The organism is Cytobacillus sp. NCCP-133 (assembly GCF_026011715.1).
In the GTDB taxonomy this organism is placed as follows: domain Bacteria; phylum Bacillota; class Bacilli; order Bacillales; family Cytobacillaceae; genus Cytobacillus.
In genome coordinates this window covers 191,520-249,190 of record NZ_BRVM01000001.1, presented here as the reverse complement: position 1 = coordinate 249,190, position 57,671 = coordinate 191,520, and the positions used below count along the sequence as shown (strand labels likewise).

The 57,671-nt window shown below is 42.0% G+C and carries 61 protein-coding genes and 1 other annotated feature (2 of these 62 cut by a window edge); of the genes, 49 read left to right on the top strand and 12 right to left on the bottom strand.

Annotation, left to right across the window (positions count from 1 at the left end):
* The 17 genes from NCCP133_RS01330 to NCCP133_RS01250 all read left to right on the top strand — a co-directional run.
* On the top strand, positions 1 to 807 hold the 3' end of the coding sequence (locus NCCP133_RS01330) for a sigma 54-interacting transcriptional regulator (protein WP_264803638.1). Its footprint begins 1,260 nt before the window's first position; the window shows 807 of its 2,067 coding nt (coding positions 1,261-2,067); its start codon lies beyond the left edge, outside the window; the stop codon is at positions 805 to 807.
* 132 nt (positions 808 to 939) lie between these two features.
* Positions 940 to 1,842 carry a phosphate butyryltransferase gene (gene yqiS / locus NCCP133_RS01325; RefSeq protein ID WP_264803166.1) on the top strand — a complete coding sequence of 301 codons (903 nt, stop codon included), beginning with the start codon at positions 940 to 942 and terminating at the stop codon, positions 1,840 to 1,842.
* Positions 1,843 to 1,893: 51 nt separating this feature from the next.
* Entirely contained in the window at positions 1,894 to 2,988 is a 1,095-nt protein-coding gene (gene bcd, locus NCCP133_RS01320) for a branched-chain amino acid dehydrogenase (RefSeq protein WP_264803165.1), read from the top strand.
* 196 nt (positions 2,989 to 3,184) lie between these two features.
* Positions 3,185 to 4,294, top strand: a complete 1,110-nt coding sequence (gene buk / locus NCCP133_RS01315; RefSeq protein WP_264803164.1) for a butyrate kinase — start codon at positions 3,185 to 3,187, stop codon at positions 4,292 to 4,294.
* Between the two features lie 15 nt (positions 4,295 to 4,309).
* Positions 4,310 to 5,731, top strand: coding sequence for a dihydrolipoyl dehydrogenase (gene lpdA / locus NCCP133_RS01310; RefSeq protein WP_264803163.1), 1,422 nt, complete (start codon positions 4,310 to 4,312; stop codon positions 5,729 to 5,731).
* 80 nt (positions 5,732 to 5,811) lie between these two features.
* Positions 5,812 to 6,807 (top strand): thiamine pyrophosphate-dependent dehydrogenase E1 component subunit alpha, encoded by a 996-nt coding sequence (locus tag NCCP133_RS01305; protein WP_264803162.1) that lies wholly within the window; start codon positions 5,812 to 5,814, stop codon positions 6,805 to 6,807.
* A 12-nt stretch (positions 6,808 to 6,819) separates the two neighbouring features.
* Positions 6,820 to 7,803, top strand: a complete 984-nt coding sequence (locus NCCP133_RS01300) for an alpha-ketoacid dehydrogenase subunit beta (RefSeq protein WP_264803161.1) — start codon at positions 6,820 to 6,822, stop codon at positions 7,801 to 7,803.
* 113 nt (positions 7,804 to 7,916) lie between these two features.
* A complete protein-coding gene (locus NCCP133_RS01295) occupies positions 7,917 to 9,248 on the top strand; it encodes a dihydrolipoamide acetyltransferase family protein (protein WP_264803160.1) in 1,332 nt (443 codons plus the stop codon).
* 230 nt (positions 9,249 to 9,478) lie between these two features.
* Complete coding sequence (locus NCCP133_RS01290; protein WP_264803159.1) at positions 9,479 to 11,341, top strand: methylmalonyl-CoA mutase subunit beta; 1,863 nt, start codon at positions 9,479 to 9,481, stop codon at positions 11,339 to 11,341.
* Positions 11,331 to 13,523: a methylmalonyl-CoA mutase gene (gene scpA, locus NCCP133_RS01285; RefSeq protein WP_264803158.1), complete on the top strand. Its 2,193-nt coding sequence runs from the start codon at positions 11,331 to 11,333 to the stop codon at positions 13,521 to 13,523. Before NCCP133_RS01290 ends, scpA begins: the two co-directional genes overlap by 11 nt.
* Positions 13,524 to 14,639, top strand: a complete 1,116-nt coding sequence (gene meaB / locus NCCP133_RS01280) for a methylmalonyl Co-A mutase-associated GTPase MeaB (RefSeq protein ID WP_264803157.1) — start codon at positions 13,524 to 13,526, stop codon at positions 14,637 to 14,639.
* Positions 14,640 to 14,965: 326 nt separating this feature from the next.
* On the top strand, positions 14,966 to 15,403 hold the full coding sequence (locus NCCP133_RS01275) for a BrxA/BrxB family bacilliredoxin (RefSeq protein ID WP_264803156.1): 438 nt from the start codon (positions 14,966 to 14,968) through the stop codon (positions 15,401 to 15,403).
* Positions 15,404 to 15,591: 188 nt separating this feature from the next.
* Positions 15,592 to 16,374, top strand: coding sequence for a transporter substrate-binding domain-containing protein (locus NCCP133_RS01270; protein ID WP_264803155.1), 783 nt, complete (start codon positions 15,592 to 15,594; stop codon positions 16,372 to 16,374).
* A gap of 238 nt (positions 16,375 to 16,612) precedes the next feature.
* Positions 16,613 to 17,272: an amino acid ABC transporter permease gene (locus NCCP133_RS01265; RefSeq protein ID WP_264803154.1), complete on the top strand. Its 660-nt coding sequence runs from the start codon at positions 16,613 to 16,615 to the stop codon at positions 17,270 to 17,272.
* Entirely contained in the window at positions 17,265 to 17,987 is a 723-nt protein-coding gene (locus NCCP133_RS01260) for an amino acid ABC transporter ATP-binding protein (protein WP_264803153.1), read from the top strand. The genes NCCP133_RS01265 and NCCP133_RS01260 overlap by 8 nt, the downstream gene beginning before the upstream one ends.
* A gap of 103 nt (positions 17,988 to 18,090) precedes the next feature.
* The gene (locus NCCP133_RS01255) at positions 18,091 to 19,053 is read left to right on the top strand and encodes an aromatic acid exporter family protein (protein ID WP_264803152.1); all 963 of its coding nucleotides are present in this window, start codon (positions 18,091 to 18,093) and stop codon (positions 19,051 to 19,053) included.
* A 56-nt stretch (positions 19,054 to 19,109) separates the two neighbouring features.
* Entirely contained in the window at positions 19,110 to 19,640 is a 531-nt protein-coding gene (locus NCCP133_RS01250; protein WP_264803151.1) for a L,D-transpeptidase, read from the top strand.
* A 229-nt stretch (positions 19,641 to 19,869) separates the two neighbouring features.
* Here the strand turns inward: NCCP133_RS01250 and prli42 are convergent, their stop codons facing one another.
* Complete coding sequence (gene prli42, locus NCCP133_RS01245) at positions 19,870 to 19,965, bottom strand: stressosome-associated protein Prli42 (RefSeq protein ID WP_264803150.1); 96 nt, start codon at positions 19,963 to 19,965, stop codon at positions 19,870 to 19,872.
* 176 nt (positions 19,966 to 20,141) lie between these two features.
* Here prli42 and mce point away from each other — a divergent pair, with 176 nt between their 5' ends.
* From mce to gndA, 6 genes are all read left to right on the top strand, one after another.
* Positions 20,142 to 20,552: a methylmalonyl-CoA epimerase gene (gene mce / locus NCCP133_RS01240; protein WP_264803149.1), complete on the top strand. Its 411-nt coding sequence runs from the start codon at positions 20,142 to 20,144 to the stop codon at positions 20,550 to 20,552.
* 3 nt (positions 20,553 to 20,555) lie between these two features.
* Positions 20,556 to 22,106, top strand: a complete 1,551-nt coding sequence (locus tag NCCP133_RS01235) for an acyl-CoA carboxylase subunit beta (RefSeq protein ID WP_264803148.1) — start codon at positions 20,556 to 20,558, stop codon at positions 22,104 to 22,106.
* Between the two features lie 77 nt (positions 22,107 to 22,183).
* Entirely contained in the window at positions 22,184 to 23,305 is a 1,122-nt protein-coding gene (locus NCCP133_RS01230) for a tripeptidase T (RefSeq protein ID WP_264803147.1), read from the top strand.
* A 130-nt stretch (positions 23,306 to 23,435) separates the two neighbouring features.
* A complete protein-coding gene (locus NCCP133_RS01225; RefSeq protein WP_264803146.1) occupies positions 23,436 to 23,912 on the top strand; it encodes a chemotaxis protein CheW in 477 nt (158 codons plus the stop codon).
* A gap of 126 nt (positions 23,913 to 24,038) precedes the next feature.
* Entirely contained in the window at positions 24,039 to 25,337 is a 1,299-nt protein-coding gene (locus NCCP133_RS01220; protein WP_264803145.1) for a DNA polymerase IV, read from the top strand.
* Positions 25,338 to 25,511: 174 nt separating this feature from the next.
* Entirely contained in the window at positions 25,512 to 26,921 is a 1,410-nt protein-coding gene (gndA, locus tag NCCP133_RS01215; RefSeq protein WP_264803144.1) for an NADP-dependent phosphogluconate dehydrogenase, read from the top strand.
* A gap of 276 nt (positions 26,922 to 27,197) precedes the next feature.
* Here the strand turns inward: gndA and zwf are convergent, their stop codons facing one another.
* The gene (gene zwf / locus NCCP133_RS01210) at positions 27,198 to 28,667 is read right to left on the bottom strand and encodes a glucose-6-phosphate dehydrogenase (protein ID WP_442874234.1); all 1,470 of its coding nucleotides are present in this window, start codon (positions 28,665 to 28,667) and stop codon (positions 27,198 to 27,200) included.
* 447 nt (positions 28,668 to 29,114) lie between these two features.
* Here zwf and rnz point away from each other — a divergent pair, with 447 nt between their 5' ends.
* The 3 genes from rnz (at position 29,115) to NCCP133_RS01195 (ending at position 32,425) form a co-directional block, all read left to right on the top strand.
* Complete coding sequence (rnz, locus tag NCCP133_RS01205) at positions 29,115 to 30,053, top strand: ribonuclease Z (RefSeq protein WP_264803142.1); 939 nt, start codon at positions 29,115 to 29,117, stop codon at positions 30,051 to 30,053.
* Complete coding sequence (locus NCCP133_RS01200) at positions 30,054 to 30,599, top strand: histidine phosphatase family protein (RefSeq protein ID WP_264803141.1); 546 nt, start codon at positions 30,054 to 30,056, stop codon at positions 30,597 to 30,599.
* Between the two features lie 81 nt (positions 30,600 to 30,680).
* Positions 30,681 to 30,897: a binding site (T-box leader), on the top strand.
* 190 nt (positions 30,898 to 31,087) lie between these two features.
* Positions 31,088 to 32,425: a sodium-dependent transporter gene (locus tag NCCP133_RS01195; protein WP_264803140.1), complete on the top strand. Its 1,338-nt coding sequence runs from the start codon at positions 31,088 to 31,090 to the stop codon at positions 32,423 to 32,425.
* A 36-nt stretch (positions 32,426 to 32,461) separates the two neighbouring features.
* On the opposite strand, the gene namA is transcribed toward NCCP133_RS01195, so the two are convergent.
* Together namA and proC are read right to left on the bottom strand one after the other, a co-directional pair.
* Positions 32,462 to 33,481 (bottom strand): NADPH dehydrogenase NamA, encoded by a 1,020-nt coding sequence (gene namA / locus NCCP133_RS01190; RefSeq protein ID WP_264803139.1) that lies wholly within the window; start codon positions 33,479 to 33,481, stop codon positions 32,462 to 32,464.
* A gap of 75 nt (positions 33,482 to 33,556) precedes the next feature.
* Positions 33,557 to 34,399, bottom strand: coding sequence for a pyrroline-5-carboxylate reductase (gene proC, locus NCCP133_RS01185; RefSeq protein ID WP_264803138.1), 843 nt, complete (start codon positions 34,397 to 34,399; stop codon positions 33,557 to 33,559).
* 695 nt (positions 34,400 to 35,094) lie between these two features.
* On the opposite strand from proC, the gene NCCP133_RS01180 reads away from it, so the two are divergent.
* Complete coding sequence (locus NCCP133_RS01180) at positions 35,095 to 36,069, top strand: MBL fold metallo-hydrolase (protein WP_264803137.1); 975 nt, start codon at positions 35,095 to 35,097, stop codon at positions 36,067 to 36,069.
* Position 36,070: 1 nt separating this feature from the next.
* Positions 36,071 to 36,865 carry an SDR family NAD(P)-dependent oxidoreductase gene (locus tag NCCP133_RS01175; RefSeq protein ID WP_264803136.1) on the top strand — a complete coding sequence of 265 codons (795 nt, stop codon included), beginning with the start codon at positions 36,071 to 36,073 and terminating at the stop codon, positions 36,863 to 36,865.
* Between the two features lie 48 nt (positions 36,866 to 36,913).
* Here the strand turns inward: NCCP133_RS01175 and NCCP133_RS01170 are convergent, their stop codons facing one another.
* Complete coding sequence (locus tag NCCP133_RS01170; protein ID WP_264803135.1) at positions 36,914 to 37,120, bottom strand: YqzH family protein; 207 nt, start codon at positions 37,118 to 37,120, stop codon at positions 36,914 to 36,916.
* Between the two features lie 197 nt (positions 37,121 to 37,317).
* Here NCCP133_RS01170 and NCCP133_RS01165 point away from each other — a divergent pair, with 197 nt between their 5' ends.
* From NCCP133_RS01165 to NCCP133_RS01155, 3 genes are all read left to right on the top strand, one after another.
* A complete protein-coding gene (locus tag NCCP133_RS01165) occupies positions 37,318 to 38,577 on the top strand; it encodes a Y-family DNA polymerase (protein WP_264803134.1) in 1,260 nt (419 codons plus the stop codon).
* Between the two features lie 101 nt (positions 38,578 to 38,678).
* The gene (locus NCCP133_RS01160) at positions 38,679 to 39,014 is read left to right on the top strand and encodes a YolD-like family protein (protein WP_264803133.1); all 336 of its coding nucleotides are present in this window, start codon (positions 38,679 to 38,681) and stop codon (positions 39,012 to 39,014) included.
* A 105-nt stretch (positions 39,015 to 39,119) separates the two neighbouring features.
* The gene (locus NCCP133_RS01155; protein WP_264803132.1) at positions 39,120 to 39,281 is read left to right on the top strand and encodes a hypothetical protein; all 162 of its coding nucleotides are present in this window, start codon (positions 39,120 to 39,122) and stop codon (positions 39,279 to 39,281) included.
* Here the strand turns inward: NCCP133_RS01155 and NCCP133_RS01150 are convergent.
* Positions 39,243 to 39,395: a CDGSH iron-sulfur domain-containing protein gene (locus NCCP133_RS01150; protein ID WP_264803637.1), complete on the bottom strand. Its 153-nt coding sequence runs from the start codon at positions 39,393 to 39,395 to the stop codon at positions 39,243 to 39,245. The genes NCCP133_RS01155 and NCCP133_RS01150 overlap by 39 nt on opposite strands.
* Before the next feature lie 91 nt (positions 39,396 to 39,486).
* On the opposite strand from NCCP133_RS01150, the gene NCCP133_RS01145 reads away from it, so the two are divergent.
* The 4 genes from NCCP133_RS01145 (at position 39,487) to NCCP133_RS01130 (ending at position 42,656) form a co-directional block, all read left to right on the top strand.
* Positions 39,487 to 39,813, top strand: coding sequence for an iron-sulfur cluster biosynthesis family protein (locus NCCP133_RS01145; protein ID WP_264803131.1), 327 nt, complete (start codon positions 39,487 to 39,489; stop codon positions 39,811 to 39,813).
* Positions 39,814 to 40,506: 693 nt separating this feature from the next.
* Positions 40,507 to 40,635, top strand: a complete 129-nt coding sequence (locus NCCP133_RS01140; protein ID WP_264803130.1) for a hypothetical protein — start codon at positions 40,507 to 40,509, stop codon at positions 40,633 to 40,635.
* A gap of 182 nt (positions 40,636 to 40,817) precedes the next feature.
* Positions 40,818 to 41,933, top strand: coding sequence for a group II intron reverse transcriptase/maturase (ltrA, locus tag NCCP133_RS01135; RefSeq protein ID WP_264803129.1), 1,116 nt, complete (start codon positions 40,818 to 40,820; stop codon positions 41,931 to 41,933).
* Positions 41,934 to 42,113: 180 nt separating this feature from the next.
* On the top strand, positions 42,114 to 42,656 hold the full coding sequence (locus NCCP133_RS01130; protein ID WP_264803128.1) for a hypothetical protein: 543 nt from the start codon (positions 42,114 to 42,116) through the stop codon (positions 42,654 to 42,656).
* 224 nt (positions 42,657 to 42,880) lie between these two features.
* Here NCCP133_RS01130 and NCCP133_RS01125 read toward each other — a convergent pair whose 3' ends face one another.
* The 3 genes from NCCP133_RS01125 to NCCP133_RS01115 form a co-directional block, all read right to left on the bottom strand.
* Positions 42,881 to 43,810 carry an alpha/beta hydrolase gene (locus NCCP133_RS01125; RefSeq protein WP_264803127.1) on the bottom strand — a complete coding sequence of 310 codons (930 nt, stop codon included), beginning with the start codon at positions 43,808 to 43,810 and terminating at the stop codon, positions 42,881 to 42,883.
* A 225-nt stretch (positions 43,811 to 44,035) separates the two neighbouring features.
* Positions 44,036 to 44,167: a hypothetical protein gene (locus tag NCCP133_RS01120; protein ID WP_264803126.1), complete on the bottom strand. Its 132-nt coding sequence runs from the start codon at positions 44,165 to 44,167 to the stop codon at positions 44,036 to 44,038.
* A gap of 159 nt (positions 44,168 to 44,326) precedes the next feature.
* A complete protein-coding gene (locus NCCP133_RS01115) occupies positions 44,327 to 45,244 on the bottom strand; it encodes a hydroxymethylglutaryl-CoA lyase (RefSeq protein WP_264803125.1) in 918 nt (305 codons plus the stop codon).
* 202 nt (positions 45,245 to 45,446) lie between these two features.
* Between NCCP133_RS01115 and NCCP133_RS01110 the strand changes: the two genes are divergently transcribed.
* From NCCP133_RS01110 to NCCP133_RS01085, 6 genes are all read left to right on the top strand, one after another.
* Positions 45,447 to 46,637, top strand: coding sequence for an acetyl-CoA C-acetyltransferase (locus NCCP133_RS01110; RefSeq protein WP_264803124.1), 1,191 nt, complete (start codon positions 45,447 to 45,449; stop codon positions 46,635 to 46,637).
* A gap of 58 nt (positions 46,638 to 46,695) precedes the next feature.
* Positions 46,696 to 47,385: a CoA transferase subunit A gene (locus tag NCCP133_RS01105; RefSeq protein WP_264803123.1), complete on the top strand. Its 690-nt coding sequence runs from the start codon at positions 46,696 to 46,698 to the stop codon at positions 47,383 to 47,385.
* 27 nt (positions 47,386 to 47,412) lie between these two features.
* A complete protein-coding gene (locus NCCP133_RS01100) occupies positions 47,413 to 48,081 on the top strand; it encodes a 3-oxoacid CoA-transferase subunit B (RefSeq protein ID WP_264803122.1) in 669 nt (222 codons plus the stop codon).
* A gap of 68 nt (positions 48,082 to 48,149) precedes the next feature.
* Positions 48,150 to 48,521: a VOC family protein gene (locus tag NCCP133_RS01095; RefSeq protein WP_264803121.1), complete on the top strand. Its 372-nt coding sequence runs from the start codon at positions 48,150 to 48,152 to the stop codon at positions 48,519 to 48,521.
* Positions 48,522 to 48,604: 83 nt separating this feature from the next.
* Entirely contained in the window at positions 48,605 to 48,850 is a 246-nt protein-coding gene (locus NCCP133_RS01090; RefSeq protein WP_264803120.1) for a YqkE family protein, read from the top strand.
* A 136-nt stretch (positions 48,851 to 48,986) separates the two neighbouring features.
* Complete coding sequence (locus tag NCCP133_RS01085; protein WP_264803119.1) at positions 48,987 to 49,709, top strand: hypothetical protein; 723 nt, start codon at positions 48,987 to 48,989, stop codon at positions 49,707 to 49,709.
* A 37-nt stretch (positions 49,710 to 49,746) separates the two neighbouring features.
* Here the strand turns inward: NCCP133_RS01085 and NCCP133_RS01080 are convergent, their stop codons facing one another.
* Both NCCP133_RS01080 and mciZ read right to left on the bottom strand, forming a co-directional pair.
* Positions 49,747 to 50,670: an aldo/keto reductase gene (locus NCCP133_RS01080; RefSeq protein ID WP_264803118.1), complete on the bottom strand. Its 924-nt coding sequence runs from the start codon at positions 50,668 to 50,670 to the stop codon at positions 49,747 to 49,749.
* Between the two features lie 93 nt (positions 50,671 to 50,763).
* Positions 50,764 to 50,898, bottom strand: coding sequence for a Z-ring formation inhibitor MciZ (mciZ, locus tag NCCP133_RS01075; RefSeq protein ID WP_264803117.1), 135 nt, complete (start codon positions 50,896 to 50,898; stop codon positions 50,764 to 50,766).
* A gap of 78 nt (positions 50,899 to 50,976) precedes the next feature.
* On the opposite strand from mciZ, the gene NCCP133_RS01070 reads away from it, so the two are divergent.
* A complete protein-coding gene (locus NCCP133_RS01070) occupies positions 50,977 to 51,528 on the top strand; it encodes an NUDIX domain-containing protein (protein ID WP_264803116.1) in 552 nt (183 codons plus the stop codon).
* Position 51,529: 1 nt separating this feature from the next.
* Positions 51,530 to 52,696, top strand: coding sequence for an endonuclease Q family protein (locus NCCP133_RS01065; RefSeq protein WP_264803115.1), 1,167 nt, complete (start codon positions 51,530 to 51,532; stop codon positions 52,694 to 52,696).
* Positions 52,697 to 52,747: 51 nt separating this feature from the next.
* On the opposite strand, the gene NCCP133_RS01060 is transcribed toward NCCP133_RS01065, so the two are convergent.
* Entirely contained in the window at positions 52,748 to 53,311 is a 564-nt protein-coding gene (locus NCCP133_RS01060; protein WP_264803114.1) for a GNAT family N-acetyltransferase, read from the bottom strand.
* Between the two features lie 158 nt (positions 53,312 to 53,469).
* Between NCCP133_RS01060 and spoIIM the strand changes: the two genes are divergently transcribed.
* The 6 genes from spoIIM to NCCP133_RS01030 all read left to right on the top strand — a co-directional run.
* The gene (spoIIM, locus tag NCCP133_RS01055) at positions 53,470 to 54,114 is read left to right on the top strand and encodes a stage II sporulation protein M (protein WP_264803113.1); all 645 of its coding nucleotides are present in this window, start codon (positions 53,470 to 53,472) and stop codon (positions 54,112 to 54,114) included.
* 239 nt (positions 54,115 to 54,353) lie between these two features.
* On the top strand, positions 54,354 to 54,821 hold the full coding sequence (gene fur, locus NCCP133_RS01050) for a ferric iron uptake transcriptional regulator (protein ID WP_264803112.1): 468 nt from the start codon (positions 54,354 to 54,356) through the stop codon (positions 54,819 to 54,821).
* Positions 54,822 to 55,024: 203 nt separating this feature from the next.
* Complete coding sequence (locus NCCP133_RS01045) at positions 55,025 to 55,252, top strand: YqzK family protein (RefSeq protein WP_264803111.1); 228 nt, start codon at positions 55,025 to 55,027, stop codon at positions 55,250 to 55,252.
* Between the two features lie 9 nt (positions 55,253 to 55,261).
* Complete coding sequence (gene xerD, locus NCCP133_RS01040; protein ID WP_264803110.1) at positions 55,262 to 56,155, top strand: site-specific tyrosine recombinase XerD; 894 nt, start codon at positions 55,262 to 55,264, stop codon at positions 56,153 to 56,155.
* Between the two features lie 266 nt (positions 56,156 to 56,421).
* Complete coding sequence (deoB, locus tag NCCP133_RS01035; protein ID WP_264803109.1) at positions 56,422 to 57,606, top strand: phosphopentomutase; 1,185 nt, start codon at positions 56,422 to 56,424, stop codon at positions 57,604 to 57,606.
* Between the two features lie 32 nt (positions 57,607 to 57,638).
* Positions 57,639 to 57,671, top strand: partial view of a purine-nucleoside phosphorylase gene (locus NCCP133_RS01030; RefSeq protein ID WP_264803108.1) — the beginning only. 789 nt of this gene lie beyond the right edge of the window; 33 of the gene's 822 nt are visible here — the first part of the coding sequence; the start codon lies at positions 57,639 to 57,641; its stop codon lies beyond the right edge, outside the window.

Below are 57,671 nucleotides of genomic sequence, written 5' to 3'. Positions count from 1 at the left end.
ATCAGGGTCAATTGTGCAGCGTTATCGGAATCTTTGTTGGAAAGCGAACTTTTTGGCTATGAAGAAGGGGCTTTTTCTGGAGCAAAAAGAGGAGGTAAGAGAGGCCTTTTTGAGGAGGCTGATAAAGGAAGTATTTTTCTCGATGAAATCGGCGAGCTGACAGCCAATACTCAAGCGAAGCTTCTAAGGGTGCTTCAGGAGCATGAAATCACCCGGGTTGGGGGAACGAAGCCGATAAATATTGATGTAAGGATTATAGCTGCCACTAATATCAATTTAGAAAAGGGAATTGCAAATGGCACCTTTAGGGAAGACTTATATTATAGACTAAATAGGGTGCCAATACATATTCCTCCATTAAGGAGAAGGAAGGAAGATATCCCGCTGCTCTGCAGCAGGCTGATCCAAAAAATAAATCAGGAATATGGGCGCAATGTAGAAGGAGTGAAAGGAGAGGCGATCAAGAAGCTCATTGCCTATCATTGGCCGGGGAATGTCAGGGAATTGGACAACATACTGGGGAGAGCCATTATCTTTATGAGCTACAATGAAACTGACATTGAGGAAAGGCATATCCCGGAACTGGTTAAATCAAAGAGCCCGGCAGCCAGCCAGGAAATGCCGGGAAAAGTTGAGGGGAAACCCCTGTCGCAGTTAGTTGAACAATATGAGGAAAAAATGATCCGACAGACACTTCAAAAGCTGAATGGAAATAAAACGCTAACAGCAAAAACCCTGGGATTATCAGTTAGGAATTTATACTACAAGATTGATAAATATAATATTGCAAATAGTGGCATGCAATAATTTTCATAGTATGCAAATATTTTCATGCTTTAGCTAGATGAATAAAGCGTTTTCATCACATTTTGAAGTTGGCATGCTTCTTGCAAGTATTTTAAATGGATCACCAAGTTTCTTGTAGGGGGGTTGAGACAGATGGAATTGGATTCGCTTCTACGGAAAGCAACCCAATATGGTGAGAAAACAGTAGCTGTGGCCGCAGCTGAAGATGAAGATGTGCTAGAAGCTGTTGCTGAAGCTTTAAAACTTAACCTGGCAAGCTTTCTATTATTCGGGGATGAAGAAAAGATTAAATCTCTGATCAATGAAAAGCATAGCGGGATAGCTGAAAGCCCTAAGCTTAAAATCTTCCACACAAAATCTGCAGCATTAGCGGCTGAACAAGCTGTAAGGGCTGTTAAAGAGCTAAAAGCAAATGTATTGATGAAGGGAAATATTCCTACAGCAGGCATTTTAAAGGCTGTTCTAAATAAAGAATATGGTTTGCGAACGGGAAACATATTATCGCATGTTGCGGTTTTTGAGGTTCCTGGTTTTGGCCAATTTACGATTGTAACAGATGCCGCTATGAATATTGCGCCGGATCTTAATCAGAAAGCTCAGATTGTGATTAATGCAGTTGATATCGCAAGGAGTATAGGGGTTGAGAAGCCGCTGGTAGCCCCAATTGCCGCGGTGGAAGCTGTAAATCCTGCGATGCAGGCTACGTTGGATGCGGCTGCATTGACCCTTATGAATAAGCGGGGACAAATCAAAGATTGTATAATTGACGGCCCATTGGCTTTGGACCTTGCGATCTCATTTGAGGCTGCAGAACATAAAGGAATAAAGAGTGATGTTGCCGGACAAGCAGACATTTTACTAGTGCCGACGATAGAAGTGGGAAATGCACTTTATAAATCGCTCGTCTACTTTGCCAGGGCAAAAGTGGGAGCAGTCATAGCCGGCGCAAAAGCCCCAATCGTTTTAACATCCAGAGCAGATTCGTCTGAAAGCAAGCTCTACTCGCTTGCGTTGGCTATTTGCTCTGCCAAATAGAATTTGGCAGTTTTTTATACTCAAATAAAAGAATCCGGGAGGAATTATAAGATGGAAATCTTCAAATACTTAGAAACTTACGATTATGAACAAGTAGTTTTTTGTCAGGATAAACAATCAGGATTAAAGGCGATTATTGCAATCCATGATACTACTTTAGGACCTGCCCTTGGCGGAACACGCATGTGGACATATGATTCTGAAGAAGCGGCAATTGAGGATGCACTTCGCCTGGCGCGTGGAATGACTTATAAAAATGCGGCTGCTGGCTTAAATCTTGGCGGAGGAAAAACTGTTATAATCGGTGATCCCCGCAAAGACAAAAATGAAGAGATGTTCCGTGCTTTCGGCCGATATATTCAAGGTTTGAATGGCCGGTATATTACTGCAGAAGATGTAGGTACAACTGTAGCAGATATGGATTTGATTCACGAAGAAACAGATTATGTAACTGGAATTTCACCTGCTTTCGGATCTTCGGGAAATCCATCACCTGTTACAGCCTATGGCGTATATAGAGGAATGAAAGCAGCAGCAAAAGCAGCTTTTGGAACAGATTCATTGGAAGGAAAAACAATTGCTGTTCAGGGTGTAGGAAATGTTGCCTACAATCTTTGCCGCCATCTTCGTGAAGAAGGCGCTCAGCTGATTGTGACAGATATTAATAAAGAAGCAGTCAAGCGTGCAGTGGAAGAATTTGGGGCAAAAGCCGTTGATCCAAATGAAATTTATGGTGTTGAGTGTGATATTTATGCTCCATGTGCATTAGGCGCAACAGTCAACGACGACACAATTCCACAGCTGAAAGCAAAAGTGATTGCAGGAGCTGCTAATAATCAGCTTAAGGAAACAAGACATGGCGATCAAATCCATGAGATGGGCATCGTTTACGCTCCAGATTATGTGATCAATGCGGGCGGGGTTATCAATGTTGCGGATGAGCTATATGGCTACAACCGTGAGCGTGCTATGAAAAAGGTTGAAACAGTATACAATAATATTGAAAAAGTAATTGAAATTGCATCAAGAGATGGAATTCCGACATACAAAGCGGCTGACCGTATGGCTGAGGAAAGAATTGAAAGAATGCGCAACTCAAGAGGACAATTCTTACAAAACGGCCATCATATCCTGAGCCGCAGATAATGCCTCTAGGCAATCATTGATTTAATAGATCCCATTCCGGAAAAATGGCCTTTGAGCCTGGAAAGCAAAACGCTGAATGCAAATTCAGCGTCTTTGCCTTTAAAATAGAATTGAATAAAATACGGGAGCGGCAGCTTAATTGTCCTTTGTAATAGAATTTACAAGGATATTTCCGCTTTTTAATGGAGGTTTAAACGTGCTAGAACAAGAACATCGAATTCTCGTCATCAATCCGGGATCCACTTCAACAAAGATTGGAGTTTTCGATAATGAGATTTCTGTCCTGGAAAAAACATTGCGCCACGATGCAGATATCATTAACTCATTTGAAAATATTATCGACCAATATGAATTCCGTAAAAAAACCATTCTTGAAACATTGGATCATGAAGGCATCAATATTTCAAAGCTAAGTGCTGTGTGTGGCCGCGGAGGGCTGCTCCGTCCTATAAAGGGTGGCACATATTCTGTAAATGAGGCAATGCTTGAGGATTTGCGCGCTGGTTTTTCAGGGCAGCATGCTTCAAACCTGGGCGGAATCCTTGCATATGAAATTGCTTCGGGGCTGAATATCCCATCTTATATTGTTGACCCGGTTGTAGTTGATGAACTTGATCCAATTGCCCGCATCTCCGGGTTCTCAATGATAGAAAGAAAAAGCATATTTCACGCTTTGAACCAAAAAGCTGTTGCTAGAAGAGTTGCAAAAGATCTTGGAAAAAAATATGAGGAGCTGAACCTCATTGTTACTCATATGGGTGGCGGTATTACGGTTGGTGCCCATAAACAGGGCAGAGTAGTTGATGTGAATAATGGCTTGCATGGTGACGGGCCATTTAGTCCTGAACGGGCAGGAACAGTCCCGGCTGGCGATTTAGTGGCACTTTGCTACTCAGGAAGCTTTTACCGGGAAGAAGTTATGAAAAAGCTTGTTGGACAAGGCGGACTTGTTGGTTATCTTGGAACAAATGATGCGGTGAAGGTCGAAAAGATGATCGAAGATGGAGATAAAAAAGCTAAGCTGGTTTATTCAGCAATGGCTTATCAGGTTGCAAAAGAAATTGGCTCTGCGAGTGCCGTACTAGGCGGTAAGGTAGATGCCATTATTCTTACCGGCGGACTAGCTTATGGTAAAGATTTTGTGAAGGAAATTAGTGAGCGTATTAACTGGATTGCAGACGTAATCATCCAGCCGGGTGAAAATGAGCTTCAAGCTCTTGCAGAAGGGGCTCTGCGTGTTCTGCGCGATGAGGAAAAAGAAAAAGAGTATCCAGGGAAATTGGCAAACACAGCAGCAATTAAATAAAAGGAGGATGCAACTTTGGCACAGGAATATGATTTAGTCATCTTAGGCGGTGGCACTGGCGGTTATGTAGCTGCCATCCGTGCATCGCAGCTGGGATTAAAAACTGCAATTGTTGAAAAAGGGAAGCTGGGAGGAACCTGCCTCCATAAAGGGTGTATACCAAGCAAGGCATTGTTGAGAAGTGCTGAAGTTTTTGCAACAGCAAAACATAGTGAAGACTTTGGCGTTATTACAAGCGATGTATCCATCAACTTTGGTAAAGTCCAGGAGAGGAAAAACAAAATCGTTGATCAGCTGCATAAGGGTGTACAACACCTAATGAAGCAAGGGAAGATTGATGTTTTTGAAGGAACGGGACGTATTCTGGGTCCTTCCATTTTTTCGCCAATGCCTGGCACAATCTCTGTTGAAATGAACAATGGTGATGAGAACGAAATGCTGATTCCTAAGAATGTCATTGTTGCCACAGGATCGCGCCCGCGTACGCTTCCAGGATTGGATATTGATGGCCAATTCGTGATGACTTCTGATGAGGCACTGATTATGGAAGAAGTTCCGAATTCCATCATTATTGTCGGCGGTGGTGTAATCGGCATTGAATGGGCATCCATGCTATCTGATTTTGGAGTAGACGTGACGGTCATTGAATATGCAGACCGCATTATCCCCACTGAAGATAAAGAGATATCAAAAGAAATGCAGCGCCTCTTGAAAAAGAAAGGCGTAAAAATAGTGACAGGAGCCAAGGTTCTTTCTGAAACATTGCAAAAAGGCGAAGGTGTAACAATTTCTGCAGAAGTCAAGGATTCAAAAAAGGAATTCTCTGCTGAAAAGCTGCTTGTCTCTGTTGGAAGGCAGGCAAATGTAGAGGGAATTGGCATAGAAAATACAGATATCCAAATTGAAAAAGGCTTCATTAAAACGAATGAATACTTCCAGACAAAGGAATCCCATATATATGCAATTGGTGATGTTATAGGCGGCCTTCAGCTTGCCCATGTTGCATCCCATGAAGGCATTGCTGCTGTTGAGCACATTGCTGGGCATAATCCTTCTCCAATGGATTACAGCCTGGTTTCCAAATGTATTTACAGTGCACCTGAAGCAGCGAGCGTAGGATTAACAGAGGATGAAGCAAAAGAGAAAGGCTTTAATATAAAAACTGGAAAGTTCTCCTTCCGCGCAATCGGCAAAGCACTTGTATTTGGAGAGTCTGATGGCTTTGTGAAAATTGTGGCAGATAAAGACACCGATGACATCCTTGGTGTACATATGATCGGACCGCATGTTACAGATTTGATTTCTGAAGCAGGTCTTGCCCGTGTTCTCGATGCTGCACCTTGGGAAGTGGCGCATACCATTCATCCTCATCCGACATTATCAGAAGCAATTGGTGAAGCGGCTCTGGCAGTTGATGGGAAAGCTATCCACGGATAAGGTTTTTTATTCAATTAATTAATGCCCAAATGTCCCCTATGGGGACGGGCGAGTACATATTAGCTTAGGAGGTTGTATAAATGGCTGAAAACCGTCATAAAGATTTAGGTTTGAATGATGAGAAAGTTCTTGAAATGTATGAGACGATGCTTTTGGCACGACGCATTGATGAGCGTATGTGGCTTTTAAACCGTGCGGGGAAAATCCCATTTGTTATCTCATGCCAGGGACAGGAAGCTGCACAGGTAGGTGCTGCTTTTGCCCTTGATAAAGAGAAAGATTATGTTCTTCCATATTATCGTGATATGGGTGTGGTTCTTACTTTTGGCATGACTGCAAAAGAACTTATGCTATCAGGCTTTGCAAAAGCGGAGGATCCAAACTCAGGCGGACGTCAAATGCCGGGGCACTTTGGTCAAAAGAAAAACAATATTGTAACGGGATCTTCACCTGTTACTACACAGGTTCCGCATGCTGTTGGTGTAGCACTAGGCGGAAAACTTGAAGGAAAAGACCTTGTAACCTTTGTAACATTTGGCGAAGGTTCTTCAAATCAAGGAGATTTCCATGAAGGTGCAAACTTTGCTGGGGTACATAAACTCCCTGTAATCTTTATGTGTGAAAACAATAAATATGCAATCTCTGTACCAATTGAAAAGCAGCTTGCCTGCGAAAACGTTTCTGATAGAGCGATTGGGTATGGTATGCCTGGTTCCACTGTAGATGGAAATGATCCGCTTGAAGTATATAAAGCTGTTAAAGAAGCAGCAGACAGAGGCCGCCGCGGAGAAGGGCCAACATTAATTGAAACAATCTCGTACCGTTTGACGCCGCACTCTTCTGATGATGATGACCGCAGCTATCGTGCTCCAGATGAAGTGGCAGAAGCGAAAACGAAAGATCCGATCATTACTTTTGGTGCTTATCTAAAAGAGACTGGAATTATGGATGATGAGTTGGAGAAAGAAATCAATGACCGTGTAATGAATCAGGTTAACGAAGCAACAGACTATGCTGAAAATGCTCCATATGCAGAGCCGGAATACGCTTTGAAGCATGTTTATGCTGAACAGTAAGGGGGAGAAAATATGGCTGTAATTTCTTATATCGATGCGGTAACAATGGCAATCCGCGAGGAAATGGAAAGAGATCCAAAGGTATTTGTATTAGGTGAAGATGTTGGTAAAAAGGGTGGAGTTTTTAAAGCAACCCAAGGTTTGTATGAAAAATTCGGTGAGGACCGTGTAATTGATACACCACTTGCTGAATCTGCTATTGCAGGGGTGGGAATTGGTGCTGCAATGTATGGTATGCGCCCGATCGCAGAAATGCAGTTTGCCGATTTTATTATGCCGGCGGTTAACCAAATCATTTCGGAAGCGGCAAAGATTCGCTACCGCTCCAATAATGACTGGAATTGTCCTATGGTTATACGCGCACCTTATGGGGGAGGTGTTCATGGCGCACTTTATCACTCCCAATCTGTAGAGGCGGTTTTTGCGAATCAGCCTGGGTTAAAAATCGTAATGCCTTCTACTCCTTACGATGTTAAGGGGCTTTTAAAAGCTGCGGTTCGTGATGAGGATCCTGTACTGTTTTTTGAACATAAACGTGCCTACCGCCTAATTAAGGGTGAGGTTCCTGATGACGATTATGTTCTTCCAATCGGAAAGGCGGATGTTAAGCGTGAGGGTGAAGATATCACAGTCATCACCTATGGCCTATGTGTCCATTTTGCCCTTCAGGCTGCTGAAAGGCTTGCCAAAGACGGCATCTCAGCACACATTCTTGACTTAAGAACAGTGTATCCGCTTGATAAAGAAGCAATTATCGAAGCCGCTTCCAAAACTGGAAAAGTGCTGCTTCTAACTGAGGACAATAAGGAAGGAAGCATCATGGGCGAAGTTTCTGCCATTATTGCGGAAAATTGCCTGTTTGAACTTGATGCACCAATCAAACGTCTTGCAGGTCCAGATGTACCGGCAATGCCTTACGCACCGACAATGGAGAAATATTTCATGGTAAACCCGGATAAAGTTGAAAAAGCAATGCGTGAATTAGCTGAATTTTAATGAGCAAAGTGTTCAAAAAGTATTAATGGAGAATAACAGCTAGTGCAGCTTTATTAAAGCTGTACAGACTGCGTATCCCGCCAAGCGCGGGGAGCAAGAAGGAGGTATACCCATTGGCTATCGAGCAAATTAAAATGCCCCAGCTTGGGGAGAGTGTAACAGAAGGTACAATCAGCAAATGGCTGATTTCAGTTGGAGATAAAGTAAATAAATATGACCCGCTTGCAGAAGTAATGACAGATAAAGTTAATGCAGAAGTACCATCTTCCTTCTCAGGAGTGATTAAAGAATTGATCGCCGAAGAAGGAGAGACATATGAAGTTGGACAGGTAATCCTAACAATTGAAACTGAAGGCGGCGGTGAAGCTGCTCCAGCACTATCAGAGCCTAAAGCGGAAGAAAAGGCAGCACCTGCACAAACAGGAGGAAATGAAGCAGCTTCTTCTGCTCAGAAAGCTCCTTCTAAGGCAGACAGCCCGAAAGGAGCTCGTTATTCTCCTGCTGTATTGAGGCTGTCTCAGGAACATGGTATTGACTTAAATCAAGTAACAGGTACAGGCGGCGGGGGGAGAATTACCCGCAAAGATCTCATGAAAATCATTGAGTCCGGGAATATCCCTACAGCTGATGCTCCATCAGCCGCAACGGAAAAAGCAGAAGCTCCAGCTGCTGATGCAGCTCCTTCTCGGCCGGCAGCACCAGCCAAGCAGGTTCAATCAGCTCCTAATATTCCTATTATGCCGGGGGATATTGAAATCCCTGTCAATGGAGTTCGCAAGGCAATTGCTGCAAATATGCTCCGCAGCAAGCATGAAGCGCCACATGCCTGGACTATGATGGAAGTGGATGTAACGAATCTTGTTGAGTACCGCAATAGCATTAAAGGTGACTTCAAACAAAAAGAAGGATTCAATCTTACTTTCTTTGCTTTCTTCGTAAAAGCTGTTGCACAAGCCCTTAAGGAATTTCCGCAAATTAACTCCATGTGGGCAGGAGATAAGATTATCCAGAAGAAAGATATTAACATCTCCATTGCTGTTGCTACTGATGATGCCTTATTTGTTCCTGTCATCAAAGCCGCGGATGAAAAAACGATTAAAGGCATTGCCCGTGAAATCAATGATCTTGCCGTGAAGGTTCGTACAGGAAAGCTGACTTCTGCCGAAATGCAGGGCGGCACTTTCACAGTCAATAACACAGGATCTTTTGGGTCTGTCCAATCCATGGGTATCATCAATTACCCTCAAGCGGCAATATTGCAGGTTGAATCCATTGTCAAGCGTCCAGTAGTCATGAATAATGGCATGATTGCTGTTCGTGATATGGTAAACCTTTGTATGTCACTAGACCATCGTGTATTGGACGGTCTTGTTTGCGGACGATTCCTTCAGCGAATTAAAGAAGTTCTTGAGAATACATCGAAGGAAAATACATCAATATACTAAGTTCAATCAAAACCGCTGTTCCGATCATCCGGACAGCGGTTTAATTATTGGACAGATCAAAAGAGGCGATGCCTCATTGCTTGTTTCCCGCATGTATACTAAAATGGTTATAGGAGAATTTAGAATTTTATTAAAATTAACCGGTGCGGCAAAACTTTGTGTTTAATCCGCAGCAGCCTTATTTATTCATGAGGGGAGGGGAATGCTGTCAGTTGTACTGGCAGCTCATTATGTCATTAAAAAAGATGATGGAAGAAAGATTCCCGGAACAGACTGTAGAGGACTGGAAACAAAGTGCAGAAAAAACGCTTAAAGGAAAATCCATTGATTTATTGTCAAGAAATACATATGAAAACATTAAATTGAAACCGCTTTATTCGAAGGAGGATGCAGAAGCAGCCGCCTTATCCCAGTATCCAGGCATAGCAGATTTTAGAAGAGGACCACATGCCGCTGGGTACTTGTCAGAAGCATGGAGAGTTGCACAAAAAATCAGTGCCGCCTCAGTTGAAGAATTGTCAAAAAAGCTACATGAGGCAGTAGAAAAAGGACAGACGTCACTTGCTTTTCAGTCGGATCAATTAGAAAATCCAAAAGATATAAATAGGGCTATTGGAAATCTTTATCAAAAATATCCTTTTAGTCTTGAGACAAATAAAAATCAGCAATTATTGATTGAAGAACTTTCAAAACTGGCGGAAAGTGAGAAAGTCTCAGGCTATATCGCTAAAGACCCACTGGCTATTGCTGCTGAAGGAAAATCGAACGATCGCTCAATCGACGATCTCTATGATCAGTGGGCGGATGTCTTCAGCATGTCAGCAGCAAAAATGCCTCAGTTAAAAACGGTTTTGGTAAATTCTTCAGTCTATCATAATGGAGGCGCTAGCGCTGTTCAGGAACTTGCCATTGCCATTGCATCCGGAGTTAACCATCTTCAATATTTCCTTCATCATGGTCAAAGCATCGATACCATTTTGTCCAAAATGATATTTAAGTTTTCCATAGGGTCGAACTTTTTTATGGAGATCGCCAAGCTTAGAGCTGCAAAAGTATTATGGGACAAAGTGGCAAGTTCTTACGGAGCGGCTGAAGAAAGCAGGCAAATGGTCATTGCTGCTGAAACTTCATACTTTACAAAGTCAGCGTTTGATCCATATGTTAATATGCTTAGAGCCGGATGTGAAGCATTTGCGGCTGTTTTAGGAGGCGTGCAATACCTTCATGTAAGTCCTTATAATGCCCCTGAAGCTGACGGCTCTCCTTTTTCAGACCGCATAGCAAGAAACACGCAGCTTATTTTAAGGGAAGAAGCGCATTTGCTGAAGGTTTCTGACCCAGCAGGCGGTTCCTGGTATATTGAACATTTGACGAATGTACTTATTGATAAAGCTTGGGCTCTTTTCCTGGAAATCGAAGAGCGTGGTGGAATGGCAGAGATTCTTAAAACTGGCTGGATACAGGAACAGATTTCTAAAGTCCTTGAAAAGAAGGAACAAGATATCCATACAAGGAAACAAAGTATCATCGGAACAAATATTTATGCCAATTTGAATGATAAGCCGCTTCAGGTAAAATCAGAAAAGGGACCAAATGGTACGAGTGATATTAAACCTATCCCTCAGATCCGGCTTTCAGAATCCTTCGAAGGTTTGCGAAGGGCATCTGAAAAGCTAAACAAGAAAGGGAGATGCCCGGAAGCCGGGCTAATCTGTCTGGGACCGCTGAAGGACCATAAAGCAAGGGCTGATTTTATTTCAGGCTTTCTGGCCCCAGGCGGAATTAAGGCAGTTAAAAGTGATCCTATAGAAAATCGTGCAGAAGCAGCCGCCTTTATTAAAGAATCAAACTGCAGACACTTCTTTATCTGTGGTTCCAATGATCAATATAATAGCATGGCTCTTCCTATCATTAAACACATAAAGGAAGCTCACCCGGATAAAGCAATCTATTTCGCGGGCCTTCCTGAAGAGGGTAAGAGGGAGAAACTTGCAGCAGCAGGCATTAAAGATTTTATCCACATAAAGAGCAATTGCTATGAGACTCTTTCAGGCCTGCTGAACGAAATGGAGGTGGCGAGCAGTGGCCAATAAACCAGACTTTAAAAACATAGATATTTCCGAAGTAAAAAAAGCAGCAAAGGAAGATTGGAAAAGCAAAGCAGAGCAAGAAATCAAAGAATCCATTGATAATCTCCTTTTTGAGACTAATGAACAAATAAAGGTTAAGCCATTATACATGGAAGAAGATCTTAAAGATTTGCAGCATCTCAACGATAAGCCAGGCCTGCCTCCCTATACAAGGGGGCCATACTCAACCATGTATGTAAACAGGCCCTGGACAGTCCGTCAATATGCAGGATTTTCAACGGCAGAAGAAAGCAATGCTTTTTACCGCCGCAACCTGGCAATGGGCCAAAAGGGCTTATCAGTCGCTTTCGACCTGGCTACACATAGAGGATATGATTCCGACCATCCAAGAGTGGTAGGGGATGTTGGAAAAGCTGGCGTAGCAATTGATTCAATCCTTGATATGAAAACGCTGTTTGATGGGATCCCCCTGGATCAGATGTCTGTCTCTATGACGATGAATGGCGCTGTTTTACCAGTCATGGCTTTCTATATTGTCACAGCGGAAGAACAGGGAGTCAGTCAGGAAAAGCTTTCAGGGACGATTCAAAATGATATTTTAAAAGAGTATATGGTACGAAATACTTATATTTATCCTCCGGATATGTCTATGAAAATCATCGCTGATATATTTGAATACACATCTAAATATATGCCAAAGTTTAATAGCATTAGTATTTCCGGTTATCATATGCAGGAAGCGGGAGCACCTGCAGATATTGAGCTTGCCTATACATTGGCTGATGGGCTGGAATATGTAAGAACTGGACTAAAAGCAGGAATCGATATTGATTCATTCGCACCAAGACTTTCATTTTTCTGGGCAATCGGCATGAACTATTTTATGGAAGTGGCGAAAATGAGGGCAGCCCGTTATATATGGGCAAAAATGATGAAAACATTTCTGCCGGAAAACCCAAAATCCATGGCTTTAAGGACCCATTCCCAAACTTCGGGATGGAGCTTGACTGAGCAGGATCCCTTTAATAATGTCACAAGGACTCTAATTGAAGCGCATGCAGCTGCAATGGGGCACACCCAATCCCTCCATACAAATGCATTGGATGAGGCCATTGCGCTGCCGACTGATTTTTCAGCCCGCATTGCCCGAAATACCCAGCTATACCTCCAGGAAGAAACAGGAATTACGAATGTCATTGATCCATGGGGAGGTTCCTATTATGTAGAGGCATTGACAGATCAGTTAATTAAGCGTGCCTGGGAGCATATTGAAGAAATCGAAAATCTGGGCGGAATGGCAAAAGCAATTGAAACCGGATTGCCGAAAATGAAAATTGAAGAGGCAGCAGCCAGAAGGCAGGCGCAAATCGATTCAGGCAAGGAAATCATTATTGGCGTGAACAAATATCGTTTGGAAAAGGAAGATCCGATTGAAATCCTGGATATTGATAATACAGCTGTCCGCTTAACGCAAATCGAAAAGCTTGAACGCCTAAAATCATCACGCGATAACGACAAAGTAATAGAAGCTTTGGATGAGATCGCAAAAGCTGCAGAGACGGGGGAGGGCAACTTGCTTGAGCTGGCTGTTCAGGCAGCAAGAGTTAGGGCAACACTCGGTGAAATCTCGAAAGCGATTGAGAAGGTTGCAAACCGGCATAAAGCGATCATTCGTTCAATCAGCGGTGTATACAGCTCTGCTTTTTCAAATGAAGAAGAGATTGCCGAGGTTAAACAAATGACAGATGAATTCCTTGAAAATGAAGGAAGGCGCCCAAGAATATTAATTGCCAAGATGGGACAGGATGGCCATGATAGAGGTGCAAAGGTGATTTCAACCGCATTTGCCGACCTCGGTTTTGATGTAGATATCGGCCCTCTTTTCCAGACACCGGAAGAAACGGCCATGCAGGCTGTTGAAAATGATGTCCATGTAATTGGAATCAGTTCACTCGCAGCCGGCCATAAGACACTTCTGCCGCAGCTAATTGAAGAACTGAAAAAGCTGGGGAGGGAGGATATTATGGTGGTAATCGGAGGGGTTATACCGGCGCAGGATTATGAATATTTATACCAGCATGGTGCTTCTGCCATTTTTGGGCCAGGTACCGTCATTCCTGTTGCAGCCCAAAAAGTCATCAGAGAAATATACAGCCGTCTTGGGTATGAGGAAGTGACCCAGTAAATGTCTGATAAGAAGCCTGAGTGGTTTGATGAAAAGAAACCAGACAACTTTACAAGTGTTGTACGCAAGGGCGTAGAAACGGGAGACTTCTCTGCTCAATTTGTAAAAACAGGAAAATTCCAAAAAAAGTCCCCATCACTCCCTGATCTCAAGGTTCTTGAAGAAGGCATTCTGAAGGGGGAGCGAAGCTTGCTGGCACGTGCCATAACTCTGATTGAGAGCAATGCCGAGCAACATTTCCGCCATGCCCAGGAATTGCTCCTGAAGCTTCTGCCTCATTCGGGAAACTCGGTGCGGATTGGCATCACGGGTGTACCTGGGGCGGGCAAGAGCACATTTATAGAATCTTTTGGAACTTTCCTGTGCAGTGCAGGCCTGAAAGTAGCCGTACTGGCTGTTGACCCAAGTTCAAGCTTAAGCGGCGGGAGTATTCTTGGGGATAAAACAAGGATGGAGAGGCTTTCCAGAAATCCGCGTGCGTTTATAAGGCCTTCTCCGTCTGCAGGAAAGCTTGGAGGAGTACATCGCAAAACAAGGGAAACGATGCTTTTGTGCGAAGCAGCCGGGTTTGATGTGATCCTGGTTGAAACGGTGGGAGTCGGACAAAGTGAAGTCATTGTTAGGGACATGGTCGATTTCTTTATGCTTTTGACCTTAACAGGTGCTGGTGATGAGCTGCAGGGCATGAAAAAGGGCATTATGGAATTAGCTGATGCAGTAGTTGTCAATAAAGCGGATAGGAATAATAAAAAATTGGCCGAAAAAACGAAAGCTGAATACAATCGCATTCTGCATTTCCTTCAGCCAGCCACAAAAGGATGGCGAACAAAAGCTTATACCTGTTCTTCTGTGTTAAATGAGGGCATTCCTGAGATTTGGAGCGTAATCAATCAGTTTTTAGAAATAACCAAGAACTCAGGAATTTTAGAGGAAAGAAGAAGATTGCAGACAAAACAATGGATTCACTCGATGATCATGGACCAGCTGCAATTCAGTTTTTTCTATCATCCCGATGTAAAGCCGCTTCTTCCGCAAATGGAGAACGAGGTCATTTCCGGAAATCGGACAGTTACATCAGCTGTTGAAGAGTTATTTAACGTTTATTCAAAAAAGTAGAAAGTAGGCTGCCCCAAAGAGGGCAGCTATTGTTTCTAGAGAAAGAAAGTTTAATATTTTGAACGTCGATAACTGTCTAGCGCAAGCAGCCTACCCCCTCGTGGACATAAGCAGTCAGTGCATTTGCAAAAAAATGGCCAGTGCCTATTAGGCACTGGCGAATCTAGGGAGTTTAGGGGTATGGATCTAGCTGTATTTTTATCTTACCCCGATATAAGAAAGCTAAACTTTTTATTAGCGAAAAATTGACTTGTTTGTAAATTTTGTTCCTGTATTGGTATTATGTATATAGTGATTAACTTTACTTTGCAGAGGAGCGATAGTACATGAATATGGATTTCAACTTATTTATGAATGATGTTGTCAGACAGGCCCGCCAGGAAATCGTGCATGCTGGCTATACAGAATTAACAACACCCGGGGAAGTAGATGAGGCCCTTAACCAAAAAGGCACTACACTTGTAATGGTCAACTCCGTATGCGGATGTGCAGGCGGAATTGCCCGTCCGGCAGCAGCTCATTCCTTGCATTATGATAAGCGTCCAGACCACTTGGTAACTGTGTTTGCGGGACAGGATAAAGAAGCAACGGAAAAAGCGAGGTCATACTTCACTGGCTATCCGCCTTCCTCACCATCTTTTGCGCTGCTTAAAGATGGAAAATTATGCACGATGATCGAACGCCATGATATTGAAGGAAACGAGCCGATGGCTGTCGTGCAAAAATTGCAGGATGCATACGAGAAGTATTGCGAAGAGCTATAAGATCAGGAATACTTTAAGAAAGCCCTAGTTAATTGGGCTTTTTTTATATGCATTTATCTGAATAATGAAATTTTAATCCACTATTTAAAAATCTTATTGCATAATTATAAAAATGTGTTAAAATTCATTTTAGTGAATATTTATTAATAAATTTATAGATACTATTCAGATTTTTAGGGGGAAATAAAATGAAAAAAATCATCATGACAGCCATCAGCATGCTTCTAGTTGGTTTCCTAGCTGCATGCGGGACAGATGAAAAGGATTCATCTAGCGGACAAGGTGCGGATAAAGAAGTCTTAATCATGGGGACTTCAGCAGATTATCCTCCTTTCGAATATGTAGATTCTGCAAAGGGTGAAGAAATCATCGGGTTTGATGTCGATTTGGCTAAAGCGATAGCAGAGAAGCTTGGATATGAAGTACAAGTGAAGGATATGGATTTTAACGGGTTGATTCCTGCTTTGGAAACCAGCCAGGTAGATTTTGTACTGGCGGGTATGACTCCAACTGACGAACGTAAACAAAATGTGGATTTCAGTGATGTGTATTATACAGCAAGCCATATGATTGTATCGAAAAAAGACAGCGGCATTGAATCGCTTGAAGATTTAAATGGCAAAACAGTGGGAGTACAGCTTGCTTCCATTCAAGCTGATAAAGCGGAAGAGATTGCTGAAACAGTAGACTTGACTGTTGAAAACCGCAACCGCATCCCTGAACTGATTCAGGAGATTTTAGCAGGCCGTTTTGATGCTGCTATCATTGAAGACACTGTTGCAAAAGGATATTTTGAAATGAATGAGGGGATTGCAGGTTTTACAATCGAAGAAGATGAACAAGAGGCAGGCTCTGCAATTGCTTTTCCTAAAGAAAGCGATTTGACTGAAGAATTTAATGCAGAACTTATAAAGATGAAAGAAAACGGCGAATTGGAAGAGATTATTGTTAAATGGTTTGATAATAAATAATTTTATTCCACAATTAACGGGCAGGATCCCCATTTCAAATGTTTGCGAGTCAAAAGCAGGTTCCCGGCGGGGGGACTGCCCGTAAAAACCGCTTGGTTTAATAACGATCAGTGGGGGAAAGTCCTCCGCTGACGGAAGTTTAATTTTATTGGGAATTGGCGTCCAGGGCATTCTCCTTTGGGCGCTTTATAATTACAGGAAACAAAAAAATTACTTACTAAGAAAGGATGGAAAGAAAGTGAATCTGGATTTTCAGCAATTCATTCCCTCCCTTCCTTATATACTTAAGGGGATTGGGGTTACCCTCCAAATCGTTTCCCTTGCTGGCATATTGGGATTTGCATTAGGCATCATACTATCGTTCTTTAAAATCAGCAGATTTAAATTTCTCGGATGGATTGCGGATGCATATACTTCTGTTTTCAGAGGGACACCGCTTGTCCTTCAGCTGATGCTGATCTATTATGGATCTCCTCAGCTGATTGGCTATAAAATTGATCCATCAACAGCTGCCATTCTTTCTTTTGGGCTTAACTCCGCTGCCTATATTTCTGAAATTATCCGGGCAGGCATCTTAGCAGTCGATAAAGGGCAAAGTGAAGCAGCAATGGCATTAGGTGTTCCATACAGGCCGGCAATGATGGATATCATTCTTCCGCAAGCGATGAAAAATATTTTGCCAGCTTTAATGAACGAGTTTATTACCCTTACTAAGGAATCAGCAATCGTGACGGTTATCGGTGTTACAGATGTCATGCGCCGGGCTTATATTGTCGGCGGCGAGAAGTTTTCTTATTTTGAACCGATTCTGATTGCAGGTTTAATCTATTATATTATGGTCATGATCCTGACTTTACTCGGCAAAGGGATTGAAAGGAGAATGAGACGCAGTGATTAAAGTCGAAAATTTGCATAAAAGTTTTGGAAGACTGGAAGTACTTCAAGGAATAACAACCACCATTAAGGATGGAGAGGTGGTTGCGATTATTGGTCCATCTGGTTCAGGGAAGTCAACATTCCTTCGCTGCATCAATCTGCTGGAAACACCAACAAATGGACGGATTCTCATTAATGGGCAGGATATTACAGATAAAAGCACCAACATCATGAAGGTTCGCCAGAATGTGGGGATGGTTTTTCAGCACTTTCACTTATTTCCTCATAAAACGGTGCTGCAAAACCTTACGTATGCACCAGTAAAGGTGAAGGGGATTTCAAAGCAGGAAGCTGAAAAAAACGGTCTTGAGTTACTGGGGAAAGTTGGATTATCCGCTAAAGCTCATGAATATCCCAATCGATTATCCGGAGGACAGAAACAAAGGGTTGCGATTGCGAGAGCCCTTTCCATGCAGCCTGATGTCATGCTTTTTGACGAGCCAACATCTGCGCTCGATCCAGAAATGGTAAAGGAGGTACTAGAGGTCATGAAGGCCCTCGCCCACACCGGGATGACGATGGCAATTGTAACCCATGAAATGGGATTTGCGCGTGAAGTAGCAGACCGTGTTCTCTTTCTTGATGGTGGTGTGCTTGTTGAGGATGCTGGACCTAAAGAGTTCTTTTCAAATCCTGCCAGTGAGCGCGCAAGGGATTTCTTGCAAAAGATGCTGTAACCGATATATGCTTATGGAGGAGATGATCAAAGTGATCATCTTCTTTGCTGTTATAATATGGAAAGGAATTAAAATTGGCGAATGACATAGGAGCTAGACATATATGAAGTATAAAATCGGCTACAGAACAATTAAAACTGCATTGGGTACTTCCATAAGCATCATGATTGCACAGATGCTGCAGCTTGACAATTTCGTTTCAGCAGGCATTTTGACCATTCTTTGCATAAAAGTAACGAAAAAAAAATCACTTCATGCTTCCTGGGAACGTTTTTTTGCCTGTTTAATGGCAATGGTTTTCTCTTCTCTTTTCTTTGAGGGTCTTGCCTACCATCCGCTTGTAATCGGCCTGCTGCTTCTATTTTTTATTCCTGCAGCGGTTATGCTGAAGGTTAGTGATGGAATTGTTACAAGCTCTGTTATTATTTTACATATTTATTCTGCTGGAGATGTAACAAAGGAACTTCTGGTGAACGAATTGGGGATCATTACTGTTGGCATCGGAGTGGCACTTGTGGCCAATCTCTACATGCCCAGCCTTGAAACGAAGTTAAGGGAGTACCGTCTTCAAATCGAAGAAAACTTTAAAATCATTTTTGATGAAATTGTCCTTTATTTGCGCACGAATGAAAGCACTTGGGATGGCAAAGAAATTACTGAAACAATAGAACTTATTAATGAAGCAAAGACACTTGCTTTTAGGGAGGTGGAAAATCACTTTCTAAGAAATGATGATCTTTACTATAACTATTTTAAGATGCGGGAAAAGCAATTCGAAATAATCGAGCGCGTCCTTCCAAGTGTAACGTCCATTTCACTTACTGTGGAGCAGGGAGAAATGATCGCTGATTTTATAGAAGAACTGTCTGAACATATCCATCCAGGAAATACGGCCATACAATTCCTTGAAAAGCTCTATCGGATGAAGATTTGTTTTGAAGATATGGAGCTGCCGAAGACAAGGGAGGAATTTGAAGCACGGGCTGCGCTCCTTCATTTTGTTAAAGAAATGGAACGATACCTGATTATTAAAAGTTCATTCAAAGGACTTAGGATCGCAAGATGAATCAAAGCAAGCATACTGAAGCAAACTAACGGAAATGAACGGGAGCGTGATTTTGCATGCTTAAGTTTGCTGCAGCAGCAATTATGCTTTTTGCTTTTTCCCCTATCTGGCCGCTGGGACCCAATCCGCTGCCGGGGGATCCATTTCTAATCGTAAATAAAAAAATAAATGAAGTAGCGTTTATTCAGGATAATAAGATACAGATCGTTACAGCAGCTACAACCGGAAAGACGGAGGATCTTACCCCTGAAGGTCTTTTTACAGTAACCGTAAAGGCTGCTGACCCCTACTACAGGAAAAAAGATATTAAGGGAGGAGATCCAAAAAATCCGCTGGGAACAAGGTGGATCGGCTTTAATGCAGCTGATACAGATGGGAGAATTTACGGTATTCATGGAACGAATGATCCCTCTTCCATTGGCAAATACGTCTCCCAGGGGTGTATCAGGATGCAGAACGAGGCTGTGGAATCTCTTTATGATTTTGTGCCGATTGGGACAAGGATCTTAGTTGTTACTTCCTCTCAAAGCTTTGAAGAGCTTGGCATGAAGTACGGGGCAATAGAAAGAGGAATTCTAAAACGATAAAAAGCTGCATCTAAAAGTTGCAGCCTTTTATTGTATTATGGATAAATGCAAGCCAGATTGTTGCAAATGCTGAATGAAATTTACTTGTGCCAGATAAATAAGTAAGCATGTTAGACAAAACCCAAAACATACTTGATAAAACAGAAAATGTGCCAGATATAATCTAAAAGTTGTCAGATCAAAAGATAATGCCAGAAAACGCTTCTTGCTGGTATCTCGCCTATTTTTATTAAAAAAACATCGCCATACCCATAATGAGCGTAGAAGCAAGCATCGCAAATATCATTAAATAGACAACCACTTTCAACAGCTTTTTATTCGACATTCTATGCCTCCTCGTCCAAATTCTTAATATTATTTTACTAAGAATAATCAAATTGAACAACCGCTCAATTTTTAAAAGGAATTTCGACATTTTTAACGAATAGTTAATGAATAGACCTTAAGATTGCCCTTTTTAGGGAAAAAAACAGGCATTCGACATTTAAAGGAGGGAAAGAAGTGATTAAGAAGGTAGATCATATCGGAATTGCTGTCAGGTCTTTAGATGAAGCGCTTCCATTTTATACAGAAACTCTGCAGCTCGAATTCCTTGGCATTGAGGAAGTAAAGAGCCAGGGAGTAAAGGTTGCTTTTATAAAAGCGGGTGAAACGAAGCTGGAGTTATTGGAGCCGACCAGCCAGGAAAGCCCGATCGCCAAATTTATTGAAAGGCGTGGAGAAGGCCTCCACCATGTGGCCTTGGGTGTTGATAGCATTCAGGATCGAATTAAAGTAATGAAAGAGAAAGGAATCAAAATGCTGGGGGATGAACCAAAGCCTGGAGCAGGCGGTGCACAGGTAGCTTTTATGCATCCAAAGTCAACTGGCGGCATTCTATATGAATTTTGCGAAAAGAAAGGATTGAAATAAAGTATGGCAGACATCTATGAAAAAATTAATGAACTATACGACCGCCGCAGGGAAGTTGAACTTGGCGGCGGAGATGAGCGCATTCAGAAACAGCATGAAAAAGGGAAGCTAACTGCCCGTGAAAGGATTGATTTATTAGTAGATCCCGGAACCTTTGTGGAGCTGAATCCATTTATTGAACATCGCAGCACCGATTTTGGATTGGAAAACCAAAAAGGTCCGGGTGACGGTGTTGTGACTGGCTATGGAAAAATCAGCGGAAGGCCAATCTTCTTATTCTCTCAGGACTTTACCGTATTTGGAGGGGCGCTTGGGGAGATGCATGCGAAGAAGATTGCGAATGTCATGGATTTGGCAGCTGAAAATGGAGCTCCATTTGTAGGCTTGAATGATTCCGGCGGTGCAAGAATCCAGGAAGGCGTTGTTTCATTGGATGGATACGGTCATATCTTCTACCGGAATTCGATATACTCTGGAGTGATTCCGCAGATCTCTGTTATCATGGGTCCTTGTGCAGGGGGTGCGGTATATTCTCCTGCGATTACCGATTTTGTATTCATGGTTGAAAAGACAAGCCAGATGTTCATCACTGGCCCCAAGGTAATTGAAACCGTCACCGGTGAAAAAATTTCGCCTGAAGACCTCGGCGGCGCCAAGGTGCATAATACCATCAGCGGCAACGCACACTTTAGAGGGGAGTCAGAAGAGGAAGTTATTGAGCAAGTGCGCAGGCTATTGAGCTACCTGCCGCAAAACAATGAGGAAAAACCGCCAAGGGATAAAAGAAATGAAGAGGATGATTACCGTCCTGATTTAACAGATGCCATCCCTTTTGATGCCCTTCGTCCATACGATGTCAGGAAAGTCATTGAGCAGGTGGTTGATGCGGATACTTTCATGGAAGTGCAGCGTGACTTTGCTAAAAATATTGTAGTCGGACTAGCCAGAATAAAGGGTGAGACGGTAGGACTTGTCTGCAATCAGCCGAAGGTAATGGCAGGGGGCCTTGATATTGATTCTTCAGATAAGGCATCAAGATTTATTCGGTTCTGTGATTCCTTTAATATCCCTCTTATTACTTTTGAGGATGTTACAGGCTTTTTCCCGGGAGTTAAGCAGGAGCATGGCGGCATAATCCGACACGGGGCAAAAATTCTATATGCATACTCGGAAGCGACGGTACCAAAGCTTACTGTTATTTTAAGAAAAGCATTCGGGGGAGCTTATGTTGCCTTGAACAGTAAATCCATTGGCGCAGATCTCGTATTTGCATGGCCCAATGCCGAAGTAGCTGTAATGGGTCCTCAAGGTGCCGCAAATATTATTTTTGCACGTGAAATCGAAAACAGTGAAAATCCTGAGGCTACCAGAGCGCAAAAAATTGAGGAGTACAGAGAAAAGTTTGCCAATCCGTATGTGGCAGCAAGCAGGGGCATGGTGGATGATGTCATAGATCCCCGCGAAACAAGAATTAAGATCATTCAGGCACTTGAAATGCTGCGCAATAAAAGAGAAAACAGGCCTCATAAAAAGCATGGAAATATCCCGCTTTAATAGATTCCTGATTTGCTGTGCTAATATTTTGGAGTTATACTTGCTAAGTAAGCTTAAATTTGGAGGTTTATACATAAATGATTAATGAAGAACGTTTGTTGAATGAATTTTTGGAACTCGTGCAGATTGACTCTGAAACCAAACATGAAGCTCAAATTGCGAAAGTTTTAAAGAAAAAATTCAGAGATCTCGGGATTGAGGTTTACGAAGATGATACAACTGACCAAACAGGCCATGGCGCAGGCAACCTGATTTGTACTCTTCAGGGAACAAAAGAGGGAGCAGAAACAATTTATTTCACTTCCCATATGGATACGGTCGTCCCTGGAAAAGGAATTAAGCCATCTATTAAGGACGGCTATGTTGTGACAGACGGAACAACGATTCTAGGTGCTGACGACAAGGCTGGCCTTGCGGTTATGCTTGAAATTGTTAAGGTCCTGAAAGAGCAGAATATCGCCCATGGAACGATCCAGTTCATTATTACTGTTGGTGAAGAATCCGGTTTGGTTGGAGCAAAGGTGCTTGATCCTTCACTCGTTAAAGCAAAGTTTGGCTATGCACTGGACAGTGACGGTAAAGTCGGAAATATAATTGTTGCCGCTCCAACACAAGCGAAAGTAAAAGCAGCTATTCTTGGGAAAACGGCACATGCTGGTGTAGCACCTGAGAAGGGTATTTCTGCTATTACAATGGCAGCGAAAGCGGTCTCGAGAATGCCGTTAGGCCGCATTGATGAAGAAACTACGGCTAATATTGGGCGTTTTGAAGGCGGACAGCAGACGAATATCGTGTGTGACCACGTTGCTATTTTAGCAGAAGCACGTTCATTAATTCCTGAAAAAATGGAACAGCAAGTAGCGAAAATGAAAGAAGCTTTTGAAAGTGCTGCTGAAGAAATGGGCGGCAAAGCTGAAGTGGATGTGCAGGTTATGTACCCTGGCTTTAAATTTGGCGAAGGCGACCATGTCGTTGAAGTAGCACGCAAAGCGGCTGCAAAAATAGGCCGAAGTTCTGAACTGCTTCATAGCGGCGGCGGCAGTGATGCCAACGTGATTGCCGGCTTTGGCATCCCGACAGTCAACCTTGCAGTAGGGTATGAAGAAATCCATACAACAAATGAGCGCATGCCAATTGAAGAATTAAATAAACTGGCTGAGATGGTCATTGCTATAATTGAAGAAGTGTCAGCACAATGATTTGAAAGGGACCCTTTAGGGGTTCTTTTTTTGGTTTATTATTTGCAGGTATAGTACATCTGGACTAGTTAGAAAATTATGGCTATGATATATTAATTTTATACAAGTGTCACCCAAGGAGGGGGATGGAATGACTGCTATTAATAAAGTGGTTGTTTTCAGGGTTGGGAATGAGGAATATGCGGTTCCGATTCCTTTTGTCATATCAATTGAAAAAATGGAAGGCATCACACCGATACCGAATTTGCCGATTTATGTAAAAGGAATTGCCAAAGTAAGAGGTGAGCTAATTCCAGCTGCAGATTTTGAAAACATTTTATACAGCCGACCACTTCAGGCAGATGAAACATCAAGAATGATAGTGCTGCAAACTGAAGAGCTTTCATTTGCAATTCTTGTGAATGAAGCTAGAGAGATTCTGGATATTTCCTCAGAAAACCTGAAACAGCCCGGCTTAATTGCTTATCAGAAGACAAACTATTTCACCGGTGTAGCCAATATGGATGAGAGGCTAATTACATTAATTGACCCATCCAGGCTAGTAGAATCTCTTGAAGGCATCCGGGAAATAAAAGAATATATGAAAACGCAGCAAACAACCGTATAGGAAAGAACGAAAGCAGAGAAATTAATATTCTCTGCTTTTCCATATCTTAGAATAGCCATCACGTGATGAAAACAGAGCGATTCTGTTAAAATAGAACAAGATCATTTTTGACAGGGAAGTGCCGGCATGAAACAAATGTATCCGAAAAATGGGAGAGTTATTCTCCATGTTGATATGAATAGTTTTTATGCTTCGGTTGAGATGGCATATGACTCATCATTAAAGGGGAAGCCGCTCGCTATTGCGGGCAATCCGGAGGAGCGCAGGGGAATTATTGTCACATGCAGCTACGAGGCAAGACGCTATGGCGTTAAAACTACCATGCCTCTTTGGGAAGCTAAAAAGCTCTGCCCGCAGCTGATTATTATGAAACCTAATTTTGATAGATATCGTGAAGCTTCTATAGGGATGTTTGATATTTTGCGGGAATATACAACGCTTGTTGAGCCGGTATCGATTGATGAAGGCTATTTGGATATTACCGACAGCTATGAGTACGGAAGTCCTTTGAAAATTGCCGAAACTATTCAAAAGCAGATTTTTCAGCAAATGGATCTGCCCTGCAGCATTGGGATTGCACCCAATAAGTTTTTAGCCAAAATGGCATCAGATATGAAAAAGCCGATGGGAATTACGGTTCTTCGTAAAAGAGATGTCCCTCGTATTCTTTGGCCGAAGGAAGTGGAAGAAATGCACGGTGTCGGCACGAAAACCGGAGAAAAACTCCGTAATCTTAAAATTACTACTATTGGCGAGTTAGCGCGAGCAAATGAATTGCAGTTAAAAGCATCTTTAGGCATCAATGGGCTTCGATTAAAGCAAAAAGCAAACGGAACTGATAACAGAAAAGTTGATCCGGATTCAGCAGCAGAATTTAAAAGCGTGGGCAATTCGACAACATTGCCAAGAGATGTATCCAATCAAAGAGAGCTCCTGAATGTTTTTGAAAAATTGGCAGGACAAGTTTCTTCCAGGCTGAAGAGGAAAAAGGTGCTGGCTGCTTCATTGGGCATTACGATCAGGTATAAGGATCGAAAAACCATTACAAGAAGCCGAAAGCTGAAAAATCCCATTCAGCAGGAAGATGAAATCTTTACAATGGCAAAGGAGCTTTTTATCAAGCATTGGAACGGAAATGCAGTACGTCTCATCGGAATCGCAGGGACAAATTTGGTCCAACCGCAGCAGGCTGTCAAACAGCTGGATCTGTTCAGTTACGAAAAAGATGCCAAAAAAGAGCCTCTTTTTCAAACGATGGACCTTTTGCGAAAAAAATATGGAAGCAAAATAATCGACCACGCAGGGTCTCTATCGGAAGCGAAAATGGCCGGTCCGAGGATCGGTACAGATACCAGTTTTAATAAAGACTTTTTGCAAAACAGTCGCGCAAAGAAGAAAATCGAAGAAAAAGATGATAATTCATGAGTTTTTCATGCGATAATATGCAAAACTAAGACAGGAAAGTTGAACAATGACAGGAATCTTGCTAAAGTATAGTGGATTCTTTTTAATGAAAAGTTCATCAAGTCCTTAAATAATGTTCTCCTTTTGAACAATAAGTTTGACGCATCATAAAGGTTAGAAAGGAAGTTGTAGAAGATGACAAAATCACAGTTTGGTGTTATCGGATTAGCGGTGATGGGCAAAAATCTTGCCATGAATATTGAAAGCAGAGGGTACACAGTATCCGTTTATAATCGCTCGAGTGAAAAAACAGATGAAATGCTTAAAGAAGTTGAAGGCAGAAACTTTAAAGGTACATATACAATTGAGGAGTTTGTTGACTCTTTGGAGAAGCCGCGCAAAATCATGCTTATGGTAAAAGCGGGCGGCCCGACAGATGCGACAATTGAACAGCTGAAGCCTCTATTGGAGAAAGGCGATATCCTTATTGATGGAGGAAATACATTCTTTGTGGATACACAGCGCCGCAACAAGGAGCTAAGCGAGCTTGGCATCCACTTCATCGGTACAGGTGTATCCGGCGGAGAAGAGGGCGCCTTAAAAGGACCTTCCATCATGCCAGGCGGACAAAAGGAAGCATATGAACTTGTGGCCCCTATTTTTAAAGATATTTCAGCAAAAGTTGATGGCAAAGCCTGCACTACCTATATCGGTCCGGATGGGGCTGGACATTATGTGAAAATGGTTCATAACGGAATCGAATATGGTGACATGCAGCTCATTTCTGAATCCTATTTCCTTTTAAAGCATATGCTTGGGTTGACTGCTGACGAGCTTCATGAAGTATTTGCCGATTGGAAAAATGGTGAGCTTGACAGCTATCTGATTGAAATTACAGCGGATATCTTTACAAAAAAAGATGATGAAACAGGAAAGCCGCTTGTAGATGTCATCCTTGACACAGCTGGCCAAAAAGGAACTGGCAAGTGGACAAGCCAAAGTGCATTGGATCTTGGCGTTCCGCTTCCAATCATTACAGAGTCGGTATTTGCACGCTTTATTTCCGCGATGAAAGAGGAGCGCGTTCATGCAAGCAAGGTTCTTCGCGGCCCTGCTGAAGCAGAATTCACGGGCGATAAAAAAGCTTTTATTGAAAGTGTGCGCAAAGCCCTTTATATGAGCAAAATCTGCTCATATGCACAAGGATTTGCACAAATGAGAGCGGCATCCGAAGAATATGGCTGGGATTTGAAATACGGTGATATCGCCATGATCTTCCGCGGCGGCTGCATCATCCGCGCTCAATTCCTTCAGAAAATTAAGGAAGCATATGACCGTGAGACCGGCCTGAAGAACCTCCTTCTAGATCCTTATTTCCAGGAAATTGTGGAGAGCTATCAGGATGCGACACGTGAAATCATCAGTGTGGCTGTAAAGAACGGAATACCTGTACCTTGCTTCTCTGCAGCTTTGTCCTACTATGACAGCTACCGAACTGAAACGTTGCCTGCGAATCTTCTCCAGGCGCAGCGGGATTACTTTGGTGCACATACCTATCAGCGTATAGATAAAGAAGGCATTTTCCATACGAACTGGATAGAATAAAAGCGAAACACAGCGTCCGTGAGGCGCTGTGTTTCGTTTAAGTAAAAGGAGAAAGATGCCAGTTACGAAGGGATCATTGCATCCAATCCAGAATAGAAATGCCGGTATGTTCGCCTATGAAATAGGCGTCAATAAAGAGGAAGCTCCGTGGAAGGTTCCCATAAAGAATTCTAGATACCATACTAAAGATGGCACACACCCTATCTGGCTCTTTCAAAATTCCTAAATCCTTTACATATATAAAAACCCCTGCCACACAGCAGGGGTTTTCCTTCTTTAACACTCTTCTACATCAAGGTCTGTAACAGGCCACCAGTAGAAGCCGTCTTTTTCAAGCAGCTGATTCGCTTCCTTTGGTCCCATTTTACCGGATTCATAGTTAGGGAAACTTTCTTCTTTTGTATTCTCCCAAACATCTGAAATTTTATCAACAAAGCTCCATGAAAGGGCAACTTCATCCCAATGCGTGAAGTTTGTTGCGTCTCCGCGCATGCAATCATATAAAAGCCGTTCATATGCTTCTGGGGTGTTCATTCCGTCGATGCCTTTATTGGCAAAGTTTAGCTTAACTGGTGTAGCTTCCATGCTCTGTCCTGATTTTTGGGCATTTAAATAAAGGGTAATGCCTTCTTCAGGCTGAATATGGATGACAAGCAGATTCGGGTTTAACGTTTGCTCAGTCTGATAGTATAAGTTCATCGGTATATCCTTGAATTGGATGACAATCTTAGTTGATTTCGCGGCCATTCTTTTACCTGTACGAATGTAGATTGGCACGCCTGCCCAGCGAAAGTTGTCAATCATCAGTTTGCCTGCCACAAATGTTTCCGTATTGGACTGTGTATCGACCATCTGCTCCTCACGATAACCTGGAACCTCTTTTCCATCCATCAGTCCTTTGCCATATTGTCCGCGTACAAAGTATTCTTTAACCTGTTCCCCCTCCAGAGGGCGCATGGCTCTTAGCACCTTAACTTTCTCAGACCTGATTTCATCCGTAGTCAGGCGGATCGGCGGTTCCATTGCAAGAAGAGCGACCATTTGCATCATGTGATTTTGCACCATATCCCGAAGAGCACCGCTTTTTTCATAATAGCGTCCGCGTTCTTCAACACCCAGTACCTCGCTTGAAGTAACCTGAATATTGGAGATATAGCGGTTGTTCCATAAAGGCTCGAAAATCGCATTGGCAAAACGGATGACCTCAATGTTTTGGACCATTTCCTTCCCTAGATAATGGTCAATTCGATAAATTTCATTTTCAGAGAAGGCTTTTCTGATTTGTTTGTTCAGCTGCTTGGCTGATTCCAGATCATGGCCAAATGGCTTTTCGATTACAAGCCGCTTAAAGCCATCAACATCAGTCAGACTATCTGCTTTTAGATGTTCCGCGATTGTACCGAAAAACTCAGGTGCCATAGCCAAATAAAAAATACGATTCCCTTTCAGAGAATAATGTGTATCAAGCTCTTCTGCCATATTTTTTAAAGCCAGGTAGGAGCTTGAATCTGTTACATCATGTGAATGGTAGTAAAAATGCGAAACAAAATCCTCCAATTTTCTGCTGTCTTTAATGGCAGACTCAACAGACGTTTTTACACTCGCCTGAAACTCATCATTTGAAAGGGACCTTCTGGCAATCCCAATTACCGCAAAGCGTTCAGATAGCTTGCCTTTCCGGTACAAACGGTAAAGCGACGGAAATAATTTTCTTTTCGCCAAATCTCCCGTTGCTCCAAATATCATTATTAATGCGGTTGGCTTTTCGTTTACTTTCACGATTCTAGAACCTCTCTTCGACATAAATTCTGTATGTATGGCTGGACTTCCAAGCGTCCACCCGCAGTTTTCGGTATGCTGATATGCTGCACTGCTAAAAACACCTGTACAAATATAAAATTTTATCTGTTTAAGGCTGTTTTCGCAAATATTATGTATGCACTCTACAAATAGTTTCCTTCTAAAGAGGTGTAACTATCCAATCAAATGGCACAAAATCAAAATGATTTAAAAGAGAATTCAGAGCCTCTATGATATAGTGAAAGTACTACTGAACAAGACAGTTTACAGTACAATGAAGCCTGCTGTCAGTTTCATATCATTTTCATATAGCCAGTTGTGCTGCAAAGTGCATGATCAGTTGATGAAAAAACCTGGCACTCAGCATAATCGGCTTGAAAGGGGCATTAAATAATGGATGTTTTTTTCTTAGGGACGGGAGCGGGAATTCCGGCAAAGCTCCGCAATGTTTCTTCTATGGCTTTAAAACTTCTTGAAGAGAGAGGAAGCATCTGGCTTTTTGACTGTGGGGAGGCTACTCAGCATCAAATTTTACATACAAGCATTAAACCGAGAAGGATTGAGAAAATTTTTATTACCCACTTGCATGGTGATCATATTTACGGTTTGCCCGGCTTATTGTCAAGCCGCTCGTTCCAGGGCGGCGATACAGAGGTAACCCTTTACGGGCCAAAGGGGCTTAAGAAATATGTTGAAGTCTCGCTCTCTGTCAGCGGTACTTATCTTAAATACCCTTTAAAAATCGCTGAAATTAGTGGGGGTGTTATTTTTGAAGATGAAGGTTTTAAAGTGGAATCCCGTTTGCTGCAGCATGGAATACCTTCTTATGGATATCGGATAACAGAAAAGGATCTGCCGGGTACCTTGCTGGCTGATAAGCTTGCCGAAGCAGGTGTAAAACCCGGTCCGGTTTATAAAAAAATTAAGAATGGTGAAGATATTGAATTCGAAAACGGGCGAATTATAACAGCAGGTGATTTCCTTGGCCCTGCCCAAAAGGGGAGAATCATCACGGTTCTTGGCGATACCCGTATTTGCGATGCAGCAGTTGATTTGGCAGCAGATGCTGATTTGCTTATTCATGAAGCAACTTTCTCGCAGGGAGAAGAAAAGCTTGCCTATGATTATTTCCACTCGACGACTATTCAAGCGGCCAAAGTCGCTCAAAAAGCGAATGCCAAGAAGCTTTGCCTGAATCATATTAGTTCAAGATATGAGCGCTCTGATTGGGCAAACCTTGTTAAGGAATCACAATCGATTTTTCCAAATACAGAAATTGCCGAGGACTTCAAAGAGATCCACATACCGTTTGTTAAAAGGGAGATGGATTAAATGAAAACAGTTTATATTGTGCGTCATGCAGAAGCAGAGGGACAGCCCATCTCCGCCAATTTGACCGCCATCGAGAAGGAACAGGCACTGAAGCTGGCGGACTACTTTAAAGGCAAAGAAATTAACCATATTTATTCCAGTCCTTTTGTGCGGGCTATTGAAACAATCCGGCCGCTTGCAGAATCCAGAAACCTGGAGATTATTGAGGAAACCCGTTTGGGGGAAAGAGTGTTGAGTTCTACTTTGTTTGGTAATTGGCAAGAGAAGCTAAAGCAAAGTTTTTCGGACTTTGAACTTGTTTTTGAAGGGGGTGAATCCCTCACGTCCGGCATAGAGCGGGCTGCTTCTCTTCTGAAGGAGCTGATTTCTTCTAATGAAGACCATATCGTGCTGGTTAGCCATGGGAATTTATCAACCTTATTGCTTCGCTATTTCGATGAACGTGTGGGTTATGGCCATCTTATGGAGATGAGCAATCCGGATGTTTTTGAGATTCAAGTAAGTAATGAGAGTGCTGTGTGGAAACGGATCTGGAACGAAAAATAAAGTTCGGTAAAATTGAATTTTTAAATTTGGCATTGACGGTTTGCTGTAACCATACTATAATCACACTTAAAACATTATATTTAAAAAGCTATGAAAAGATTTTATTAAGTCTTATCTCCCTGTTCTTAGAGAGCCAGTGTATGGTGGAAACTGGCACAAAGATAAGATGAATTTCACCTTGGAGCTTTTCTTTTCTGCACGTCAGCGGAAAAGACGGTTAATCCGTTATATTTCGAGTGGAAAGTCACATGCTTTCAAAAAGGGTGGTACCGCGTGAATTTTAATTTGCGTCCCTTTTGGAGAATGTGGCTTTTTTTGTTTTCGGAAAACAGCTGCAGAAATGGAAATCCGACCGGTTTCTATTAGAAAAGCGAAAGGCTCCCGCTTATCCGCTTATACCCGAAAGCCGATAGTGCCTGGAGCTAGACAGTTATCAAAGTTCAAAACTATATACTTTCTTCTTGTAAATATTTGTGGGAGGTAAAATCATGCAGCAAAATGAACAGTGGTCATCGAAGATTGGCTTTATCTTAGCATCGGCCGGCTCGGCAATAGGACTTGGGGCAATCTGGAAGCTTCCGTATGTTGCAGGAACAAGCGGCGGCGGAGCATTCATGTTATTATTTCTATTATTTTCTATCTTAATTGGTTTTCCGCTTTTGCTAGGGGAGTTTGTGATTGGACGCAGCACTGGAAAAGAAGCAATCTCAGCATATAAGGATATTGCTCCGGGATCTAAATGGCACTGGATTGGCTATCTGGGTGTGTTCACCTGTTTTCTGCTTTTATCTTTTTATAGTGTCATTGGCGGCTGGGTTCTAAAGTATCTGGTGTATGGAGTGACAGGCACTATTAATGATGCGGGAGACTATGAGGCGCTATTTGGCAACTCTGTGTCAGATTCTGTATCTGTCGTAGCAGCCCAGGGTATCTTTTTATTTATAACGATTTTAGTTGTGGCGAAAGGGATTCAGAAAGGCATTGAGCAGGTCAGCAAAATTCTGATGCCAGCCCTGTTCTTATTATTTATTGTTTTGATCGCCCGTTCTTTAACGCTTGAAAATGCAATGGATGGTGTAACTTTCTTTTTGAAGCCTGATTTTTCAGGTTTAACTTCAGAAACGGTTCTTTATGCCATGGGGCAATCATTCTTCTCATTAAGTGTTGGGGTTTCGGTTATGGTGACATACAGTTCTTACCTATCTAAAAAAGAAAGTCTTCTGCAGCCAGCATTTTCTGTTGTCGGGATGAACTTATTTATCTCAATCCTGGCCGGCCTGGCAATTTTTCCGGCAGTTTTTTCCCTGGGATTTGAACCTGCGGCAGGGCCTGGTTTACTGTTTATTGTCCTTCCATCTGTGTTCGATCAAATCCTGTTTGGAAGAGTATTTTTGCTTTTATTCCTTGCATTATTCTTATTTGCTACCTTAACATCAGCTTTTTCTATGCTTGAAATTGTGGTAGCTGCCTTAACAAGTACAAAAGGGAAGGGCAGAACCCGCGCTGCCTGGCTGACTGGATTGGCTATCTTTATTGCCGGCATTCCGTCTGCACTATCCTTCAGCAGTTTATCAGATATTCTGATATTCGGAAAAACTATTTTTGACAGTGCCGATTTTCTTGTAAGCAATATTCTCATGCCGGCAGGTGCCTTGCTTATTTCCATTTTCGTTTCATATAAAATGAAGAAGGACTTGCTGAAAAATGAATTAATTCAAGGTTCAAAATCACTGAATGGCATTTTTTTCGCGTGGCACTTCCTTCTTCGCTATGTGGTGCCATTCGTTATTATCATTGTATTTCTAGATTCTTTACAGATATTTTAATAGAAAAAGGGATGGTTGTGAAAACCCCATCCCTATTTAGATCCAGCCGCGCTCATACTGTTTAGGCGGTTCGATGGAAACACCCAGTTCTCTTGCTGCTGTACGAGGCCAATAAGGATCTCGGAGCAATTCCCGTGCGATGAAAATTAAGTCTGCCCGCTCATTTTGGAGTATTTCTTCAGCTTGCAATCCGGATGTAATTAAGCCGACAGCGCCAGTCTGGATGTTTGCACCCTCTTTAATTGTTTCGGAAAATCTGACCTGATAGCCTGGATAGCTATGTATTCTTGCTGGTACCACAGCACCGGAGCTAACGTCAATAAGGTCTATTCCTTGCTCCTTCATCCATTCGGCCAGTTTAGCATAATGCTCTGCAGTTAAACCTTCTTCATGGTAATCATGTGCTGAAACTCTTACAAATAATGGGCCGTCCCAAACAGCTTTAATTGCTTCAATGACCTCGCGCAGGAATCGATAACGGTTTTCAGCTGAACCTCCATATTCATCCGTGCGTTTATTGCTAAGCGGCGAAAGGAACTCATTGATTAAATAGCCGTGTGCTCCATGAATTTCTATTACATCAAAGCCAGCCTTTTTCGCTCTTTGGGCACCTTGTTTAAAAGCATCGACAGTTTCAGCGATTTCTTCTTTTGTCATTTCTTTTGGCTTTTTCATTTTTTCATTGAACGCAATGGCTGATGGGGCAAGAATTTCCCCTTCAACTGCAGCTTTCCTGCCGGCATGTGCTAGCTGAATTCCTGTTGCGGCACCATGTTCCTTCATTAAATCAGTCAGTTCTTTTAACCCGGCGATATGATCATCACTCCATATTCCCAGATCCTGAGGGGATATACGGCCCTGTGGAGTTACAGCAGTCGCTTCAAGGATAATTAATCCTACCTGGCCTACAGCTCTGCTTGTATAGTGTGTTCTGTGCCAGTTTTGGATTATGCCGTCTTCATTATGGCTTGAATACATGCACATTGGTGCCATGACAATTCTATTTTTCAATGTGACTCCTTTTATGGTAAAAGGAGAGAAAAGTTTCGTTTCCATTCTTATGCCTCCTTGTTTTGATTTTCTAAATATTAAGTATAACAGGCGTTAAACTAAATGGAAAAGAACATGCACTTAAGAATGCTGCTGGATTTTAACCTTGCTGGTAAAGGAATGGCCAAGGCATTTGGATTTGGCCGTTGCTTCCTTGATGCATTCAATAAAGGCCTTTTGGACACCATTCTCTTCAAGAACTCTAACGCCAGCTTCTGTTGTCCCGCCAGGACTTGTTACTTCTTTCCTAAGCTGCTGCGGCTCTTTTGCTGACTTTGCAAGCATTTCGGCAGCTCCAATCAGCGTTTGAATGATGAAGTCTTTGGCCATTTCTTTTTCAAGCCCGATTTCTTGGGCGCTTTTCTCCATCGCTTCCGCAAGATAGTAGATATACGCAGAGCCGCTTCCTGACAGGCCTGTCACCGCATCCAGCTGTGCTTCCTCTACAAACGCAGCGATTCCGACAGTTTCAAACATATCTTTTACAAGCTTCATTTGTTGTTTTGTCACTCTTTCATTGACTGATAAAGCACTTGCTGATTTGCCGACTGCCGCCGATGTGTTTGGCATGGTCCTTACGACAGAAAGCTTTCTTTCAGACAATAGTTCAATGCTTTCTATGGAGATGCCGGCCAATACAGAGATGACCAGCATTTCTGTTTTTAAATAAGGCTTGATGAGTGTGATGGCATCAGCTGCATCTTTTGGCTTCATGGCTAAAATAACAGCTTCAGCTCCTTTGAACAGCTCGCTGAGGTCATATGTTGCCTGAACCCCGTAAGCTTTTTTTATGGATTGCAGTTTTTCTTTATTGCATTTATTTGTTACCCAAATGTTTTCCCCGGTAATAAGCTGGCTTTCAATTATTCCGGATATTAATGCTTCTGCCATGGATCCAGCTCCGACAACAGCCAATTTTTTCATTTGATATTCCTCCTTATAAAATAATTGCTCCTTAGACCGGCCCTATGATTTGAAAAATAAAAAAAAAGCCTTTCCATCCAGTAAAGGACGAAAAGACTTTGCTTCCGCGGTACCACCTTCATTGCCTCTTCTAACAGATGTGCTGCGTCCGATTAGCCGCTGCCATATTTTGAAAAGGCATCTCAAACCCGATAACGCCGGGGCTGCGTTTAGGTTTTCCTAACAGCTCATAAGGCAGGTTCAATGGTCAAGTGGACGGTGAAGCCTTTCAGCCGGTGAGCTTCACTCTCTTTCGCCGTTTTCCATTTACTAATCTTAATCCTAGCTATTTTTCTGCTGCACCAGAGTTCAGCATTGGTCTGTGAAATCGAATTTTAATTGTGATTATGCAAGAAGATAAGCCTGTTTGTCAAGCTGTATATATTAATATTTTTACTGAATTGCAAGAAAAATTATGTGAAAATAATGACAGTTTATAAAAAGAGAGGTACACTTAATCATATATATTAATTTTTTTCAAATTATGTTATTGAATTTTCGTAATTTGTATACTTAATGAACGCCTTATTTAAAAGGCTTAAGCAGTCTTGCTTTTTTGATGGACATATGGTCTGCATTACTTGGTATGTCTGCGGAAATATACTATAAACATTTCTACTTTATCTAAATATAGCGTTTTTAGGGGGCTTGTAAAAGTGGCAGAATGGAAAGATGGAATTGCCAAACTTGTGATCCCGACACCTTTTGCGGTCGGTGATGTCAATGTATATGCTGTAAAAGGGGAAAAGCTCACTCTTGTAGATGCGGGTCCAAAAACGGATGAAGCTTGGGAAGCGTTAAAATGCCAGCTTAAGAAACTAAGCCTCACACCCGGTGATTTTGAACAGGTTATTCTTACTCATCATCATCCCGATCATGCAGGGCTGCTTGATTACTTTCCGGAGACGATGGAGGTGTTTGGGCACCCCATTAATCGTCGCTGGCTATCCCGGACAGAGAAATTTATAAAATCTCATGATGAGTTTTACTTAAAGCTTTTTACTGAATTTGGAGTTCCTGAAAAGTATTTATCCTGTATTGAAATAATGAAGAAGACTCTTCGTTACTCCTGCTGCCGTACGTTGGCAGGAGAATTAAAAGAAGGTGATATTCCTTCCGGGCTTGATGAATGGACCGTCTTCGAGACGCCAGGCCATGCTCAGAGCCATATAGGCTTTTTCAGGGAAAAGGATGGGGTATACATTGGCGGAGACCATTTGCTCGCTCATATCTCCCCAAACCCTATCCTGGAACCGCCTCTGCCTGGCAAAGTGGAACGGCCAAAGCCGCAGCTGCAGTATAATGAGTCACTGAAAAGGCTGAAAGAACTGCCAATATCCCTGTTCTATTCGGGGCATGGGAAAGATATCATCAATGTAAATGATTTAATAGAGGAAAGGCTAAAGAGGCAGCATGACCGGGCTATGAAAGTAAAGATGTGGCTCGAATCACAGCCGCTTACTGTTTTTGAAGCATGTACCCGCCTGTTTCCTAAAGTATATGAGAAAGAGCTTTCCCTGACTATTTCTGAAACAGTCGCCCAGCTTGACTATTTGCAATCAATAGGGGAGATTTATATAAATAAAGAGGAGAAGGCGTTCTTGTATTCAGCATCAAAAGAGGTGGTTTAATTTGTCAGACCGATTGAAAAATAAAAATGTGATTATTACGGGTGCATCGGGTGGAATCGGGGCCCAAATGGCTGCCCTTTGTGCCGAGAGAGGGGCAAATCTTGTCCTTCTTGCCCGCAGCCTCAAAAAATTGCAAGAGCTGAAGGCTGATTTGCAAAGCCGCTTTTCAGTGGATATTTTCGTACATAAGCTTGATGTCTCGGACACTGACGAGGTATCCGCTGTTTTTTCAGAGATTCTTGCCCGCATCGGACGGGTGGATATTCTTGTGAATAACGCCGGATTCGGAGTCTTCCGTGAGGCACATGAAGCGAAAATGGAAGAAATTAAGGGGATGTTTGGCGTAAATGTTGTCGGACTAATGGCTTGCACTAGCATGGTGATCCCGGCGATGAGGCAGCAGAAGAGCGGCCATATTATCAATATTGCTTCTCAGGCCGGTAAAATGGCTACACCTAAATCTAGTGTCTATTCTGCAACCAAGCATGCCGTTCTGGGCTATACAAATAGTCTTCGGATGGAGCTGGCTGACAGCAATGTGATTGTGACAGCTGTAAATCCAGGACCGATTGAAACGAACTTTTTTAATATTGCAGATGAAAAAGGCACATATGTTAAAAACGTCAAGAGATATATGCTCAAACCTGAGTATGTTGCACTTAAAGTGGTCGATGCCATGCTGAAGCCAGTAAGGGAAATCAATCTTCCAGGGTGGATGAATGCCGGGAGCATTGTTTATGCTCTTTTTCCGGGATTGTTTGAAAGAATCGGCAAACGCATGTTTAATCAAAAATAAACAAAAGGCGCGCCGCTAGTTTTGCCTGGCGGCGCCTTTTGCATCCCCTTAAAAATACGGAGAATCAGTGATATAGCCGTATACCGCATCATTTATAATTTCATGCAGGTCGCTGTCATCCTCTTTGTCTTTTGTCTCTATGATTTTATGAAGGATTTTTTCAAATTCCCTGCTTTCAAATGTAATGGAGTGGCTATCCTCGTTGTATTGTTTCAAACAGTTTTGCACCATTTTAAAAATTAGTTTTTTGTTCATCTTCTTTGCACCTCAAGCTGATTATACAGGTTCATGGGAATATCGGCACCTGGCAAAAGAACCTGATTTAAGAAAAAACCCGTAAAATTTCCATTGAAACCGAACGCATATTCGCTTAATATAATGGGTATACATATACAGAACAAACGTTCCTTTATTTAGGTGGAACCAAAGCTTTCCAAGGAGGATAGGAAGTCATGATTGATTACAGCGCAATGCCGAATAATAAAATTTTGTGTATTGATATGAAGAGCTTTTATGCGAGCTGTTCTGCTGTCATGCTTGGTCTGGATCCTCTTGATTGCTACTTGGTGATCGCCGGAAATCAGGAGCGGAAGGGAAGTGTCGTTCTGGCTGCATCTCCGCGAATGAAAAAGGAGTTTGGAATAAAGACAGGATCCCGCCTGTTTGAGGTTCCAGATGATCCCCGCATTAGGGTTGAGGAGCCGAAAATGGCAGCTTATTTAAGAATATCCACGGAAATTACCAGGGTGTTTAACCGCTATGTCCCCAAGGAAGCCATCCATACGTACAGTGTTGATGAAAGCTTTATCAAAGTTGACGGTGCACTTCATCTCTGGGGGGATGCCGAGACAATTGCCTGGAAAATTAAAGATGATATCGAGCGGGAATTTCAGCTTCCATGTGCCATCGGGATAGGGCCTAATATGCTTATGTCAAAGCTTTGTCTCGACCTTGAGGCGAAAAAAAGGGGAGTTGCTGAATGGACATATGACGATGTGCAGACAAATCTGTGGAATGTATCGCCTTTAAGGGAAATGTGGGGAATTGGCCGCCGTGTTGAAAAAACACTGAACAGCATGGGGATTTTTACAGTCGGCCAGCTTGCCCGGTATGACCTTGATAAGCTTGAAAAGAAATTTGGGATCATGGGCAACCAGCTTTATCACCACGCCTGGGGAATTGATCTTTCAGAAATGGGGGCACCCATTATGGAAGGGCAGGTCAGCTTTGGAAAGAGCCAGATTTTACTGAGGGATTATAAGGAGAAAGAGGAAATTAAGCAAGTGGTTCTTGAGATGTGCGAGGAAGTGGCAAGAAGGGCCCGCAGCCAGAGGAAAGCCGGAAGAACCGTCAGCTTTGGCCTCGGATATAGCCAGGATGAATTCGGTGGAGGGTTTTGCCGTTCAAGGACGATTGACCAGCCGACGAATATCACGATGGACCTTTATCGAGTCTGCCTGGAGCTTTTTGAAGAGAATTATGAGGGCAAAACAGTGCGGCAAATCTCTATTTCCCTCGGCAATATTACCGATGACTGTGAGATGCAGCTGAACCTGTTTGACCTGGATGGCTGGGAAAAGCGGGAACTTGGCTATACAGTCGATCGGATTCGCTCCAAGTTTGGCGGAGGCGCTTTATTAAGAGCTGTATCTTATACAAGTGCAGGAACTGCCAGACATCGCGCAACATTGGTTGGCGGCCATAAGATGTAGGTTATGTTAAAGCTGATTGTTAAATTTGGCATTGAGCAGTGCCTGAACGGAAATCAGCAGGCATGTTTAAAAAGAGCTAAAATAAAAAAGGAGGACAGCTGATGATTCGCGATCGAGGCAGAATAAAATGGACCTCCATGATGCTGCCGGAACATGTCAAGCTATTAAGGGATTGGGCAAAGGAAGATACGTACGAGCAAAGGCGGGAATTGGATGATCAAAAACTTGAGTTTATGAACGAGATCCTTTCAGAGGCGATGGAATTTCAAAAAGCGGTCACGCTTACCCATTACCGAGGCAGAAACTACGAGCTGGTTATTGGAAATATTCATTATTGGGATGAAATTAACCAAAAGCTTCATATAGTAGACCGGTTTGGGGAAATTCACCGCATTTCCATAGACGCAATAGCCGATGCACGGTTAACGGATGAGTAAGGATAAGAAAACATCCACCAGTTAGTCTGGAAAATAATAAAGGTAAATCATGAGGGGGAGTTTTTAGTAAGCAGAAGCACCTTAACAGTAAGGGAAATGTTTCATATGCCAAGAGGAGAAGAGCTGGAACAGCTGCCAATGGCCAATATTGCACCTGGAGCTGGAGATGACAGTACAGGTGTGGATCGGGAATTGCTGCAAGACATGATGATGATCCCTGTTTCCCAACTATTGTTCCTTGTCACCGTCTATCCTGGCAACACATGATTGAAAAGTTCTTCTATGGGTTCTGTCACAGAATGGAATATTGGGAGATCTTCCACAGCGGAAAAGAGAAAATACTTGCTTTGTTTCAAATTTATTGCTGTCCGCATCAAAAATCAGCTAATCGGCAGGGAAAATCCGTTTTGGAAGCATGATAAATATACCTGTGTTAAAATACAGCATATACAGGTAGGGGGTAGTTTAAAACATGGAAATAACAGTGACGGAAAAGGCAGCAGAAAAGTTATCCGAGCGGACAGCTGGGAAAGATGGATTTTTAAAGCTGAAATATGATATAGATGGCTGCGGCTGTGTTGTGAGCGGAGTAGCGGCTCTCTGGCTGGTGGATGAATTGGATGAAGATGATCGGGAAATTAAGATCAATGCCGGAAGCATATATGTGGAGAAATCAAAGGAAGTATTCCTGGATGAAACCCTAACAATAGGTTTCTCAGAAAAGGCCAACTGCTTTCAATTAAAAAGCCCGAACCAGTACTTGAATCCGAGAATGAGCTTTTTTGATAAAACAAAATAGAAGATCAAAGGCAGCCGCATTAGGGCTGCCTTGTTTTTGTGCGCTTGGCAGCGCATCGGACTAACGGGTGAAAGTCCCGAACACGCCGAGGTGGCGGAAGTGTATAGCTGACAGGTAGTGCATTGCCGTAAGGAAATGTGCGGAGGACTTGAAGGCAAAACCTGGAACAGGCGACAATTTAACCATGGTGGCTGGCGGAGTCGGATAACCCTGCAAAAGAAGGGAATGTCCAAAGCCACAAGAGGGCTCTGTTAGTGAGGAGGACTGGATTCAGGGGGAAAGTCCGATGACGTGACCCAAGGAGGTCTCATCGTCTCCATACATACTACTATGGTAAACCTTAAACAAGTCAGTGATTGGCAAGTTAGGGCTACGGGTGGTGAGAAGTCAGAGCAGGGGATAGTAGTGAATAAACTTACCGGAAAGGTCGCAAAGGTAAGTGACTCAATACCCCGTTATTGAGAGGAGCCATAACCCAAAAGGTATGTACTCTATGCGAAGCCCGTCTGTCCATGGAAGAGAAACTGAGTTATCTTAGAATACGTCATGTCCATACAGAAACCGAGAGGATAAATCCATAGAATCGGGGTCGAACAGAAGGGTAGACCGTACGGGGCGTAGTACTTTATGAATCTGTTGATATTGCCGAGGTTGGGCTAGTCAATCATCAGACTGAAAGGAAAGAAACGGAACATGAACGGAAAAGAAGACAAACAAGGTTTTCGTGAGGGAGTAAAGACTCCACAAAAGAAGAAATGGTATAGTCTCATAGATAAAATATGGGCAATGCCTAACATGGAGGAAGCCTTTAAAAAGAGGTAAAAAGGAACCGTGGAGCCGCAGGGGTAGATGGAGTAACAATTAAGGCTTTTGAATTTGGTGTGGAGGATAATGTACAAATCCTTCAACGTGAATTACGAGAAAAGACATACAAGCCGAGACCTGTGAAACGTGTATAGATTCCAAAGGCTGATGGTTCGAAGAGACCACTAGGTATCCCAATCGTGAGAGACCGAGTAGTACAGGCTTCTGTACGAAGAATAATAGAACCAATATTTGAAGCTAAATTTCTTGATTGTAGTTTTGGCTTTCGACCGAATCGAAGTGCACATATGGCATTGGAGAAAATCCGAAAGGATTTAATGGATGGTTATGTGTATGTAATTGATGCAGACTTAAAATCATACTTTGATACAATTCCGCACGACAAACTTATGTCTTTGATTAGAGAAGAAATAGTGGATGGAAGTGTCATCGGAGTACTTGAGAGTTTCCTCCAAGCAGGAGTTATGGATGGTGGCAGTTTCCATTTAAATGAAAAGGGCACCCCGCAGGGCGGCGTAATCAGTCCGCTACTTGCGAACGTATATTTGCATCCGTTAGATGAACTTATGACAGAGAGAGGGCATCGCATTACAAGATATGCGGATGATTTTGTTATTTGTTGTAAATCACAAAAGGGTGCTGAAAGGGTACTTAAATCAGTATCTCGATTCCTTGAAGAAAAACTTGGGCTAACCGTTCATCCAGAAAAGACTAAGATTGTTAATAATTTGAAAGAAAACTTTGTTTTTCTGGGGTATGAATTTAAAGAAGCTTATTGGGTTAAACCTAAACCTTCTGAGAAATCTATAAAGAAGTTTAAAAGTAAAGTCAAGGAAATAACAAAGCGAAATCAAACGGTAAACATGGAGAAACTGATTAAAGAAAGCCTCAATCCATATTTAAGAGGATGGGGAAATTATTTTGGATATTGGCACTCAAAGGCACTAATGACTAAGTTTGATAAATGGATTAGGAGAAGATTACGGTCTGTTCAATTAAGAAGTTGGAGAAAAATAAGGAAACTGCATAGGGAGTTACGCAGAAGAAAATGGAAAGGGGAACTTCCACAGCTTCGGATGTATGCATGGAGAAGTTCAAAGTGTGAACCCGTGCACGTAGCCCTTCAAATGAATGGTTTTATAAAGAGAAAGGTCTTGTCTCTCTTGTGGATATTTACAATGAATATCATCCCCAACGGGGATAATCATGGAGGAGCCGTATGCGATGACCCGCACGTACGGTTCTGTGAGAGGCGCATGAGTAACTCATGCGCCTACTCTATTCGTTTTGTATAGTAACAGGATATGGGGATTTATGCATAGGAAAAAATACCCTTCCAAATTATTGGAAAATAAGGTTTTAATAGAATAGTAAAAGGTTAAGGACTCATTAAGAACATAAGAAAAGAGAATGTTTTTACAGTATTTGTAATTAAATGGTAAAAACATAACGGGATTGGAGGGCGAGTTGATTTAATGAGAAAGAAAAAAATAGCTTTTTTGCTGGCGGCGTCCATTCTGCTATTGTCAGCATGCAGCACACAGACAATGGGCCAGGCAATTGATGAGGACATCCCATTTAACGTGAAAGGAATTTTACATAAAGAGAAGGTAAAGGAAGGCATCATTCTCTTATACACGACACACCAGAAAAATGGTCAGGGGGAGTTCGATGCCATGGCAGCTGCCTATTTGAAGGGAAGCGATAAAAATGGCTGGAAAAACGAAGGGCACAACCATTGGGAGCATTACGAGAATGAACACATGACTGTTTATGCAGACGAGTTCTATGATTATAATAAGGAAGGAAACCTGGATAACAGAATACCTATCATTTTTGGGGAGATCCATAATCAGGAAATCGAAAAAGTAGAAGTGGCTGGCAAAGAAGAGAAATTTGAAGAAGCAGCGATCATCGAAAAAGAAAGCAAACGCTATTATTTTAAGATGGGGGACTACCACACGGCAAGAGGGCTGTCGGCTGACGGCAAAGAAATTCTGAAAGAGAAGCAAAATTAGGGTGTCCAGGTCTGGACACTTTTTTTGTGCTGGGATATGGGGTGAAATTAAATTTGAACTAGGGAATAGAAGATGAAAACTTAGGAATGGAAACGGAAAACGAGAGAATAGAACAAGGAAATCGAGGAATAAAGATAAAATAGCAAGCAAAATCACAAAAGAACACATCACTCAGAAATTAGATATTAGAAAAAGCTGATTCACATTGTATGATCCAGCTTTTCTTATTGCAAATGCAGCTTTAGATTTTTATTCACGTATTCTTCCAGAAATTCATCAATTGCTTTCTCATAGTCTTCCCTATTTTCATTAAAGGATTGAGCATGGATGCCATTGGCAGCAAGGTACAGCTTTTTGGGTCCCTTTTTTTTCTCATACAAAGCTTCGGACATGGTTGGCAAAATGAAGTCGTCCTTTTCGCTATGAATGAAAAGAACAGGTTTCTTAATATTCTCAATTACAGAAATAGGGGAGACCTCGGCTATAGAGTATTTCTCGCGCATCCTCAGGAACAAATCTGCTACAGGCAAAAAGAATTTAGGCAGCAGCTTCATTTCCGCTTTCAGGCGATAAGCAAGCTGTTCTTTGAAATCTGAAAAAGGGCAGTCGGCAATATAAAAATCAGCAGCGTCTTCAAGCATTCCGGCGTAAAGAATCATCGTGACAGCTCCCATGCTTTCACCGTGAATGCCAATCTGCACGCCAGGTCCTTTTTCAGCTTTGAGCCAATCTACGATTGCTTTTAGATCAAACTTTTCATAATGTCCGAAGCTTGTCGTCTTTCCTCCAGATTCGCCGTAGCGCCGATGATCGTAAATAACCGCATTAAATCTCCGTTCCAGGAAGAGGTTCATATATTTAATTGAATTCATTTTATTTTCGGTAACCCCATGTGAAATTATGATATAACGATTATTCTCATACGGTTCAACAGCAACAGCTTTTAAATTGTATCCAAAAGGGGAGGGAATTAGCACTTCTCTTTTCGGAAGGCATTCATATTTTATTAGGTCAAGCCGCCCTGCTCCTTTCTCCCTGTCCAAAATAAATTCATCTTTCTTTTTTTTTATATACATAAGCCTATTTGTAAAATAGACGCCGAGTGATGAAAGAAAGAGAATGATTAAAAATAAATAGTGAAAAAACTTTCTCAAACCCATCCCTCCATCTTTTTTTCTTTATTTTACCATCCTGATGAAAATTAAAACAATGATATGGACCGGGACATGCTGAAATTTCATGGAGACTCTTTTGTGCCCTTCCTCTGCTGGAAGTCAAAGAAAGGGAACGAATAAGCAAGAATCGTGCCTGTACTATGATGAAAAGGCAGAGAATGGGAACGAAAAAGTTTTCAGAAAAAAAAGCCGCATCAAGGCGGCTTATTGCTTGGAATTCTGTCTTTTAGTCGGATGAATGGCTTTTTCCAATTCTTCTGCAGCGATTGTCTGGCTTACTGTATCCGAATTGGGTTTTCCTTTCTGGCTGTATCCTTTATCTCGCTTTTGGCTCATTTTTTCTTTATCCCCCTTCTAAAATAGACGTCCATCTCTCAGGCTGTAAGATGATATCCCCAGAGTGGAGCTTGGGCCTTCATCTAATAAGATGCTTTAAGAAGGAATCCTTTATTCATCGCCAAAGATACATGTCCATTTTGAGCAAGATCAGAAAGCTTAACTTTTGCTATTGACTGTTTGGGCATTCAAACGGTAATAAGTGCTTTCAATTGGCCGCGATAGATGAGGCTCAACAATCTTAACAGCCTCCACTAATTGATCGAGATCAACATTAGTCACAATTCCGATTCGCTCAAGCATATAAACAACATCCTCTGTAGCTGCATTTCCGGCAGCACCTGGAGCAAATGGGCATCCGCCAAGTCCGCCAGCTGATGTATCAAATCGGTCAACACCAGCCTGTAATGCTGCAAAAATATTTGTCAGGGCCATTTTTCTTGTGTCGTGGAAATGTGCGGTCAAAAGCGTATTTGGAAACTCTGTTTTTAAACGGGAAAAAAGTCCGTAAGATTCATGCGGAGCAGCCATGCCAATTGTATCTGCTACGCTTAGTTCATCAGCGCCAGCCTCCACAAATTCCCGGCATAGTGCAATTGTATCATCAGGGTTTACTTCGCCTTCGTAAGGACAATAAAAGGCTGTTGAGATGCAGGCACGGACGAAATAGTCTTTTGCTTTCAGCTCTCCGATAATCGGCTTTAACTCCGCCATGCTTTCCTCAGTGGTTTTATTGATGTTCTTCTTATTGAACGTATTGCTTACCCCAACGAACACAGCGACTGCTTTGCAATCTGTCATATATACCCTGTCAATTCCTTTTCGGTTTGGAGCAAGCACAATATTCCTTGTATCTCCGTCAAGACAATCTGCAACAATCTCAGCCGCATCGCCCATTTGAGGAACCCATTTCGGCGAAACAAAGGAAGATAACTCCATTTCCGTCAAGCCGGCATTTTTCAGGTTTTTGATAAACTCTTTCTTTACTTCTGTCGGTACAAATGATTTTTCGTTTTGAAGCCCATCGCGAGGGCCAACCTCGATTATTGTTACTTTTTCAGGCAATCCAAGCATCATGTTTTCCTCTCCCGTCACATATTTTTTAACGTGCATCGTAAGCGCTTACTTGAATGAGTTGATTTATACCAATTGCTTAATGCAATTGTATTAGGAAAGGTTTTTGGAATGCAAGAATAATAGAAATTTTGACAAAATAAAAGGAGTTTTGAGACTTTGCGCGAATATAAGCAGGTGAGATGTTTTGGAAAGGATGAGAGAGATGGCACAAACAGAAGTTGTAATAGTCAGCGCTGTCCGGACAGCAATCGGAAGTTTTAATGGAAGCCTTAAAGATGTATCTGCTCCCGATCTAGGTGCAATTGCAATAAAAGGAGCTCTTGAGAAAGCAGGTGTAAAACCGGAGCAAATAGATGAAGTAATCCTTGGAAATGTACTGCAGGCAGGGCTTGGCCAGAATCCTGCAAGGCAGGCTGCTCTTAGAGCGGGTCTTCCTGAAAGCGTTTCCGCAATGACGATCAATAAGGTTTGCGGCTCAGGGCTGAAAGCAGTCCACTTGGCTGCACAGGCGATTATCGCAGGAGATGCAGAAGTTGTTGTAGCCGGCGGGATGGAAAATATGAGCCAGGCGCCTTACATACTGAAAAATGCACGGAATGGCTTTAAAATGGGGGATCAAAAGCTAGTTGATTCAATGATTTCTGACGGGCTTTGGTGTGCCTTCAATGATTACCATATGGGAGTAACTGCCGAAAATCTTTGCTCTAAATATGATTTAAGCCGGGAAGAGCAGGATGAGTTTGCTGCGGCCAGCCAGGAAAAAGCGGCAAATGCGATTGAAGAAGGCAAATTCAAGGATGAAATTGTTCCAGTGGAAATTCCTCAGCGAAAAGGGGAACCAATTGTTTTTGATACAGATGAATATCCGAAAAAAGGGACCACTGCGGACAAACTCGCAGGCCTTCGCCCGGCATTTAAAAAAGACGGCAGTGTAACAGCCGGCAATGCCTCAGGAATAAATGACGGTGCAGCTGTATTGCTTGTTATGAGCAGTGAGAAAGCCGAAGAACTGGGACTTAAGGCATTAGTTACGATTAAGGGAAATGCAAGTGCCGGTGTAGACCCAAGCATTATGGGAATTGGCCCTGTCGCAGCAGTGAAAAAAGCGCTTGAAAAGGCTGCTGTTTCAATGGATGAGCTGGAGCTGATCGAAGCCAATGAAGCATTCGCAGCCCAATCGCTTGCTGTTGATCGAGAGCTTCGTTTTAACAAAGAGATATTGAATGTTAATGGCGGCGCCATTGCGCTTGGTCATCCAATCGGCGCAAGCGGAGCGAGAATCCTTGTAACCCTGATTCATGAAATGCATAAAAGACAGGCGAAGAAAGGCCTTGCAACTCTTTGCATTGGAGGAGGACAAGGGGTAGCCACTGTGGTGGAGCTTGCACAATAAGTCTTGAAAAGTAAATGAATAGCAAAAAATACGTAATTCAATGAAAGGAGTGATTGAAGTGAAGAAAATTTGTACTTCCTTCAGTGAAGCGGTTCAAGATATTCACGATGGGGCTATCCTAATGGTCGGAGGTTTTGGGCTTTGCGGCATACCGGAGAACCTCATCCTTGCTCTAGTGGATAAAGGAGTAAAAGATCTTACAGTTATCTCAAATAACTGCGGTGTTGACGATTGGGGACTTGGATTGCTGTTAAAAAACAAGCAGATCAAAAAAATGGTCGGTTCATATGTCGGCGAAAACAAAGAGTTTGAAAGACAGGTGCTGTCAGGGGAAATTGAAGTTGAACTGCTTCCTCAGGGAACACTTGCAGAAAAAATCCGTGCGGGCGGTGCAGGAATCCCGGCTTTCTATACGCCGGCCGGAGTGGGAACACCGATTGCCGAGGGAAAAGAAACAAAGGTATTTGACGGAAAAGAATACCTTCTGGAAGAAGCGCTTAAGGCAGACTTTAGCCTGGTTAGAGCGTGGAGAGGCGATAAGATGGGGAATCTCGTGTATCACAAAACTGCAAGGAATTTTAACCCCATGATTGCAGCAGCTGGGAAAGTGACGATTGCGGAAGTGGAAACTCTTTGTGAAATTGGTGAATTGGATCCAAATTATATCCATACACCAAGCATCTACGTACAAACATTGATTGAAGGAAAACAGGAAAAGCGCATTGAGAGACTGACTGTTAAGAAATAAAGAGCAGATACGAAAGGAGAGAATGTCATGAGTAACGATAAAGCGGCGGTGCGGGAGAAAATAGCAAGACGTGCTGAAAAGGAAATTGAGAATGGCTTTTACGTGAATTTGGGAATTGGCATGCCGACATTGGTTGCAAATTATATTTCAGATAATAAGCAAGTAGTTTTGCAATCGGAAAATGGCTTGCTTGGCATCGGGCCATATCCTGCAGAAGACGAAGTAGATCCAGATCTTATTAATGCTGGAAAAGAGACAGTTACGACCATTCCGGGATCTTCCTATTTCGACAGTGCCGAATCATTTGCCATGATCAGGGGAGGACATGTAAACATTGCCATTCTGGGGGGAATGGAAGTCTCCGAAAAAGGTGATCTGGCAAACTGGATGATTCCTGGAAAGATGATCAAGGGAATGGGCGGAGCGATGGATCTTGTTCATGGAGCAAATAAAATTATTGTCATTATGGATCATACGAATAAAAGTGGCGATTCTAAAATCCTTAAAGAATGCAGCCTACCTTTAACAGGAAAAACTGTTGTCGATCGGATTATAACTGAGCGGGCAGTCATCGATGTAACCGATTCAGGACTAAAGCTTCTCGAAGTAGCAAAAGGCTTTACTGTTGATGATGTGATCAATTCAACAGAGCCGGAATTGCAGGTTGACAAAAATGTAATAACAGATGCCTATTAATGCCATTAAGAAGAGTACAGCTACATAAGCTGTGCTTTTCCTTATTATAAAGAGAAAAGAGGAAAAAAATGCGTTTCTCACTTAAAGGAATTGATCATATCCAGCTGGCTGCACCCCAGGGATGCGAGGAGCAGGCAAGGAAATTTTATGGTGTATTGCTGGGCCTTAAGGAAATCCCTAAACCGGAAAATCTGCAAAAGCGCGGCGGCTGCTGGTTTATCTGCGGTGATCAGGAAATCCATATTGGTGTACAGGAAGACTTTTCGCCTGCGAAAAAGGCTCATCCTGGTTTTGTTGTAGAAAATCTTGAAGAGTTAAAAATCAATCTCCAGCAATGTGAAGCCCCCATAAAGGAAGAAGCTCCAATTGATGGCAGGAATCGATTCTTTACAGAGGATCCATTCGGAAACAGAATCGAATTTTTGGAATTTTTGACATAAGATTGAAAGCAAATCAGGCTATACTGCCCTTAAAGATTGTGTATGTTATAATGAATGGCAAAAATAGTTGACGAGGGGATATTATGAAAAGAAAAAAACAGCATTCCCAGCCCAAGAAAGAAGAGAAGGGCCTTACACTTGGTGATATGCTAAACCAGGATCTAATGGAACAATTGAAGGGTAAAAAGCAGGAATTAAAGGCAGCTGAAGATAAGCATAAGGAAGAAGAAGAACGCAGAAAGAGAGAGGAAAGAAGGCTGCGGGAAAAGAATAAAAGCTTCGAAGAATTGCTGGGAGAAAGTAACCTTAACTGGAAAGAGTTCAAATAAAAGATTTCGTAAAGTTTAATCCTTTTCTAAAGTATTTATAAGGAAAACAGTCAATTGGACAAGAGCCAATAATGAAAACAAGTTTCACAAAAAGCAGCCGAGGGCAAAGAGTAATAAAAAAGATGGGAGTTGTTCCATGTATTCTTTTTTAAGCTTTATACTTGCTCTCGGTTTTGCAGTTGTTCACTTTACTTCAAAGTATATGAAATTCCTGACGTATATCCCAAGAAGCGGGCTTTTATCGGTGGCCAGTGGAATTTCTGTTGCATATGTATTTGTTCACATCCTTCCTGAGTTAAAAGAGCATCAGGAAAATATTGAAGGAACAGGCATGTCTGAGTTCTTCCGATACCTTGATAGTCATGTATATATTTTTGCAATGTTTGGCCTTTGCACTTTTTATGGGATAGAAAAAGCAGTGAAACATTCTCAAAAAGGAGTCAAAGGGGAAACGTCTGCAGGTCTTTTCTTGCTCCATATGTCTGCATTCTTTCTATACAATATGCTTATTGGCTATCTGCTCATACATGGTGAATTTGAAAGTATGAAGGAATGGCTAATGTATTTTATTGCGCTCGCTGTTCATTTTATTTCTAATGATCACGGCCTGAGGCAATCGCATAAACGGGTTTATGATCAATATGGACGCTGGGTTCTTAGTCTATCAGTACTGTATGGCTGGTTAATCGGAATTTTAACAGAAGTAAGCGACATGATCATTGCCTTTTTATTCTCCGTTTTGGCTGGAGGAGTAATTTTAAATGTTCTGAAGGAGGAACTTCCGGAGGGAAGGGAAAGCAATTTCGGAGCGTTTATTGCTGGTGCAGCTGGCTATACTATTATTTTAATGCTGATTTAAGGGCTGACTTTCGTCAGCCCTTTTAGTATTTGGCTTATTATCTATGCTGCTGATATGTGTTCTGTTTTGCAATTGCTCTAATAATGGAAAATTCATTTTCTGTAAGAGGGTTTGCTTTGGCTGCTTTTGCATTCTCTCTTATCTGTTCAGGACGGCTGGCGCCGGCGACGACAGAAGAAACAGTGGGGTTTGCCAAGCAGAACTGAAAGGCCGCCTCGGTCATGGACCGATTGTCTGATAACTGTTCTCTAATCCCTTTAATGGTTTTTTCCAGCTCAGAATAGCTGTAATCCAAATATCCTTTTTCTTTTATGGAATCAGATGCTTTATCCAGCATTTTTTCACTCAGCAACCCTTTGGCAAGCGGTCCTCTCGCAACAACATCAACTCCCTTGCTATCAAGGAGGGGAAGAGCATCCTCTTCAGGGCGCCGATCCAGAATGCTGTATTGCATCATCACCGAAACAATGGAAGATCTTGATGCATATTCTCGAATGACATTTGGGCGAACGGAGGAGATTCCATAGTGGCGGATGAAACCCTCTTCCTTCAGCTCTTCGAATGCTTCAATGGTTTCATCAATTGGATCGTTTATCGTGCCGCCATGGAGCTGATATAAATCGATATAATCTGTGCCAAGCCTTTTCAGACTTCCTTTGACTGCTTGTTTAATATGACTTTTGGAGGGATCCCAGCTCCAGCCATCGTTTTGCTCATTCCACCGGTTTCCGGCTTTGGTTGCAAGAATAACTTTTTCGCGGACATTCTTTAAGGATTGTCCAACTAGCTTTTCATTTTCTCCATAGTCGTATAAATCGGCTGTGTCAAAATAATTAATGCCTTCTTCAAGTGCGGCCTCAATAATTTCCTGCGCGTTGACAGGGTCTGTTCCAATGGACATGCATCCAAGCCCGAGTTCGCTGACATATAAATCTGACTTTCCTAACTGCCTCTTTTTCAAAGCGCCCACCTCATTTTCAATGTTTTCTATTATTGTACAGAAAGAAATGAGGCATACTCAAATAAGAGGATTAGCCATTAGGTTATTAAAGTTTCAATTTCTTGTTTTATTAGAATCAACCCAGTCTTTCACATAAACAAACTGTTTGCTATATTGCTTTAGTTTTTCCCTTACCTCCCAGGCTCTTCCGGTCAATATAATTCCTTTGGTGTGGACATACACCTTCAACCCATACTCCCCCTTATCAAGTATGATAAAATGTATGAGCAAGCATTATCGGAATAGAATAGGAGTGACTGTAAAACAATGAACCGCCTAGAAGAAAAGACACTGAAAACAGAGAAAATCTTTACTGGCAAAGTGATTAGCCTGCAGGTGGAGGATGTTGAGCTCCCCAATGGGAAAACCTCCAAACGGGAGATTATTAAGCATCCTGGAGCGGTAGCCGTTTTGGCGGTAACAGATGATAATAAAATTGTCATGGTTGAACAATATAGAAAAGCATTGGATAAAATCATTGCTGAAATACCGGCTGGAAAGCTCGAGCCAGGGGAGGATTCCCAGGTTTGTGCAGAAAGGGAACTTGAAGAAGAAACAGGATACGGATGCAAGGAAATGGAATGGCTGATTTCTTTCTATACATCTCCTGGTTTTGCAGATGAACTAGTTCATCTCTACATTGCAAAGGGATTAGAAAAAAAAGAGGATGCTGCTTCACCTGATGAAGATGAGTTCGTAAACCTTTTAGAAGTCAATCTGGGAGAGGCGCTGAATTTACTAAAGGAGCAAAAGATTTATGATGCAAAAACAGCTTATGCTATTCAATATTTGCAGCTACAAGAGGCGCTGAAAAAATAAAATGAAACAGTATTTTGCAGATTTTCATATCCATGTTGGACGAACTTTTACAGGGAAGCCGGTTAAAATAACGGGTGCTAAATCGCTTACCTTTACAAATATTATCAGGCATGCCCGCAATGAAAAAGGGCTGGATATCATCGGCATTATTGATTGTCATTCACCTGAAGTCATCCTCGAAATGGAGGCGCTAATGGAAGAGGGTTCTATAGTCGAGCACATAGATGGAGGACTGCAATATGGCGATTTGACCATCATTCCTGGTTCTGAGCTGGAAATCTATGATGAGAATTGCAAAGGACCCATTCATGTTCTTTGTTTCTTTCCCTCTATTCCTGTTATGAGAGAGTTCTCTGGATGGCTTTCTGGATATCTGAAGAATATTACATTAAGTTCCCAGCGAATTTATGCTTCTGGCAAAGTGCTTCAGAAGAAGGTTAAAGAACTTGGTGGTCTCTTCATTCCTGCCCATGTTTTTACTCCATTTAAGAGTTTATTTGGAAAAGGTGTGAAGCGGACTCTTGCTGAAGTTTTTGATCCTGACCTTATTGATGCTATAGAGCTTGGTTTAAGTGCTGATACAAGCATGGCAGATCAAATTGCAGAGCTTAACAAGTATACCTTTTTAACTAATTCAGATGCTCATTCTCTTAAAAAAATTGCGAGGGAATATCAAATCCTTGAAATAGAGGAACCGGCTTTTAAAGAAATTAGAATGGCTTTGGCAGGAAAAGAAAATCGCAAGGTTAAGGCGAATTATGGACTTGATCCGCTGCTTGGAAAATATCATCAAACCGTTTGCTCCGAGTGCTATAGCCCGTTTGACGAAGATAAGGGTGAGTGCCTTCATTGTCATCACCATAAGTTTATTAAAGGTGTGGCTGACAGAATTCTAGAGTTAAGTTCTGCCGAAAAAAAACAGATTAATCGGCCTCCATACATTTATCAGGTTCCTTTGGAATTTATACCAGGACTGGGTCCGAAAATGCTTGAGAAGCTGCTGAATCATTTTGGGACAGAGATGGACATTCTGCATCATGTTCCGATATCGGAATTAGAACGTGTAGTTCCTTTGAAAACAGCTGCTTTGATTGGAAAAGCGCGTGAAGGGAAGCTGAACCTGAAAGCTGGCGGCGGAGGAAAATACGGTAAAATTGCAGGTTCCTAAAAACAGAGCCCATTAATCTAAACGGGCTCTGTTTTTTTATTTGCATGTATCCTAATTGTTGGTTTTAGCATAAACGCATGTATCACGAAGCTTTTTGCCATCTGCACTAAGGCTATCATTAACCAGTATACCTTCAAGGTTAAAGCCCAGCTTTTCGGCAATTTTGCTGCTGTTGACATTTCTAGGGTCACATCTGATTTCTACTCGGTTTGCATGAAAGCACTTGAAAGCAAATTTCGTTAAGCCCTCTACTGCCTCAGTTATGTAGCCCTTTTTTTGCTGTCGTGAATCTCCCCAGTAGCCTATTTCAAATTTGCGTACATCCCAATCAATTCTATGCAGACCTGTGGATCCCACAAATACGTCATCCTCTTTTCGGTAAATATGAATGCGAAAATCTTCCCGGAGAATAAATTGAGCATATGACCTGCGGATTCCAGCCTCCACATCTTCCGCTGACTGCTCTATTTGCGCAAAAGGCAGCCATTTCTTGAGTTCAATAATTGAAGCTTTGATGGCTTCATGCACTATTTTTCCATCCCCTGGCATAGCTGGCCTCATGTAAAGCCTTGCAGTTTCGATCTTCTCTGGAAAATCGGTTAATACGGACTTCATTCCATCAGCACTCCCTGTAGATAATTTAAATAATTTTGAAAATTATACCGAAATTAATTGGATTGTTCAAGAATTTTTTTAACCATATCTTTGTCATACAAGCCGGGGACAAGCATACAATTTAATATCTAATTTGTTTTGGTTTAGGAGGAAATGGAATGAAGAAAAAAATGTACCAGAACGTTGCAGCAGCCCATTTTCGCGAACATTCCTCAATCTACTTATTTGTCGTCGTATTATTTCTGATGGGTGTAATTTTCGGGGCAATTGTCGTTAATAGCTTAAGTTTTACACAAAAAGAAGATTTATTTTATTATCTGTCACAGTTTTTTGGACAAGTATCCGATGGGCAAGTAGCAGCCGCTAATGATTTATTTAAACAAAGTTTTTTCCATAACACAAAATTTATTGGATTAATGGGGATTTTGGGAATTTCTATTATTGGCCTTCCTGTCATTCTGATCCTTCTATTTATGAAAGGAATGGTGGTCGGTTTTACTGTCGGTTTTTTGGTTAATAAAATGGGCTGGGAAGGGTTCTTGCTTTCATTTGTATCTGTTCTTCCTCAGAATCTGATTATCATACCCATTTTTATTTTAGCCGCTACTCTCTCTGTTTCTTTTTCTTTAAAAATGATCAGAAGACAATTTATGAAAAAAGCAGGGGAGCCCATCATGCCGATATTTGGCCGGTATATGATTGCTTTTGCCGTAGCCATTCTATTTCTGACCGCTGCAGCAGGCGTAGAGGCTTTTATTTCACCAGTGCTAATGAAATCTGTAGTGAACTCGATACAATCCTAATTATTGAATAGAATGAGAAAGGCTGGGAAAAGAACCCTGCCTTTTTTTGCTTTCTATAAAAGACGGATAACAAATGCCCAGTGGGGGGTAAATACATAAAGGTTTTATTCATAAAGTGTTTATAATAGTTATTATTAAATAATATTATTTATGTATAGTTATTTATAATTATTTTATTTTGAAACAATAGGCATTTCTGTTATAATGAGAATGTTAGTGGCGAGGGAGGGACTTTCGGTATGGAAAGCAGAATTGAGAGAATAAAAAAACAGTTGCATTCATCCAGCTATAAACTAACACCACAGCGAGAGGCAACGGTTCGCGTCTTGTTAGAACACGAAGAGGATCATTTAAGTGCGGAAGATGTCTACCTCCTAGTAAAAGAGAAATCGCCTGAGATAGGCTTGGCAACTGTATATAGAACACTTGAATTACTAACAGAATTAAAAATTGTCGATAAAATTAACTTTGGTGATGGGGTTTCCCGCTATGACCTACGCCAGGAAGGGGCAGCCCACTTCCATCATCATTTAGTATGTATTGAATGCGGAGCTGTTGATGAGATTCAGGAGGACTTGCTGGAGGATGTAGAAGAAGTGGTTGAGCGCCGCTGGAACTTTAAAATAAAGGATCATCGCCTCACATTTCATGGCATCTGTTATCGATGCCATGATCAAAAGACAGATAATGAAGCAGATGAAAACTAATTGCGACGGTAAAAGCCTTCTTTTTTGTGAAGGTTTTTTTGTTTTTTTGTTTAAATTACTTCCCTGTTTGGAAGCCAAGTGCCCAGGAATCGTGTCAATTATGCAGAAATAGGTATAATTCTTGTCCAAAATGGCATACCTTTTATTAAAAGATAAGAAAGCGGTTTGTTTTCTTACTATTAAGCATTTTGGGGGAAATAAGAATGAAATCCTGGCTGAGCATGGCTTTTCAAACAATTAAAGTGTTTGTCCTTTTTACTGGATGCACAATCCTTTTTTATTATGGTATTATGTGGTTAAATGAAGAATACCAGGATTATCATCGCTATGAAGAACCAAACGGAGCGGCTGTTAAAGTTTCGGCCAGCGGAACGAATCAAGATGCAAGCTGGCTGGACCGGTTAATTCTTTTCTACTTAAATGGGGAGTAATGTATTCATATGGAGGACCGCTTAAAAGATTTTATTCATTATTTACTCGTTGAAAAAGGGCTTGCGAAAAATACAATTGTTTCATATGAAAGAGATTTAAAGAGCTATTTGAAATACCTTAAATCTGAAGAGAACATAACTAGTCTCGAAAATGTGCAGCGAATACAGATTGTTCAATTCCTGGGCTTCTTAAAAAAACAGGGCAAATCCTCAAAGACATTGGCACGGCATATTGCCTCAGTAAGAGCCTTCCATCAATTTCTTCTCCGTGAAAAAGCAGTTGGCCACGATCCTTCTGTACATATAGAAACTCCGCAAATGGAACGTTCACTTCCTAAAGTGCTGAATATGGCAGAAGTTGAAACTTTACTTGATGTTCCTGAAGTAAAGGATCATTTCGGCTTGCGGGATAAAGCAATGCTTGAGCTTTTATATGCCACCGGTATCCGTGTAAGTGAGCTGATTGGGCTTGATCTAGGCGATGTCCATTTAACAATGGGGTTTGTCAGATGCATTGGAAAAGGAAACAAGGAAAGGATTGTGCCAATCGGCAAAACGGCTGCAGCTGCTCTTGAAAAGTATTTAAATGAGGGAAGAGGAAAGTTCATTTCCAAGAAGTACAGGGATGACGCGTTGTTCTTGAATCATCATGGGAAGCGGCTAACAAGGCAGGGCTTCTGGAAAATACTAAAGCGGCTTGCAATGGAGGCGGGTATTGAAAAGGAATTGACCCCGCATACGCTTAGGCATTCATTTGCAACACATCTTCTCGAAAATGGCGCAGATTTGCGTGCAGTACAGGAGATGCTTGGACATGCAGATATTTCGACGACTCAAATCTACACACATGTTACGAAAACAAGACTTAAGGATGTTTACAGCCAATTTCATCCGCGTGCTTAAAGCGGTCTTTAAATCTTGATGTGAAAATATCAAAAAGCTGCCATGGAAATGGGCAGCTTTTTCTTGTTTTTTTACCCGGTTATTAGGTAGAATATAGATGTCAGACTTCCGACAAATGAAATGGCTTTCTGATCCTTTTCTTGTAAAAGGAGACTGCCGGCATTTCTAATATTACTGTATGAGGATCAGTGTTAAATAAACCTAAAAGGGGTACTATACGAATATGATTTTTTGTAACCGTATTCAAATTATTAGGAGGTTATCATATGTCCGCATATACATATAAGCGCGTATTTTTAATTGTTATGGATTCAGTTGGGATCGGGGAAGCGCCTGATGCTGAAAAATTTGGAGATAAGGGTGCCGATACACTTGGCCACATTGCAGAAAGAATGAATGGCTTAAATATGCCAAATTTGGGCAAGCTCGGCCTCAGCAATATCCGTGAAATTAAAGGTATTCAAAAAGCAGAAAAACCATTGGCTTTTTATACAAAGATGCAGGAAGCTTCAAATGGTAAAGACACGATGACAGGTCACTGGGAGATCATGGGCTTGAATATTCAAACCCCATTTAGGGTCTTTGCTGATGGATTTCCGTCTGAGTTGATTTCTGAACTTGAGTCCCGTACAGGCAGAAAAGTAATTGGCAACAAACCTGCAAGCGGAACAGAAATCCTCGTTGAACTAGGGGAAGAACACTTGAAAACGGGTGCTCTAATTGTGTATACATCTGCTGATTCAGTTCTGCAAATTGCTGCGCATGAAGATATTATTCCAATTGAAGAGCAGTATAATATTTGCAAAACTGCCCGTGAATTGACATTGGACGAAAAGTATATGATCGGGCGTGTAATTGCAAGGCCATTTGTTGGTGAACCAGGAAATTTCCAGAGAACCTCCAACCGTCATGATTATGCGTTAAAGCCGTTTGACCGTACGGTTATGAATGAAATGGCAGATGGCGGATTTGATGTATTGGCGATCGGAAAAATATCTGATATTTATGATGGCGAAGGTGTAACTGAAGCTACGCGTACAACTTCAAATATGGACGGCATGGATAAGCTGATCCAAACATTTGATAAAGACTTTACAGGCTTAAGCTTTTTAAATCTGGTTGACTTTGATGCTTTATTTGGGCATAGACGTGATCCGGAAGGATATGGGAAAGCGCTTGAAGAGTTTGATTCACGTCTCCCTGAGGTTGTGGCAAAGATGCAGGAAGGCGACTTGCTGATGATTACGGCAGACCATGGCAATGACCCGGTTCATCATGGCACAGACCACACAAGGGAATATGTACCTCTCTTAGTATACGCAAAAGATATGGCGGAAGGCAGAGAGCTTCCAATTAGCGAAACATTTGCTGACATCGGAGCAACAATTGCAGATAACTTTAATGTGAAGATGCCTGCCTATGGCAATAGCTTTTTGAACCAATTGAAGTAAGGCAATATTAAAGCAGAAGAGGAGAATGAAAGATGGATTATAGCAAAATTCAAAACGCAGCTGAA

Bases quoted from the DNA above. Each gene is read 5' to 3' on its own strand.
- NCCP133_RS01250 (WP_264803151.1), top strand. From the start codon at position 19,110: ATGCTTAAGTTTGCTGCAGCAGCAATTATGCTTTTTGCTTTTTCCCCT.
- NCCP133_RS01220 (WP_264803145.1), top strand. From the start codon at position 24,039: ATGAAACAAATGTATCCGAAAAATGGGAGAGTTATTCTCCATGTTGAT.
- bcd (WP_264803165.1), top strand. From the start codon at position 1,894: ATGGAAATCTTCAAATACTTAGAAACTTACGATTATGAACAAGTAGTT.
- NCCP133_RS01290 (WP_264803159.1), top strand. From the start codon at position 9,479: ATGTCATTAAAAAAGATGATGGAAGAAAGATTCCCGGAACAGACTGTA.
- NCCP133_RS01225 (WP_264803146.1), top strand. From the start codon at position 23,436: ATGACTGCTATTAATAAAGTGGTTGTTTTCAGGGTTGGGAATGAGGAA.
- NCCP133_RS01085 (WP_264803119.1), top strand. From the start codon at position 48,987: ATGTATTCTTTTTTAAGCTTTATACTTGCTCTCGGTTTTGCAGTTGTT.
- NCCP133_RS01275 (WP_264803156.1), top strand. From the start codon at position 14,966: ATGAATATGGATTTCAACTTATTTATGAATGATGTTGTCAGACAGGCC.
- yqiS (WP_264803166.1), top strand. From the start codon at position 940: ATGGAATTGGATTCGCTTCTACGGAAAGCAACCCAATATGGTGAGAAA.
- NCCP133_RS01170 (WP_264803135.1), bottom strand. From the start codon at position 37,120: ATGAACAAAAAACTAATTTTTAAAATGGTGCAAAACTGTTTGAAACAA.
- NCCP133_RS01155 (WP_264803132.1), top strand. From the start codon at position 39,120: ATGCCAAGAGGAGAAGAGCTGGAACAGCTGCCAATGGCCAATATTGCA.
- NCCP133_RS01115 (WP_264803125.1), bottom strand. From the start codon at position 45,244: ATGATGCTTGGATTGCCTGAAAAAGTAACAATAATCGAGGTTGGCCCT.
- NCCP133_RS01065 (WP_264803115.1), top strand. From the start codon at position 51,530: ATGAAACAGTATTTTGCAGATTTTCATATCCATGTTGGACGAACTTTT.
- fur (WP_264803112.1), top strand. From the start codon at position 54,354: ATGGAAAGCAGAATTGAGAGAATAAAAAAACAGTTGCATTCATCCAGC.
- meaB (WP_264803157.1), top strand. From the start codon at position 13,524: ATGTCTGATAAGAAGCCTGAGTGGTTTGATGAAAAGAAACCAGACAAC.
- NCCP133_RS01160 (WP_264803133.1), top strand. From the start codon at position 38,679: ATGATTCGCGATCGAGGCAGAATAAAATGGACCTCCATGATGCTGCCG.
- NCCP133_RS01305 (WP_264803162.1), top strand. From the start codon at position 5,812: ATGGCTGAAAACCGTCATAAAGATTTAGGTTTGAATGATGAGAAAGTT.
- xerD (WP_264803110.1), top strand. From the start codon at position 55,262: ATGGAGGACCGCTTAAAAGATTTTATTCATTATTTACTCGTTGAAAAA.
- zwf (WP_442874234.1), bottom strand. From the start codon at position 28,667: ATGATATTTGGAGCAACGGGAGATTTGGCGAAAAGAAAATTATTTCCG.
- rnz (WP_264803142.1), top strand. From the start codon at position 29,115: ATGGATGTTTTTTTCTTAGGGACGGGAGCGGGAATTCCGGCAAAGCTC.
- deoB (WP_264803109.1), top strand. From the start codon at position 56,422: ATGTCCGCATATACATATAAGCGCGTATTTTTAATTGTTATGGATTCA.
- NCCP133_RS01200 (WP_264803141.1), top strand. From the start codon at position 30,054: ATGAAAACAGTTTATATTGTGCGTCATGCAGAAGCAGAGGGACAGCCC.
- NCCP133_RS01070 (WP_264803116.1), top strand. From the start codon at position 50,977: ATGAACCGCCTAGAAGAAAAGACACTGAAAACAGAGAAAATCTTTACT.
- NCCP133_RS01060 (WP_264803114.1), bottom strand. From the start codon at position 53,311: ATGAAGTCCGTATTAACCGATTTTCCAGAGAAGATCGAAACTGCAAGG.
- NCCP133_RS01195 (WP_264803140.1), top strand. From the start codon at position 31,088: ATGCAGCAAAATGAACAGTGGTCATCGAAGATTGGCTTTATCTTAGCA.
- NCCP133_RS01165 (WP_264803134.1), top strand. From the start codon at position 37,318: ATGATTGATTACAGCGCAATGCCGAATAATAAAATTTTGTGTATTGAT.
- NCCP133_RS01270 (WP_264803155.1), top strand. From the start codon at position 15,592: ATGAAAAAAATCATCATGACAGCCATCAGCATGCTTCTAGTTGGTTTC.
- NCCP133_RS01110 (WP_264803124.1), top strand. From the start codon at position 45,447: ATGGCACAAACAGAAGTTGTAATAGTCAGCGCTGTCCGGACAGCAATC.
- gndA (WP_264803144.1), top strand. From the start codon at position 25,512: ATGACAAAATCACAGTTTGGTGTTATCGGATTAGCGGTGATGGGCAAA.
- NCCP133_RS01235 (WP_264803148.1), top strand. From the start codon at position 20,556: ATGGCAGACATCTATGAAAAAATTAATGAACTATACGACCGCCGCAGG.
- namA (WP_264803139.1), bottom strand. From the start codon at position 33,481: ATGGAAACGAAACTTTTCTCTCCTTTTACCATAAAAGGAGTCACATTG.
- proC (WP_264803138.1), bottom strand. From the start codon at position 34,399: ATGAAAAAATTGGCTGTTGTCGGAGCTGGATCCATGGCAGAAGCATTA.
- NCCP133_RS01300 (WP_264803161.1), top strand. From the start codon at position 6,820: ATGGCTGTAATTTCTTATATCGATGCGGTAACAATGGCAATCCGCGAG.
- spoIIM (WP_264803113.1), top strand. From the start codon at position 53,470: ATGAAGAAAAAAATGTACCAGAACGTTGCAGCAGCCCATTTTCGCGAA.
- NCCP133_RS01145 (WP_264803131.1), top strand. From the start codon at position 39,487: ATGGAAATAACAGTGACGGAAAAGGCAGCAGAAAAGTTATCCGAGCGG.
- NCCP133_RS01140 (WP_264803130.1), top strand. From the start codon at position 40,507: ATGAACGGAAAAGAAGACAAACAAGGTTTTCGTGAGGGAGTAAAGACT.
- prli42 (WP_264803150.1), bottom strand. From the start codon at position 19,965: ATGTCGAATAAAAAGCTGTTGAAAGTGGTTGTCTATTTAATGATATTT.
- NCCP133_RS01090 (WP_264803120.1), top strand. From the start codon at position 48,605: ATGAAAAGAAAAAAACAGCATTCCCAGCCCAAGAAAGAAGAGAAGGGC.
- NCCP133_RS01255 (WP_264803152.1), top strand. From the start codon at position 18,091: ATGAAGTATAAAATCGGCTACAGAACAATTAAAACTGCATTGGGTACT.
- NCCP133_RS01045 (WP_264803111.1), top strand. From the start codon at position 55,025: ATGAAATCCTGGCTGAGCATGGCTTTTCAAACAATTAAAGTGTTTGTC.
- NCCP133_RS01100 (WP_264803122.1), top strand. From the start codon at position 47,413: ATGAGTAACGATAAAGCGGCGGTGCGGGAGAAAATAGCAAGACGTGCT.
- NCCP133_RS01120 (WP_264803126.1), bottom strand. From the start codon at position 44,167: ATGAGCCAAAAGCGAGATAAAGGATACAGCCAGAAAGGAAAACCCAAT.
- NCCP133_RS01095 (WP_264803121.1), top strand. From the start codon at position 48,150: ATGCGTTTCTCACTTAAAGGAATTGATCATATCCAGCTGGCTGCACCC.
- NCCP133_RS01130 (WP_264803128.1), top strand. From the start codon at position 42,114: ATGAGAAAGAAAAAAATAGCTTTTTTGCTGGCGGCGTCCATTCTGCTA.
- NCCP133_RS01230 (WP_264803147.1), top strand. From the start codon at position 22,184: ATGATTAATGAAGAACGTTTGTTGAATGAATTTTTGGAACTCGTGCAG.